Source organism: Cyanobium sp. BA5m-10 (assembly GCF_024346255.1).
Lineage (GTDB): Bacteria > Cyanobacteriota > Cyanobacteriia > PCC-6307 > Cyanobiaceae > Cyanobium_A > Cyanobium_A usitatum.
This window is the reverse complement of the sequence record NZ_JAGQCP010000007.1, coordinates 1-55635: the sequence shown is the minus strand read 5'-3', so window position 1 is coordinate 55635 and position 55635 is coordinate 1. Positions and strand designations below refer to the sequence as shown.

Genomic DNA, 55635 nt, shown 5'->3' with positions numbered 1-55635 from the left:
CCAGCAAGTGGTCATGCTGAACAACCAGCGGCCCAGATGAGTTCCGCCAGGGCAAAGCCAAGCTCAGACGAAGGCGTATTCGTACTCCTCCATTTCTTCCCAGTCGTCGGCGGCGAGGGCTTCGATGCCTTCGAAAAGCACCTCCTCACCGATGCGGTCGACGATCGTGCGCAGTGAGGGAAACAGGAAATGGTTTTCCTCGGCGTATTGGGCGCTGAACAGGCCCTTTTCGCCCCAGAAGAAGCGATCAGTGGTGTGCTCGTTGCGGCGCACGTTGAGAATTGCTGGGGGCACCAACAGCTCCTCAGCAATGAAGCGGCGTGCTGCCGTGACCGGCTTGTGGGAGCCGGTCTCGAGATTAAAGGTGGGGACATGCGCCAGCACCCGCTGGCCTGCGAGCCGGCGACGGCTAATCCGCTTGCGCTTTTTGGACATTGAACTGCTCCCGAGAAGGAGGAATTAGGAGAAGGAAAAGAAACCGGAGGGGGAACGGACAGTGGGAGCGCAAGACATGCGCAGCGTCCGTGACTCAGCCCACCCGCACCCCCCAAAATTTGGAGAGCGGGGCGACGCCCAAACGTTCTGTTGTCCGAGAGAGTCAGCAGGCCCAGGGGTCAGCGACGCCACACCCCGCCCATTCGGGGTGCAGAACAACAGGAAGCAAGATCGGCGAAAGTTGGATCTGTTACTGCTGTAGCCTGAATTGCCTAAATGGGCAATAGAGGGTGAGGGCGTCACGACGACGAGCAGCTGCCCGCTTGCGGACCGCGCCGTATTGGTCGATACCGCTCATCTTAAGACTTTTTTCTGGTTTTCCCACGCCTTATCCAAACTTATTGGAAGAGGGCCAGGGCTGAGGGCAGCAGATGCAAGTCTCCAACCGCTTTCTCGCCCTACTGCGCTTCCAGCTAGCCCAGTTCGCTGATCGCAGCGACCTCAGCTCCCTAGTGGTTTACGTCACCCAGCCCGGTGAAGCCAACGCCCCCATCCTGGTACCAATCGGTCAATGGCCGAGTGATGGCCGAGCCCTGCCTGCGGTCGAAGCCGGCAGTCCGCTGAGCCTGCCAGCGGAGGAGCGGCGCTGGCTGCCGCTGCGCCATCAAAGGGTGCTGCTGGGCGCGATCCAGGTGGAAACCAGCGTGGTGCCCTGGCCAGACAGCCTGGGGCAGCGGCTCCAGGCTGTCGCCCTGTGTCTTACCGAAGCGCTCTGCCTTGATCTGGAACAACAGCAGTTGCAGCAGACCCTCGAGCAACAGCAAGCCGAAATGAGCCTGCTGTTGCACCAGCTGCGCAACCCTCTCGCCGCGCTGCGCACCTTCGGCCAACTACTGCTGCGGCGCCTCGAACAGGACCAGCAGAACCGACCGCTGGTGGAAGGCTTGCTGGCGGAAGAGCGCCAGCTCAACCGCTACGTGGATGCCCTCAGCCAGCTGGGCCGCCACGAACAAGCCGCCGTAAGCGGCGAGGCGGCGCCACCCCTGCTACTTCCCCCCGGGCTGGTGGGGCCCGAGGGCCAACCCCTGCTCGACTGGCTTCAGCCCTTGGTGCAGCGGGCTGCTGCCACGGCCTCTCTGCAGGGCCGCCCCTGGCATCCGCCATCCTGCTTGCCCAACTGGCACGGGGACAGTGGTGCCGTGGCTGAAATTTTGGCCAACCTGCTGAACAACGCCTTCCTGTACAGCCCCAGCGGCACGGCCATCGGCCTGGACTGCCAAGCCCTGGCGTCAGGGGACTGGCAACTGACAGTGTGGGATGGCGGCGAGCCGATCGCCGAAAACGAGCGCCATGCCATCTTTGAACAGGGTTTCCGGGGGCGGCAGGGGCAGAGGCGGCCGGGGACGGGGCTGGGACTGGCCCTGGCCAGGGATCTGGCCCGCAGCCTCGGTGGCGAGCTCAACCTGGTGTTGCCGCCGGCAGCCGTTGCCCAGCAACTGCCCGAGCGGGGCAACGCCTTTTGCCTCAGGCTGCCAGCCGCGGCCCCAAGCCCAGCAGCAGGGCCATGAGCAGCAGAGCCAGAGCTTCTGTCCATTCGACACAGGCTCCGTAGCTATCGCCGCTATGGCCGCCGAGACGGCGGCCGAGCCATAGGGGCACGAGAACCGCTGGCAGCAAACCCACCCCCTGGGGCCAGGGCCAGCGGGTCCAGGCCGCTAGCCCCAGGGCCAGGGCGAACACCAGCAGGGCCGGCACCAGTTCCGCGGCCAGACCCCGCCAGTGCTGCCGGTGAAAAGCAGCACTGCCCTGCTGCCTCAAATATGGAAACCACTGCATGGCCAAAAGGGGTGACACCCGGCCCCAGAAAGCTGCCCAGAGCATGGCCATCGGGGCAGCGGCCCCTAGGCAAAGCAGGGCTGCTGCCTTGAGCAGCAGCACCACCACCAGGGCCTGCACCCCCGATGCGCCCACCCGGCTATCTGCCATCGCCTCCAAGGCCCTAGGGCCGGCGCCCAAGCCATCGGCCGTATCCATTGCGCCATCAACGTGCAAGCCACCGGTGAGCACCAACCCGAGCGCCAGCACCAAGGCCACCTGGGCTCCAAGGGGCAACCAGCCAGCGGCAAGCCACCAGAAAAGGCCCTGCAGCCCGCCCAGTACCAGGCCGATCAGGGGCGCGAAGCGGGCTATGCGCTCAAAGCGCGGCGGCACTCCTGGCCAGGCAGGCAGCACGGAATAAAACACCCAGGCACCGGCCAGATCGCCCAACCAGCCGGGAATCGCCCCAGAAAAAGACTTCGGCACGGGCTCTAGCAAGCGACACCTAGCGTCGGGACAGCACCTGTTCGGCGCAATCAGCTTCCCACCAGCTTTCTCCTTCGACATCACGGCCCAGTGCAGCCGCACCCGGGCCCGCTGCGGCTGCTTTCACACCCCCCATGGCGATGTCACCACACCGCGGTTCATGCCCGTGGGCACCCTGGCAACGGTGAAAGGGGTTACGGCGTCCCAACTGCGGGACACTGGCGCCCAGATGGTGCTCTCCAACACTTATCACCTACACCTGCAGCCCGGCGAGCAGATCGTGGCGGATGCCGGTGGTCTACACCGATTCATGGGTTGGGACGGGCCGATGCTCACCGATTCCGGCGGCTTCCAGGTTTTCAGCCTCGGCGACATCAACACCATCGACGACCACGGCGTGGTGTTCCGCTCACCGCGCGACGGCGCCCGCATCGAACTCACCCCCGAGCGCTCGATGGCGATCCAGATGGCCCTGGGGGCCGATGTGGCCATGGCCTTCGACCAGTGCCCCCCCTATCCCGCCAGTGAGGCAGACGTAGCCGCCGCCTGCCGCCGCACCCACAGCTGGCTGGAGCGCTGCATCACCAGCCACACCAAGGCCGACCAGGCCCTGTTTGGCATCGTCCAAGGGGGCTGCTTCCCCCACCTGCGCCAGGAGTCGGCCCAGGTGGTGGCCTCCATGGGCCTACCCGGGATAGCCGTGGGCGGCGTGAGCGTGGGCGAGCCCCCCGAGGAAATGCATCGGATCGTGCGCCAGCTGGGGCCGCTGCTGCCTGGTGCCGTACCCCACTACCTAATGGGCATAGGCACCCTGCGGGAAATGGCCATCGCCGTGGCCAACGGCTTCGACCTGTTTGATTGCGTGATTCCCACCCGCCTCGGCCGCCATGGCGCGGCCTTGGTGGGTGGCGAACGCTGGAACCTCAAGAACTCCCGTTTCCGCCACGACCACACCCCCATGGATGCCAGCTGCCCCTGCCCAGCCTGCCGCCAGCACAGCAGGGCCTACCTGCACCACCTAATCAAGAGCGAGGAGCTGCTGGGCAAGATTTTGTTGAGCTTGCACAACATCACCCAGTTGGTGCGCTTCTCCACCGCCATGGGGCAGGCCATCCGGGACGGCTGTTTTGCAGAGGATTTCGCTCCCTGGGAACCGGACTCCCCAGCCGCCCACACGTGGTAGCGTCCGCCACTAGCTCAGTGAATTCCGGGATGGCTACCTACGCCCTGCAAACCCTGGCCCAACTCCCCGAGGCCTACCAAGCCTTCGGACCACTGGTCGACATCCTGCCGATCATTCCCCTGTTCTTTCTGCTGCTTGCCTTCGTGTGGCAGGCATCCGTCGGCTTTCGCTGAATCCGGCCTCAGCCCTGCCTGAGCACCTCCCAGGCAAATTTGGGTAGAGAGAGCATGCGGCGCCAGCGACTGGGCTCCTGAATCAGCCGGTACAACCATTCGATCTGCAGGGCTCCCATCCAAGCGGGGGCTCTTTTTTTGACCCCAGCCCAAACGTCAAAGCTGCCGCCCACGCCCATCCAGAGGCCGCCACTGCGCCCAGGCAGCTGCTGAATCCAGGTTTCCTGGCGGGGTACGCCTAGGGCCGCCAGCACCAGGTCGGGCCGAGCCGCCAGCAGCTGCTGCTCCAAGCCTGGCCAGGCTTCAGCCGGTTGGTAGCCATGGGCGTGGAGCACCAGCTTTAGCCCGGGAAGCTCCTGGCGCAAGCGCGCGGTGAGCTGCTCCATCACCTGCGGTGAGGCCCCCACCAAAGCCACCCTCCAGCCATGGGAAGCCGCGTGAGTGAGCAAATCACGGGCCAGCTCAATCCCAGGACTGCGCCGCACCCGGTAGCCCTGGCGGGCTAGGGCCCAAACCACGCCGGCACCATCTGGAATCACCAGGGCCGCCGCGGCGATGGCAGCCCCCAAGGCTGGATTGGCCTTAGCGGCCATCGTCATCTCAGCATTCAGGGTGACGATCTGCCCACCACTCCGCTGCCGCAGGGCCAAGGCCGCTGCAAACACATCTGGACACACGCTCACCGGCACCCCCAGAACCCTGGTGCGCAGTGGTTCAGTTGTTGTTGATGCCATCAGGGGTGAGGTGGGGGTGGAGAATATATGGCTGGCCTACCACTGGCATAGGGACATCCATGGCGCAATCCCTGCCACTGAACAATCCGGCCCATCAGCCGGAACCCGCCGTTTCAGCCGCCTTGGATCCGGCTCAGGCCTGGGTCCTGCTGCAAGACCTGGATAGTCAAATTGATCGGGTGGTGTTGAGCCGCCAACACCCGATTACGGGACTGCTGCCAGCCAGCACCGCCCATACCGTGCACGGCAACTACGCAGACGCCTGGGTGCGCGACTGCGTTTATTCAATCCAATGCGTCTGGGGACTTGCCCTGGCCCATCGCCGCCTGCGGGGGGCCAGTCGCCGCGTATACGAGCTTGAAGCGAGGGTGCTGCAACTGATGCGCGGCCTGCTCAACGCCATGCTGCGCCAGGCCCCGAAGGTGGAGCGCTTCAAGCACAGCCTGCATCGCCTGCATGCCATCCACGCCAAGTTCGACACGGCCACCGGCGCTGCTGTAGTAGCCGATGACGGCTGGGGGCATCTGCAACTCGATGCCACGGCGCTGTTTCTGCTCCAACTCGCCCAGCTGACCCGCTCAGGCCTGGTGGTGGTGCAAAGCAGCCACGAGCGCGACTTCGTGCAAAACCTGGTGTACTACGTGGCCCGTGCGTACCGCGTAGCCGACTACGGCATTTGGGAAAGGGGCGACAAAGGCAACCACGGCCTCCCAGAGCGCAACGCCAGCTCGATTGGCCTGGTCAAGGCCGCTCTGGAGTCCCTGGAGGGACTCGATCTCTACGGACCCCACGGTGATGGCCGCAGCTGTCTGGTGATCCCCCACGACGCCATCGTGAGGCTGCGCCGGGCTCTAGACGCCCTGCTGCCGCGGGAATCAGCGAGCAAGGAGGTTGACAGCGCCTGCCTAGCGGTGATCGGCTATCCCGCCTGGGCCGTGGACGACCCAGAGCTGCGGCGGCGCACCCGCGCCAAGATTCGCGCCGAGCTGGGTGGGGCCTACGGATATAAACGCTTCCGCCGCGATGGCCACCAAACCGTGGTCGAAGACCACACCCGCCTGCACTACGAACGGGAGGAACTGGCGGAGTTTGAGCACATCGAATGCGAATGGCCCCTGTTTTGGGCTTATGAACTAATCACGGCCTGCTGCGAAGAGCGCTGGGAGGAGGCCCGCCAATGGCGCCAGCGCCTCCATGAAGTGAGCCTGGAGCAAGCGGAGGGCGCCCTGCTCCCCGAGCTCTACCTGGTTCCCGAAGCAGCCATAGCAGCCGAACGACACCAGCCCGGTAGCCAGCGCCGGCTGGCAAACCCCAACGTGCCCTTGCTGTGGACCCAAAGCCTCACCTGGCTCTCAGACCTGTTGCTTGCCGGATTAATAAGTCCAGAAGATCTCGATCCAACCGGGCGACGCCGGCCCAGCACTCTTGGCGCCGACCGGGTGCTGGTGGCGCTGGTGCCAGCTAACGCGGCTATCGCAGCCAGCCTGGAGGCAGCTGGACTGCCCCTAGCCCATGGCCCCAGCTGCACCACAGGCCCCAGCAGTACCAATCCGGGGATCCGCATCGGCGGCTCCCAGGAGCTGGCGATGCGGATGGCCCAGGTAGGTGCAAACCCCGCCCTCGGCCTCAGCGGCCATCCACCCGTCCGGATGGAAACCATGGCTACGGCTCGCCTTTACCGGCAGGGAACCAGCTGTTTTGCGTTTTTCCCAGCCGTGCTGGAGGAAGACACCTTCTACCTGGCAGACGATCCTGAGCAGCTCGTGGACGCCGTGACCGCCGAACTGCGCCTGTTGCAGCGCCACTGGCGCGGAAGCGGCTCGCCGCTGCTGCTGCTACCGATCGCCGAGGGTGCCTTCCAGTCCAACCCAGATGCCTTCCTAAGGCTGGGGCAGCAGTTGCAGGCAGGCCAGCTGGACGGCGTCCCCGTGCAGCTGGCCCCGCTGGCAGAACTCATCGACCAGGGCAGCTGGGTGGAGCTGCCCGACCAAGCGCCGGGGGCCGTGCTTCTGCCGCCTGCACCCATACCCACCCCGTTGCGGGCTGGCACCAGCCAGACCCCCCTTAGCGCCAAGGAGGAGCAAGAACTCGAACGCGAGGACATCAGCATTGGCGAACTCGCCGATCGGCTCTGGCGCAGCTCCTCCCTGGAAGAGCAGGGCGAGGTGCTGGAGCAACTGGTGCGGCGCCTAGGGCCCGACTCCCGGCTGCAGGGACCGGCCGGCAGCCAACCAGTACGCCTGCATGACCTGTTGGAGGAGGTCTACCGCCGCGCCCTGGCCGAAGCCGACTGGAACGTGGTGCGGCGGGTGGCTGGCGCCCTGGACCTGGTCCATCCCCAGCTGGAAGATGCCCTCACCGACCTGCTGGTGCGCCAGAAGCAGGTGGTGGTAGGACGCAATTACACCAGCGATTCGCGCATCAGCGAGCCCCAGGGCAGCGCCAGCATCGCCGCCATGATCCGTCGCTTCAGCGGCGAAGACGGCCGTGAATGGATGCTGCAGCAGGAATTGCTACTTGCCCTCGACAGCCTGGCCCGCCACGAGCCGGCCCTGCTGAGCGGCAGCCTCACCCTGCAACTGGGCCAGTTGCTGCTGTTGCTCACCGGCGAACTGGCCAGCGAAGCCGGGCTCAACCCCATCGACGCCTTCGAGGCCCTTTGCGATCAGCCCCCCCACGCCATCCAGCGCCGGCTGCGGACCGTGCTGGCCGACCTGGAACATGCCAAAGCCTCCCTGCAGCGCCAGGAGCAACTGCATGTGAGCGGCCGGGTGCGTTGGGACGTTCCCGATCCCCTGGCAGAGCTACCCAAGGGCGGCTGCTGGCTGCAACACCGGCTGCGCCTCGGGGCCCTAGGGCGCGTACCCCGCGATTTCTATCCCGGCATCTGGGATCTACTGCACCACTGCCACGGCATCGTCATCGGCGACAAGCTGGAGAAGCGCAACCGACTGGACAGCGGTCCCCTATTGAGTGAAAAGACACCTGGCGAACGTAATTTCGCCGCCCTTGTCGATCACCTGCTCAGCAAAATCGAAGCGCCGGACTATCGCCAGCTATGCACGGAGACCCTGCTCACCTTGATCACCTTTATGGGTGCTAATCCCGAGGTGGTATTTGACGACGACCTGGTGTTAGACGTGGTGATCGGTCACGCCGTGCGGGTGGGCTGGCAGCAACGCCACCCGGATATTCCTGAATCCCAATACGGTCTGCATAAGGCAGACGCCTGGGATCAATTTTATCTGGCTTCGCCCGCTGATTGCCGCCGCTGGCAGCTGGCAGCTCTGCGCCAGCTCACTAGCCCAGACATAACCCCAGCAGCAAGGGCAACTTCGACGACCTAGATCGGCGCCTCCAGGCTCATGCAGAGATTTGGCCGCTCGACGCACTGCTCAATCAGGTCGGCCAGCTGCAAAGCCCGGGAAGCCTGCAAGCCATCCACCGCCGGGGTCTCAACACCCCGCACGCACTGGAGGAAATGCTCTAGTTCGGCGTATAGGGGCTCAATGGAGGTGGTACTGACCTCTTCAATTACTCCATCGGATCGGTAAACCAGCTCGCCGTGATCTGCGCTCACCGTCTCGTGAGCGCGGCGATGAATGTGCAAGGTGCGATTAAGAAAATCCGTCTCTACCAAGCTGCCGCGGCAGTGGGCACTAAGGCTGCGAATCTTGCGATGGGCCATCTTGCTGGCCGTCAGGCTGGCAACCACACCGTTAGCAAAGGCCAGGGTGGCGTTGACGTAGTCGATTGGCCCTTCAGCACTGCGACCACCGGCCGCCGCCAGGCGAATCACCGGAGCCCCAGCCAGCTCCAGCACAAGGTCAATGTCGTGAATCATCAGGTCGAGCACCACCGACACGTCATTAGCGCGGTCTGGGTTGGGACTGTGACGGCGCGCTTCAAGCACTACCACCTCCTCATTAGCCACAACCTTGACCAATTCCCGGAAGGCGGGATTGAAGCGCTCGATATGGCCCACCTGCAGCAGACGACCAGCATGCTCAGCCGCATGGATCAACTCAACCGCCTCCTCCTGACTGGCCGCGATCGGCTTCTCGATCAGCACGTGCACCCCGGCCATCAGGCAGGCCAAACCGACCCGGTGGTGAAGCAGGGTGGGCACGGCGATACAAACAGCGTCCACCTCGGGCAACATTTCCTCGTAGGAGGGGAACCAGCGGCAACCGAATTGCTCGGTAGCTAGCTGTCCGCGGCTCCCATCTGGATCAGCCACCCCCACCAGTTCGGCCTCTTTGATCAGGCTCAGCACCCGGGCGTGGTGCCAACCCATGTTGCCGATGCCGATGACACCCACGCGCACAGGGTTCAAGGCAGGGGCTCTCAACTGTCGGCATTATCGGGGGTACGGGGGCCCAGACCGCTGATCAGCCGCCCTCGGTGCGCTCCGGTTCGACGACTGGACGCTCGATCTGTACTCGCTCAATGCGCGGGCCATCCATGGCCAGCACCCGAAATTGGTGGCCCTTCCAGCGCAAACCTTCACCTGCCGAGGGAATGTGCTGCAAGCGCTCAAGCAGGAAGCCAGCAAGCGTGTGATGACCTTCCGCCTCAGGCAACTGCAGCGCCAGCTGCCTGTTGAGTTCGAAGATTTCCAGGTCCCCTGCCACCGACCAGCAGCCTTCGCCGAGTTTCTGCAGATCCTGGGCCGCCTCAAGGGAATCTTCTTCCTCTCCGACAATCTCGCTGGTGAGGTCGGCCACCGTGACCAGCCCCTCCGTACCACCATGCTCATCAACCACCACCAGCAGGGGCTGACCACTGCGAATCAGGGGCAGGAGCTCCGCCAGGGAAGTGCTCTCCTGCACCAGCGCCACGGGGGTGATGTAGGGAGCAAGGGGAGTGTCGGCACTGAGCATGCCCCTGGCAATGGGATCAGCAAGACGCCGCAGGTCAAGCACGCCACGCACGTCGTCGAGGGAGCTGCCGATCACCGGGAAGCGGGCGTGGGCGGTGTCATGAACCTCGCGCATCAGCTCGGCAAAACTCACATCCAGGGGCAGGGTGACCATGCCGGATCGGGGCACCATCACCTCCCGCACCAGGGTGTCCCTCAGCGAAAAGACTCCCTCCAAAATGTTGCGTTCGTCGGGCATCAGACCGGTGACGTTGCCGGTTTCGATCAAAGTTTCAAGCTCGCCAGCCGACAGGGCAGGCACCAGCTCATCCCAGTTACGGGGTAAGCCCAGCAGGTGCAGCAGCACACCGCTGCAACGCTCAATCAGGGAAAGCAAGGGGGCCAGATTGCGACTCACCGCAGCCAGCAACGGCGCCAGTCGCAGAGCCGAGCTTTCGGGACGATGCAACACCCAGGCCTTGGGTAGTAAGCCGCCCAGCACGGTGGCAAGCAAAACCAGTACAAGAAATAAACCGGCATCAAGCCAAACCTGGGGAATGGCTCCACCACCACTTTTGGCGGCCATAGCCATGCCGAGCTGTTCAGCCAAGCCGCGACCGGCCCAGCCCAATGCCACCAAAGCGAGCGCCGTACCCAGCTGGGTAGCCACCAGCACTCGCCGGAGCCGATGCTGCAGCTTGGCAACGGCTTGGGCACCGGGCTCACCCGCCTCCTGCAGTTGCTGCACCCGGCTAGGCCGCAGGCGAATCAGGGCGAATTCCCCAGCGGCAAAAAAAGCCAGCAGAGCCAGCAAAATGGCCAGCGCCAGGACTTGAATCACAGGAAGCTCCGCCAGGAGAGCCATCAGTGCCCTGACGATAGGGGTTGCTGGGCAATCAGACCGCAGGGGTTGATTGAACCAAGGTGAAATGGGGGTCCCGAGGATCGAACTCGGCTAAGGCGAATTATGAGTTCGCTGCATTCACCAGATTGCTAGACCCCCTCGCCAGCAGTGCTACCAGAGGCCGCGCACCGGAGCGCTGTAGCTGGCACCGCCATCCTGCCAGCTTGGGCCATCAGGCTGGGAGCCAGCGGATCCCAGGCTGCCGGAATAGCCGTTTGACACATCCCCCGTACGCCAGGGCATGGGATCACTCTGCTGCTGAAGTAACACTTGATAAGTATTTTCCACTGCCGTGCCATCCCAGATGATCGTTTGATCGGGGAAGCCGAAGCCCATCACCTTGGTGCCATCACCACCACCCATGGCGATGCCAAATAGATCGGTGATTTGATTGGTGAGGCTCACGCCGCGAGCAAAGGGTGCCGTGTAGCTGAAAAAGCGTTGCTCCATCAGCTGGGGCGTGGTCTGCACGACGCCACAGCGGGTAACTTCAACGGGTCCGGCAGCTCCCCCATTGAGTGCCTGCCCACCGCTGTTTGGGGCCTCCAAGGTCGTGGTACAAACCACTGGGCCCGCCGCTGCAGGGGTCGAGACCAAGGCTCCTACCAAAGACCAGGCTCCTACCAAAGAAAGTGCGCCTACGGCCAAACCCAAAGTGAACCTTAAGTTGGTGCCGTAAGCCATTGATCCCATCAGCCCAGGGCTGATCCTGTCGTGATGGTCGCAAACTAATCAACCAATCGAGAATGCACCAGATCTTGTCGACCGTTTCCCTGGCTGCCCCGTTATTCACTGCCAGCCCCGCAGAGATGCGCCTGGCCCTGCTTCCCCTGCTCGCCTCCCAGGCCTACCGCCACGGCAACTTCACCTTGGCCTCCGGGCGCAGCAGCCACCACTACGTCAATTGCAAGCCAGTCAGCCTCAGTGGTAGCGGCTTGGCCCTGCTCGGCGCCCTAATGCTCGAGCAGGTGGAAGCGGAAGCGCGGGCGGTGGCCGGCCTCACCCTGGGGGCAGATCCCCTGGTGAGCGCGGTGGCAATGATGGCTGCCTTGGTGGGCCGGGAGCTCAATGCTCTGATCGTGCGCAAAGAGGCCAAGGGCCACGGCACCGGTGCCTGGCTGGAGGGGCCGCTGCCTGAACCGGGAAGCACCATCACCGTGCTTGAAGACGTAGTCACCACAGGCGGATCTTCCCTAATGGCCGTGCAGCAGCTGCTTGAGGCTGGCTACACAGTGAACCGGGTAGTGACAATCGTGGATCGCCAGGAGGGGGGCGTCGAGGCGATGACGGCTGCCGGGCTCGAGCTGCGCAGCCTGTTTCTGCTGGACGAGGTGGCTGCCACCGCCGCGGACCTGGCCAACTCATGAGCTCCGATCCCTGGGGCTGGCAGCCCAGCGGCCCGTCTCGAACCGAACAAGCGGGCTACCTGATCCGCCTGGATGGCCCAGATTCGGGCAGATTTCTACACGGCCAAACCAGCTCGGCAATCGAAGGCCAGCAGCCCGGCAGCTGGATACCCAGCTGTTGCACCACCGCCACCGGTCGTCTGCGAGCCCTCGCTGAGGTGTTGGTGGATAGGGATGGGGCCTGGCTGCTGCTGCGCGGCGCTGATGGCACCGCCCTTTGGCAGGCCCTTGAGCGGGTGCTGTTCCCCGCCGATCGAGTGCAACTGGGTCCGGTAACTCCGGTGCGTTTGATCACGCCGCTTGGGGATGGCTGCGACGCCCTGCCCCAGGTTGCTGATGGGAGCTGGATTTCTCTAGAAGATGGCAGCGGTTGGTTGCTGGGCCGCCAGTTGGTCCTGCTGACAAACGCCGAGCTGCCCGCCTGGCTAGCCGATCGAGCGCCCCTGCCGGCCAGGGAGCAGCAGCGTTGGCGCATCCAGCAGGGGGTGCCGGAGGCCCCAGGTGAGATCAACGACGACACCAACCCCTTCGAAGTAGGGCTTGCCGACCGGGTGAGCCTCAGCAAGGGCTGCTACGTGGGCCAGGAAACCCTGGCCAAACTCGCCACCTACGACGGCGTTAAACAACAGCTGCGGCGCTGGTTCTGGCGCGGAACCCAGGATCCTGGAGAGCCAGGCACAGTCTTGACGGGCGGCGAGCCCAGCAGCCCCCGGGCGGGTCTGATCACCTCCAGCCTGGCCCTGGAAGATGGCCTCTGGATTGGCCTAGCCCTGGTGCGCCGCCAGTCGCTTCAACAAACCTGCCTGCGCGCCGGCCCCGATCCCGATGGCGCGCTGCTGGAGCTATCTCGCCCGCCAGCCTGCGTTGATCCACCGGTCGGTGCCGGCCGTAAATCCTGAATCTTCAGTCCTGAATCTGAAGTCCTGAAGCGTTAGGGCTGAGCCAGTAGCCAGCGCACCACTGCCCAGGTGGCCAGGCTGTCATCGCGGTTGTAGAGAAATATCCGCTGCAACTGATAGCGACTGGCCTGGCCCCGGCTACCGCCTTGGCGGTGCCATTGACGCCACTGGCGCCACCAAAGCAGGCAGCGGGCCCCATCTACCCCTTTCTGGCTCCAGGCAAAGCCCAGCCAGCCGGCCACCGTCTTGAGCCCGTAGCTGCTCACCGGCAGGCGCCAGTGGCGCCGCAGCCGGGCGTGCACATCCAACATCCTGCCCCGCAACCGGGCCAGCTCAGCCTCACTGGCCCCCTGGCGCTGGGCCAGGCGCACCAGGCCAATCACCTCGGTTTCGCCGTAATGCAACACCGGCCAATCGGGATAGCGGGCAAGCAAACGCTGCAATCGCTGCCAGAGGCGCTGCTCACCATGCTCCTGCAAGGCCAGCAGGGGCTGGTAGCGGGCGGACTGCTCTAGCCAGCCCCCCGCCCCGTCGCTCTCCAGCACCACAAAGCCGTGCAGGAAATCATCGCGGGCATCGGGATCGGATTCGATGTCGTAGAGCAACACACCAGGTGCTGCTGCCAACTCGGGCAAGACCGGCCCACGGCCAAGGCGCTGCGGCAGGCCAGAGGCCTGCACCCGGGCCTGGGCCACCAACTCAGCGGCAATCTCGCGGTGCTGCTCTCCGTAGGCGGCTAGGGCCTCGGCCAACAGCTCTGGATCGCGGGCAGCCAGGTCCGGCAGGCTGGTGACCCCCTGCTCCAGCAACATCTCGCGGCGCTTACCGCCGATGCCACTCACCTCGCTGAGATGCCCCATGGCGGCGGCCTCCTTATCGCAGACGCCTCGCCAGCTGCACAGGGTGCACTTTTTGCGATCGCTCACCAAGGGCGGTGGCGTGGACTGGGCAAGATCAGCGGCGAGACGCTGCAGGCTCTCATCGAGCTGGTGCTGCAGGCCGCTAGCCAATGCCAGGCGCTCCCGCTGCAGGAACCTGCCTTCACCGGCCACCACCAGACCATGGGGCACTGGTGCCTGCTGGTGCTCCGCCAACAGGCGCCCCCAAAGCGCCAGCACCACCCGAGCTTCGCGGGTTAGCCGTCGCCCCTGGCGAGCCAATACCGGCCGGTATGCATAGGCGCCCCAACGGCTTTGGCCAGCGATGCGCTCCAGCAGGGAGGGATGGGATTCCAATCGCACTCCCTGGGGACCAGCCCCCCGCAGCCGCAAGCCCACCACCCCAGCCGCCCCTGCGGCGCAGGCCGCCTCGCCGTGGCCCGGCCGCTGGGGCAGCAGGGTCTGAAAGCTGCGCAGCTGGTCGCTCAAGGCCAGAGCCCGGTGGGCATTCCACTGCCGCTCGCTGGCAACCCCAAAGCGATCCAGCCAGGCGCGGCGCCTGCATCGCAGCCAACTGCGCAGCAAGCGATCAGTGAGAGCCGGCTCGGGCCCTGAACATTCAATTTGGGGCCGGGAAGTCAATGCTGGCGTCCACAGACCCCGACGCTAGGGCTGGAGCGCCGCCGGCACCGCAGAATTGCCCCAGCTCGGCATGCCCCACCCCCCATGGCCTCAGCCCCCCTGCCCCTGGAGGCCAGCCCGATCGCCTTCGGCACCGATGGCTGGCGCGGCATCCTCGGCGTGGACATCACCCTGGATCGACTGCTGCCGGTAGCTGCCGCTGCAGCCCGGGAGCTGGCCCACTCCGCCCCCGAAGGCCTGAAAAGCCGCGAGGTGGTGATCGGCTACGACCGCCGCTTTCTGGCGCCCGAACTAGCTGAGGCGATCTGCAGCGCCGTTAGAGGTTGCGGCCTCGAGCCCCTGCTTTCGGCCACAGCCACACCCACCCCTGCCAGCAGCTGGGCCGTGGTGCAGCGCCAGGCCCTGGGCGCCCTGGTGATCACCGCCAGCCACAACCCGCCGGAGTGGCTCGGCTTGAAAATCAAGGGACCGTTCGGCGGCTCGGTGGAAGGTGACTTCACCCGCCGAGTTGAAACCCGCCTGGAAGCCGGTGGCATCACCGTGCCGATCCCGGGCGACCCCCAACGCTTCGATGCCCTGGGCACCTACGTGGCGGGCCTGCAGACCAAGGTGAACACTGCGGCCCTGGCGGCAGGCCTAGAGCGCCTGGGGCTCACGGTGATTGTCGATCCAATGCACGGCTCAGCAGCCGGTGTGCTGCCGGCCCTGCTGGGCGATGGGGCCAGATCCAGTGGCGTCATCCGCGAAATTCGGGCAAACCGGGACCCCCTATTTGGCGGCAACCCTCCCGAGCCCCTGGCCCCTTACCTGCAGGAATTGATCACGGCCGTAACCGCCAGCACCGCAGCTGGCCGGCCCGCCATGGGGATCGTGTTTGACGGCGACGGCGACCGCATCGCCGCCGTGGATGAGCGCGGCCGCTTTTGCAGCACCCAGCTGCTGATGCCCCTATTCATCGACCACCTGGCCCGGGCCCGCCAGCTGCCGGGCTGCGTAATCAAAACCGTAAGCGGCTCCGACCTAATGCAACTTGTGGCAGAAGGCCTGGAGCGCCAGGTGCTGGAAAAGCCCGTGGGCTTCAAATACATCGCGGCAGAGATGCTGAGCGGCGAGGTGCTGGTAGGCGGCGAAGAATCAGGCGGCGTGGGCTTCGGCATGCATCTGCCAGAGCGGGATGCGCCCTTTGCAGCCCTGCTGCTGATCGAAGCGCTGGTGGAGGGAGGCCTGCCCCTGGGGGAGCGAATCGATGCCCTGCAGCAGCGCTGCGGTGGGGCCGCCGCCTACGACCGACTCGACCTACGCCTGCCAGACATGGCAGCCCGCGAGCGGCTCGAAGCAAAGCTGGCCGCAGCACCGCCCAGCGAGGTGGCCGGCAGCCCCGTGCTGGAGGTGATCACCACCGATGGGGTGAAGCTGCGCCTGGGCCCCAGCCACTGGCTGATGCTGCGCTTCTCCGGCACCGAGCCGCTGCTGCGGCTCTACTGCGAAGCTCCCAGCGAAGCCCGGGTGGCTGAGGTGCTGGGCTGGGCCCGCCAGCTGGCGGAATCGGTCTGACGCCATGCACACAACAGATATGGTCTGCTCACCCGTCACCAAGCTGGTGATCGCCAGCGGCAATGCCGGCAAGGTGCGCGAGTTCCAGCACCTGCTGGCCGGACTCAACCTGGCAATTGAGGCCCAGCCCGATTGCTTGGAGGTGGAGGAAACCGGCAGCACCTTTGCCGAGAACGCGCGCCTCAAAGCGGTGGCCGTGTCCAGCGCCACCGGCTGCTGGGCCCTGGCCGATGACTCAGGGCTGAGTGTGCATGCCTTAGGCGGCGCGCCAGGCGTGCACTCAGCCCGCTACGCAAGCAGCGACGCAGCCCGTATCGCCAGGCTGCTGCAAGAACTGGAGGGCGCTACCGACCGCAGCGCCGAGTTCAGCGCCGCCCTGGCGGTGGCCGATCCGAGCGGCAGCGTGCGGCTGGAGGTGGAGGGCCGCTGCGCCGGCCTGATCCTGCCAACGCAGCGGGGTAGTGGGGGCTTCGGCTACGACCCCGTGTTTTTTGTGCCGCACACGGGGCTCACCTACGCCGAGATGGACAAAGGCCTCAAAAGCGAGATCGGCCACAGGGGCCGGGCTTTTGCCCAGCTGGAACCCCAGCTGGGCTCCCTGCTGGGCAGCTGATCAGGCAGTTGCAGACCAACTGCCGTGCAGCCCATAGGGAATGGCGAGGGGAAGCTCGAGCACGGCTTGCTCTGTCATATCGGCAGCGTTGAGGATCACCAGATCCGTAGCGCAGCGAGCCCCGTTCCAAACCGGCACCAACACCCAGCCACTATCTTCTGCGGGACTGTCTTCTGCAGCACTGTCTTCGGCAGAGTTGTCTTCTGGTGAATCACCAGTTAGGCGGGGCACCATCACCGGTTCGGTGACAAAACCGCGGGGGGCCGCACTCCAAACCAGGCGTTCGCCGGTCTGCAAGTCGAGCTTCTCAATCGCCTGGAGCGGATCATTACCCCGCTCCCGCTGCGCTACCGCCATCCAGGCGAAGCGCGCGTTTAGGCCATGCTTTGCCGGATTAACCATGGCGAACTCACAGCAGCGCTGCTCCAGCCACTCGCTCCGCACCGTGCCGCTGCGGGGGTCTATCCGGCAACGGCGCAACTGCCCCTCAGGTATCGAGTCGAAATCGATTTCGCGGTAGTCAACCTCCGGGCCAATCGAAGGGAAATCGTCGTAATAAATCGAATCCACCACCACCTCGCCCGTGGCCGGATCCTCAAAGGCATTGAGGTGGTGGAAGACAAAGCCTTCAGGAGCAGGAAGCAGCAGCGGGCGGGCGCCAGCGTGATGACCCGGCTGGCGAGGCACCAACCAAAACTGGCCGGCCTCTCCGGGCTTGGAAGCCAGGCATTGGGCCGCCCCCTTCTGCCCGAGCACAAACGGCAGGGGGTTAAACGCCACAGCGTTCTGCAGAAACACAGCCCAGCTGGGTGTGATCGCAAAATCATGCAGGAAGGCAAAACCCTTGAAGCTGTGGCGACTGTCAGCCACCAGATCGCCGGCGCGCACACCATCTGGCTGGTCTGCGCTGGCAAATTCCATCAAGCGAATGGTGCTGGTGGGGCCCGCCTTGACGCCGAAGGTGACCATACGGGGCTCGCCGTGGTGACCTGGATCGAAGCGGGGGTGGGCGCTGAAAGCTTCTCCTGGCTTGAGCAGACCCTCAAGCCGCGAGAGCCCCCTGGTCTCAAGGGTGCGGGGATCAAGGGCGTGGGGCTCGGCCGCTTCCCAGAGCGCCAGCAGCTGGTCACCCAGCTGCACCACATGGGTGTTGGCGATGTTCTTAAGGCGCAGATCAAAAGCATTGGCGAGTGGCCCTCCGGGCTTCTGAGTGCCGAAGACCCCCCGGTAAACGAAGCGACCGGCCTGCTCCTCTGCTAACCAGCCCTCGGTGCGAACAAAGCGGTTGGTGAGTCGGGCTTGCCCCCCTTCAAACCGGAAGGCGCTGATCATGCCGTCACCATCAAATGGGTGATGAACCCACTGGCCACCCCGCTCGAGCCGACCTGGCCCATTGCGGAACAAAGTGCCCTTGAGCTCAGCCGGGATCGTGCCGCGCACGGGCTCTAAGGGAACGTCGCTTAGTTCAACACCGACGTTGCGAAAGGCGCTGGACCAATCGTGGCGCTCATAGGCGGGCTGAAAACCGGTGGGCTGAGAGGCGGCAACTGTCATCCTGGCGATCCCGCGTCAGCGTTTGCGAATTGTGTCGAAAATAGGTCGGCATAAGTGCCGCCGCGAGCCAGCAGGGTGGCGTGATTTCCCGACTCAACCACTCGGCCACCCGAAATCACACAAATGCAGTCGGCATTCACCACAGTGGAGAGGCGATGGGCCACCACCAAGGTGGTGCGGTCAGCCATCAATCGGTCTAGGGCTTCTTGCACAACCTGCTCAGAGGCTGAGTCGAGGGCAGAGGTGGCCTCGTCCAGAAACAGCAAGGGCGCATCCTTAATTAATGCACGCGCAATTGCAATTCGCTGACGCTGGCCGCCAGAGAGCATCGTGCCGTTTTCTCCAATAAGGGTGGCATAGCCCTCGGGCAGTTGAATAATGAAATCATGAGCATTTGCAGCCCTTGCAGCAGCCTCAATTTGGGGCGACGAAGCCGAAGACAAGCCATAGGCAATGTTGTTAGCAACAGTGTCATTAAAAAGAAATGTATTTTGATCAACAACTGAAATCAAGGAGCGCAACGATGCCAGAGAAAGCTGGCGAATATCAATGCCATCAATTGATATAACTCCTGAGCTGGGGTCGTAAAAGCGACACAATAAGTCAATTATGGTACTTTTACCGCCACCACTAGGCCCAACCAATGCGACAGTCCCGCTGCAAGGCAGCTCTAAAGATAAGTCATCGATAACCAGTTCATCGCCATAACCAAAACAGACATTCCTGGCCACAAGGCCTTCAGAAACACTGTTTAAGGACTGGGGGCTGGAAGCCTCAGGAGGCTCAGGCTTAGTATCGAGAATATTGAATAAATCACTGGCGGCAGAGACACCTTGCTGCAATATAGAATTAGATCTAGCAATCCCCTTAAAGGGCGCATAACAAAGATAGAGAGAGGTCAAAAAGGCAAAGAAGTTACCAGTGGTACGCGTGCCAGCAATTACGTTTTCACCGCCATATACTAAAACTGCACTAAAGCCAATCGCACCTATTACTTCCATTAATGGCTGATTGGCAAGCTTGGCCCGAGTTGTCTTCAGAGCAGCCTTTAAAACCGTTTGATTCTCTTGATCAAACCTCGACAACTCATAGGCCTGCATACCGAAGATCTTGACCACCCGCAAGCCGATTACCGACTCCTGGAGGAATGAGGCCAACTTGGCCAGACTCAGCTGCCCTTTACTAGAGTGACGTCTGACTTTTTTGGAAGAATTAAGAATCGGCAATATAGCCAGCGGGAAAAGAATGAAAGCGATCAACGACAGCAGCCAATCTTGATAAAAAGCTACGCAAACCAGAACTATCAGGGTTAGGGAATCTTTAAATATAGACGAAAAGCCGTCAACAATTCCACTCTTGACGAGTGAAACATCAGTGAGCACTCGAGACACCAACACGGTGGAGGAATTGCGATCCACGTAGGACTGGGGCAAATCCAATATTCGCTCAGCAAGTTGATGGCGCAAGTCAGCCGTAATTGACTGACCAACGGCCTCAGTCAGATAAGATCCTAGATATTGAGATACCGCCCTAAGCACTATCACCACAAGTATAACTACGGGCGCCAAATACAAACGACTTCGATCGCTCGAAGGCAAAATATCATCAAAAAGGTAGCGAATTACCAATGGCACAAAGCCGGTTGACGCGCCATACAGAAAATTAAAGAATAGGGCTAGAGAAAAGCCCGGCCACAAATGGCTGCGTCCATAAAAGGCCAGCCTTTGATAAATTTGTGTGCTCATTTAAGCAAGCCTACTAATTCATCGGCCGCTCGCCTGGATGCCCCAGGGGGGCCCATGGTTGCCTGCAACTCCTGCACAGATTGATTAAATAGGGCCCGATCATGGTTGAGGCTCCGCAGGGATCTCACAATTTTGTCAGCCGTCACGTGCCTCTGAACTAGCTCGGGAAACAACTGGCGCCCGAGAATAACATTGGGTAGGCCCATTGAGCGCTGGCCAATTACCAGCCTGGCAATCAAATAAGTAAGCCAGGAGAAGCGATAAAGAATCACATGGGGACAACCCAACAAGGCCGCCTCGAGGGTGGCTGTGCCAGAGGCGATCACACCAGCATCGGCAGCATGCAGCAGGTTATGGGCGTCGCCATCAACCAGGGGAACCGGCAGTGCCTCTCCACCATTCGCCTGCTCTAAATAGGAACGATCGATGGTGGGCGCCTTCAGTAAGACAACCTGCCAACCATCGAGTTTGAGCTGGTTGGCAGCTTTCAGCATGGCGGGCAAAAGCATCCGCACTTCAGCCTGGCGACTGCCAGGCATCAACACAAGCAAGGACTGCTCCAGAGATAACCCATGGCGAAGCCGCGTCTGCTCACGGGAGCAACTGACTTGGAGCTCATCTACTAGTGGATGGCCCACATAGCGAGCAAAGTCGCGGCCATGGGAATTAAAGATGGGCTCCTCAAACGGGAAAATTACTGCCAGGCGCTCAATTAGCCGCTCCATCTTTTTGGCCCTTCCCTGGCCCCAGGCCCAAACCTGGGGCGCAATGTAGAAAAACACAGGGATGCCGCGCTTCTTAGCCTCCTTAGCCACAAACATATTGAAGCCGGGATAGTCAACCAGCACCACCACATCCGGGCGATGGTTATCCATCTGATGCTTCAACAACTCCATCACGCGGTGGTGACGGCGAAGACTACCGATGATCTCCACCAAGCCAACCGCAGAAAGCACTCGCACGTCGGCCAGGATGTCGATGCCGCAGGCGCGCAGTTGGTCACCGCCCACCCCTGCTATCTCTACCCCCGGCACTTGGCGCTGCAGCTCGCGCACCAAGAAGCCGCCATGGAGATCTCCCGACGCCTCACCTGCCACAAACAAAACCCGCCGCCGTCCCAGATCAACCATGGAACCGAACATTCGACAGAGCACAAAGACGCTGATCCAGCCAATTCAGTAAGGGCGCCAGACTGGCACTGTCCACCTGAAGCGGCACCAAGCTCACAACCTGGCGATAACGGTGGGGCAGGCGTTGACCATCCTTGACGGTGGTGACCAACCGTGCGCCATTGGCATGGGCCAAATCCAACAAACCCTTCAGGTCTGATCCAGCATAAACGTGGTGATCCGGGAAGGATTCCGTTGCCACCAGCTGGAGTCCGCAGGCCCGCAGAGCTGAAAAAAACTTCTCCGGCAAGCCGATACCGCAGAAGGCCACCAGACGCTCCTGCTGGAGCTGGGGCGGCGGCAGTAAACAGAAGCGCACGGCAAAGCGTGGCTTGTGGCTCGGCCAACCCACGGGAACAGGCGGCAACGGCTCAACAGGCTCTGCACCGGTGAACACAAGCCCATCGGCCCGGGCCAATTGATCCAGGGGCTCGCGTAGCGGGCCCGCCGGAAACACCAGACGGTTTCCCAGTCCGTGCTTTCGATCCAGCAGGGACAGGTCCAAATCACGGCCCAAACGCCAGTGCTGCAAACCATCGTCCAGCAAGATCACAGTGGCCCCAGCCGCCACTGCCAACGCCGCACTCCGGCAGCGGTTCGAGCCCACCCACGCCACACCATCCCCGAGGCTTTGGGCGTACTCCAGGGCCTCATCCCCCACCTCCGCGCAGGAGCTGGTCGCAGAAACCAGGCACGAGTTTCGGCGCCGGGTGCCATAGCCACGCAGCAGCACCGCCACCCGCCAGCCGCGCTTCCCAAGGCCCTGGGCCAAGGCAATCCCCAGAGGGGTCTTGCCCGTCCCCCCCAGGGTGAGGTTGCCTATCGAGAGCACCGGCACCGAACAACGCCAAGGGCGAGTACCGCGCCGGTGCAAAGTCACGGCGCAGCCATAAAGCCAGCCCAGTGGCCAGAGCAGCCAGGCCTGCCAGCCACGGCGGCGCTGATACCAAAAATGCGGCGTAGTTAATGGCATTAGATCATTGGCATCTCATTAATTGCATCGAATCAGCGGCAGTGCATCAGCGGCACTCTTCAGCGGCACTGCTTGAGCGGCACTGCTTCAGCAGCAGTGAAGCAAGCAGCTGGGAGGGGCCGCGCAAGCGCAGGCCCTCCCCACGCCGCTGCGGCAATGGCTGAACCAGCAGGGGCAGGGCAGCCGCCAGAGCTGCTGCCACATCGGCGCACTGCTGGAGGCAGCCAGCCGACAGCAACGGCTCCAGCAGGTCAGAAAAGTTGGCCATATCGGGGCCACAGAGCACGGGACGACCCAGGGCCACGGGCTCCAGGGGGTTCTGGCCACCAAGGGCCCGGCCCTGCGGATAAAAACTACCCCCCATCACCACCACGGCCGCTGCGCTGATCCAGGTGCCCATCTCGCCAATTACATCAGCCACAAGCACATCGGGGTTAGGAGCCAAGCCCCCGCCAGCCAGGTCACTCCAGAGCGCCGCCGACAGTCCCAGCTCCCGCGCCTGTGCAAGCACCTCCTGGGCCCGCTGGGGATGGCGCGGTGCCAACAGCAGTCCAAATGGGCGCTGCGTCAGCTTGTTTTCCACCCAGGCTTCAATCCATTGCCGTTCTTCACCGGCATGGCTGCTGGCCAGCAGCAGCACCGACCTGCCGGCAAACACCTGCTGCACCAGCTCAAGATGAACGCTATTGACCGGCGGCAGATCGGCATCGAGCTTGGTGGAGCCCAGGGCGCGCACATCGCGGGCCCCCAGACGCCGAAAACGCTCGGCATCGTCCTGGGACTGGGCCAGGCATACCTCCACCCGCGCCAGCAACCAGCCGGCATAAACAGGGAACCGCCGATGCCGCAGGTAGGAGCGTTGGCTCATGCGGGCATTGATCAAGTGCAGATGGGGCATCGCCTGCACCAGCTCAGGCCAGAGCTCTGCCTCCGCCAAAACCCCCAGACAGGGCCGCCAATAGCAGCGAAAGGGCAACAGGGCCAGCCAATGATCTATCGGCACGAATTGGTGTATCGCAGCAGGCGGCAATACCCGGTCAGCCAGGGCGGCGGAGGTGCGTGTCACCGTTGTCACCAGCAGCACTGGCGCTCCAACACCCTGATCCAGCGCTCGCAACACGGGCAACAGGCTGTTTAGTTCGCCCACACTGGCGGCGTGAAACCACAGCAGCGGACCAGCTGGGCGGCGGCGGCTGGGCCAGCCCAGGCGCTCCCCCAGCCTGCGGGGATCCTCCTTGGCCTTGGCCAGGCGGACCAGCAACAAGACCAGCCAGAACGGGGTCAGGCCAAGGGAGAGCAGTCGATAGAGCCCCAGCAGCAACCAGGCCTTAGCTCGCTTCACGGGCACTCACCAGCCAGGTCGGCCCCATGGCGCAATCGCTCCGCCAGCAGCTCCTGGCTATCCACCAAGCTGTTGTGCAGCCATAGCGGCTCGCCCAGCTGCACAACCACTCGCGACAGGGGCAAGGGCAACACCGACCGGTCCCAGGAGCGCAAGCGATAGCTGCGGGAGCAGGAAACAGAAACCGGCACAATCGAGCAGCCCGATTGCTGGGCAAGATGAATCACCCCACTTTTGACCAACTCAGCCGGACCCTTAGGCCCGTCTGGGGTGATACAAACAGGCTGGCATTGCTGCAGAGCCCGGCGCAGGAAGTGATAGGCCTGCAGGCCACCACGGGTGGAAGAACCCTCCACCACCTCCAAACCGCGTAAGCGCACTGCCACGGCAACGATCTGGCCATCCCGATGGCTACTGAGCAGAACAGCCACCCGGCGCCGATCAAAGCGACGCAATAGGGGTATAAAAAAAGCGTGGCGATGCCAGAGGGCATAAATCACTGCGGCCCCCTGTTCCTGAACCAACCGATAGGTATCGGGATGGGCCTGAATGCGGATCCGCGAGGTACGCACAAACAGCTCCCCGTAGCAATTGAGCGCAGCGCCGGCAAGGCTGGCCAGCAGTCGGTTATTGAGCAGGGTTCGTTTTTTCACCAAAACGGCCCATCAAAAAACCCTACAGATCTGCCGAAAACGGCAATTCTGCAGGGAATCACGAATCAGATCGGAAGCCAACTCAGGCGGAACCAACGCCCACGTATGAGCCGTAGAAAAACAGCCCAACAACAAAAATTACTGCCATACCGCCAGCTGTTGCGACCAGCCACAGGGGCAAAACCCCTTCGGTCCAGCGAGAGCGCCAAGCAACTGCAGGACGACCATCCGGCAGACGATCTGGAATCCGGCCATCAGGCAGGTTGGACTTCTTGCCGCTCATCGGGAGCTCTCCGGGTTACGTGAAGAGGGGTCAGTTAAAGAAATAACTTGAAAAAAGGATGCCGATCGTGAAAACGAACAACAAGCCCAAAAACAAGCTGGTGCGGTTTAGTTCAACCGGCAAATTATTGGGATTAGGAGAGCGTTGCATGGCTGACGAGCGATTACCGACTCAGCGGCGGACAAATTGCATAGCCGCAAGACATCCCAGGAAAAAGACCGTGGGAACGCCGAGGGCATGCACCGACAGCCACCGAACCGTGAAGATCGGATAGTTGCGGGGAGTGGTGGAAACAGGTGCTTGGGTCATGGCTTATTGCAAGCGCTGGTCAAGTTGGGTCTTGCCCTCGTAACGCCGACTCACCACTGGAGCTTTGCTTTCCTGAGCCTGAAAATAGGCGTCAGGGCGAGGGGTCCCAAAGGCGTCATAGGCCAAGCCCGTAGAAACGAACATGAAGCCGGCCAAAAAGATGGCGGGCAGGGTAACCGCATGGATTACCCAGTAACGAATGCTCGTGATGATCTCGAAGAACGGGCGTTCTCCTGTCGAGCCGGCAGCCATAGCAACAAGCGTTCAGCTCAATAATCTTAAGGGTGAGCCGGGGGATGACGGGGCCGGAATGGCGCCTTGGTTACAGAAGTTGGCGACCGCAGCAGCTGGACGGGGCGGGATCAGCCCACCCAGCGCAGCAGGGATCCCCGTTCACCAAGCACGAAGCCCTTGCCATCTGACTTAAAGCTGATGCGGGTGAAGTTGGAGGGCTGCTGGGCGCCCACCGGATCTTTCTGCCAGCTTTTGCCACCATCGCTGGACATCAACAAGGTGCCGCTGCCGCCGCCTGTCCAGATCGAGCCATCAGGAGCCCAGGCCATGTCGAGATAACCGAAGCCATTCGTGATCGGCACCACCGCCTTGCCCCACTCCTCAACGTTGCTGGCATCTGGGTTAAAGCGGATCTGGGCTCCACGGGCCAACATCCAGAGGGAGCCGTCGGGCTGGAAGCCCATCGACTGGAGCCGCTGGCTGCTCATGCGTTGGTGGGGCTGCCAGGTGCCATCCCCTGGCTTCCAAGTGGAGAAGAAATTGCCCAGTCCACTGACGCTTACATAACGACCATCGCCAAAGCGGCGCAGCTCCCGCACGGCCCCGGCAGCGTCATCCACATCGGCTTGCCAATTGGTGCCGCCATCACGGGTTTGATAGATCGCTCCCACATTGGTGGCCAGCTCGGCCTGATCTGGCCCCAAAGCCGTGATCAAGTACGGCTCACCTGGCAGCTTGGTATCCAGGAAAAGACGGCTCCAGTTTTGGCCCCCGTCCGTGGTGTGCAGCAACAAACCAGGCTGGCCGGCAATCCAGCCCTCATCGCCGCGGAAATCAAGGCTGATCAAACGGAAGTTTTCCTCTTCCGGCAGATCGAGGGCCCGCTCAGCCCAGCTGGCACCGCCATCGTTGGTTTCCAGTATCAATCTATTGCTACCCACCAAGAAGCCGTGGCGGTCATCGGTGAAGGCCACATCCAGGGGATTGGCCTTTGTGGCCAAAGGCACTGCTTGCCAGGGGCTTGCGGCTGCCACAGGCAACCCGGTGGTGACACAGCCGGAGAGGCCAAAGCCCAGCCCAGCAACGAGCAGCAAGCTCACTAGGGGCCGCATTAGGGCCTGAAGCTTGCGGGACAGGGGAAGACTGGTCATCAGCGCAGGGAGTAGAGGGAGAGGAAGAAGGCAAAAGCCAAAGCGAAGCCCCCGAAGATCAAGACATTCTTCTGGCCTGGGGTGAGCTTGTTGACGCCCAACCCGAAGTTGAGGTTTTCTTCGAAGCCGCTGGGCTTGTTGCGGGGACCGATGTCCTTAAAGGCCCCCACCCGACTGCGGCAGACGGGGCAGCGGAAGCCGATCGGATCAAGCTGGCTAAATGGCGTACCGGGGGCGATGGCCAACTTGCGCACCCCCTCATCCGGGTCGTAGACGAAACCGCAGCTGCGGCATTCAAATCGGTGCGTATCTGGATCCTCCACTGGATCCACTGACAGCGCCTCTTCCGCTTGAGGGCCCGGCTCGGCCTCCATGACCTCGCTGGGTTCGCTGGCTTCGGGCTGGGGCCCAGGCACTTGATCAGAACTCATCCCTGGGCCTCAGGTGGTTCAGTCACTTTATCGGTGCCACCCCAGGGCCCGGGCACAGATGCCAGACTAACCGGCAGGTTGGTATGGCTCGCATGTTCGTGCTCTCCGGCTACGACGCTTTTGTTGGCTTCCTGCTGATTTCAGCGGCGGTGCCAGTGCTGGCGTTGCTGGCCAACAAATTGCTGTCACCCCAGAGCCGCAAGGGCGAGCGCGAGCTCACCTACGAATCGGGCATGGAGCCGATTGGCGGCGCCTGGATTCAATTCAATATCCGCTACTACATGTTTGCCTTGGTCTTCGTCATCTTTGACGTGGAGACCGTCTTTCTTTACCCCTGGGCCGTGGCATTTCACCGCCTTGGCCTGCTGGCCTTTATCGAAGCCCTTATCTTCATCGCCATCCTGGTAGTCGCCCTCGCATACGCCTGGCGCAAAGGCGCCCTTGAGTGGAGCTGAACCCATGACCAACACACCCTCAATAGAAGCTTTAAAGGATCTGCGGGCGGCTAGCTGCAACCCGGTTGGCACGCCAACGATCACCTCGGATCTCTCCGAAAATGTCATCCTCACCACCCTGGATGACATTCACAACTGGGCGCGCCTCTCGAGTCTCTGGCCCCTGCTTTACGGCACGGCTTGCTGCTTCATCGAATTTGCCGCCCTGATTGGCTCCCGCTTCGATTTCGACCGCTTTGGTCTAGTGCCCCGCTCTAGTCCACGCCAGGCGGACCTGCTGATCGTGGCCGGCACCGTGACCATGAAGATGGCCCCTGCCCTGGTGCGTCTCTATGAGCAGATGCCTGAGCCGAAATATGTGATCGCCATGGGCGCTTGCACCATCACCGGCGGCATGTTTTCCGCCGATTCCACCACCGCCGTGCGGGGCGTGGACAAGTTGATACCCGTAGATCTCTATCTACCCGGCTGCCCTCCTCGCCCGGAAGCAATCTTTGATGCGGTGATCAAACTGCGTAAAAAAGTGGGCAACGAAGCCTTGGTCGAGCGCGGCAATCTGCAGCAATCGCACCGCTATTGCACGGTCTCCCACCAGATGAAAGCGGTGGCCCCGATCGTGAATGGTCAATACTTAGCAGCCGAAACCCAAAGACAGGCCCTAGCCGCCGCCAGCTCCCTTCCCATGCCCGCACCAGCTGCGGCCATCCCTGCACCAGTCGAAGCCTGAGCACCTCCTCCACGCCTGCCATGCCTGACGCAATCCAAACCAACGCCGGCAACAACTCCAGCAGCACGGCGCTTGAAACCCCGGCTCCCGGCGCGGTTGGCAGCTGGCTTTCCAGCCAGGGTTTTGATCATGTTGCGCTTGGCAGCGACCATCTCGGCATCGAAATGCTCGGCGTGGAAGCGGTGTTTCTGCCCGTAATAGCTACGGCCCTCAAAAGCCAAGGGTTCGATTACCTGCAATGCCAAGGGGGCTACGACGAAGGGGCAGGTGGCCGGTTGGTGAGCTTCTACCACCTGGTCAAGCTGGCAGCCCTTTCAGATCGCTGTACTGCTGGAGTGATGCCCCCAGGGGAAGCCCCTGAAGAAGTGCGCATCAAGGTATTTCTGGAGCGCGACGGCGATCTCACTATTCCCACTCTTTATGGCCTGTTCCGCGGTGCCGACTGGCAGGAGCGGGAAACCTTCGACATGTACGGCATTCAGTTTGCTGGCCACCCCCATCCCAAGCGGCTGTTGATGCCGGAAGACTGGAAAGGCTTTCCGATGCGCAAGGACTACGTGCAGCCCGATTTCTACGAAATGCAGGACGCCTACTAGGACGCGGAGCCGCTGCCCCTCTGGTGATTACGGTAAAAACGCATCACCGCTAGGGCGACGCTGCGGGGATCGTGGCGCAACGTGGCCGTAGGCCTAGCCCCTTGGAGCGGTGCCAACATCACTTCGTAGCCCTGGCGGCGCAGCTGGCGCGTGTCACAGGCCACCGGCTCGGCACCCTGGTGCCGGTAATGGTCAATCAAGGCGGAATCGCCCAGATCTTCCTGGGCGAGCACGGCGGTGAATAGTCGCTCCTCCACCCCGAGGCTGGCCAATTGGGCCTCAAGGGCCCGCAAATGTCCCTCTACATCGAGCCCATCGGTTTCGCCCGGCTGGGTCATCAGGTTGCAGATGTAAAGGCGCGGTGCCTTGCTGCGACGGATGGCCTGCACCAGCTCGGGTACGAGCAGGTTGGGCAGCAATGAGGTGTAAAGGCTGCCCGGGCCAAGCACGATCAAATCGGCATTTGCGATGGCTTCCAGGGCTCGGGGTAGGGCCGGAGGTCGCTCGGGCGTGCAGCCCAACCGCACGATTGGGCTGGAGGCGTGGCCAATCTTCGACTCGCCTTCGATCCGTTCGCCGTTCTCAAGCTCAGCCCACAAACGCACGTCGGCGTTGGTGGCGGGCACCACCTGCCCCTGCACCGCCAACACCCTGCTGCTGGCGGTGATGGCCGATTCCAGATTGCCAGTGATCGCCGTGAGGGCTGAAAGGAATAAGTTGCCGAAGCTGTGGCCCTCCAGACCGCTACCGGCCTTGAAGCGGTATTGGAACAACCGGGTCAGCAGGGGTTCCTCCCGAGCCAGGGCCGCCAGGCAGTTGCGGATGTCGCCGGGAGGTTGCACGCCCAGCTCCCGCCGCAGCACCCCGCTGCTGCCGCCGTCATCGGCAACCGTGACGATGGCCGTGAGATTGCTGCTGTAGCGCTTTAGTCCACTGAGCAGGGTGGAAAGGCCGGTGCCGCCGCCAATGGCGACGATGCTTGGGCCGCGGTTGAGGCGCCCCTGAGCCAGCAGGGCATCCACTAACAATGTGTCCTTTTCCGGGGCCAAAGCCTGCTGAATGGAACCGAAACTGCGGCTCTGGCCCAGCCAGATCAGCACAGCTCCAACCAGCAACACCAACGGCCCCGTGAACTTGCGAGGCAACACCCCGGTGACCTGAGCCAGCAGCCATTGAATACTGGAGAGCATCCAGTAGATCGGCTGCAAATCGGCCCACACCGCCGCGCCGAGCAGGGCCACCAATAACCCCAACCCGGAGGTGAGCACCCAGCGCTTCACCACCAGTCCTGGCTGCAACCAGCGGGCCGCTCGCCGGGAGCGACTCATCAGGTCCTTGCGGCGCAGATCTCCGCGGCCCAGCCAACCCGGTTTCGGCAGCGGTCGGCGGGAGCGCCGCAATCGAGAGACCGGAGCGGAGGAGCGCAAAGGGCGGGGGAGGACGCTGCCGCAATTGGCTGAACTTTAAGGAGTGCCATCGGCACCGCAAACAGCGAGGATGGAAACTTCTTCATAGGCCCCCTCTGGCTTCCTCAGCACCACCGCTGGCCGCAATGGAGAACCTCAGCGTGCGCTGGGGCAGCCGCTGCATCCTTAACCAGGTAAATCTGCAGATCGCCGCCGGCGAGCGCCTAGTGGTGGTTGGGCCTTCCGGAGCGGGCAAGTCAACCATCCTGCGTCTGCTGGCAGGACTGCAGCTGCCCAACAGCGGCAGCTTGAGTCTCCATGGCATCCCTCAGACCTATTTGCGCCTAGATCAGCGTCAGCCTCAGGACGTACGGCTGGTGTTTCAGAACCCGGCCCTACTTGGCTCCCTAACCGTGCGTGAAAACGTCGGCTTCCTGCTCTATCGCCACGGCCGGCTAGCTGAACGAGAGATACGAGAGCGAGTGGGCGCAGCACTGCATGCGGTGGGGCTTCAAGGCATCGAGGAGCAAATGCCTGCGGAGCTCAGCGGCGGCATGCAGAAGCGGGTCAGCTTTGCCCGGGCCCTAATCGACGACCCGGCCAAGCCAAATGAACAGATGCCCCTGCTGCTGTTCGACGAACCCACGGCCGGCCTGGATCCGATTGCTTGTACCCGAATCGAAGATCTAATCGTGCGCACCACGGAAGTAGCTCGGGCCACCTCTGTGGTGGTGAGCCATGTGCACAGCACCATCGAACGCTCTGCGGAACGGGTTGTGCTGCTGTACGACGGCCAATTCCGCTGGAGCGGCACGGTTGAGGAATACCGCAGCTGCAGCGATCCCTACGTGGTGCAGTTCAGGAGCGGTAGTCTGCGCGGACCGATGCAACCTGCGGAGCTCTGAATCCATGCGCCGCAGCATCCGCGAAGCAGTTGTCGGCTTCTCCCTGTTAGCCGCTATCGGCAGTGCCGTAGGTCTCTCCTTCTGGTTGCGCGGCATCTCCCTAAGCAGGCAAAACTGGAGCGTCAAAGCCAGCTTCGCCGAAGCATCTGGCCTGGCAGAGCGCTCACCTGTGACCTACAGAGGAGTTTTAGTTGGCAGCGTGCGGCGCGTAACCGTGACACCCGAGGCGGTGGTTGCTGAACTGGAAATCAACCATGCCGATCTGAATCTGGCTCGGCCTACAAGGGCGGAGATCGGCGAAGCCTCCTTACTAGGTGGTGAAGCCGAAGTTGCTCTGATCAGCAGCGGCCCGCCCTTGCCGCCAGGCTCTGCCAACCCTCGCTCCAAGGCCTGCAACACGACCGTAGCCATTTGCAATGGCTCCTCGATCGAGGGAATCCAGGGACCAAGTCTGACCAGCGTGACCACGCTGATGCACAAGATGCTGGTGGAAACAGACCAGATGAAACTGCTCAGCAAAGTCTCAACCGCGGCCAGCAGCTTCGATCGCACCGCCAAGGACACTTCCAACTTCATGAAGGAAGGCCAGTCCCTGGCCAAGGAGCTCGAATCGACGGTGAAAGCGGCCCAGCCCACGATCACCAATCTCAACAGCAGCACTGACCACCTGCGCCGGATTATCGCCGCCCTAGACAATCCCCAGACCCTGAAGGATCTGAAGGCCACCGTCAGCAATGCCGAGCAGCTCACCGCCAAATGGAATTCAGTTGGGGGCGATGTGACCAAACTCACCGACGATCCCCGCTTCATGGACGGCATCCGCAGCGTGGCCGTGGGCTTGGGCAAATTCTTCGATGAGCTGTACCCGGCCCAGACCGACGTCGCCCGAGACAAGGCCGCCCGAGAGAAGGCCACGCAGACAAAGCCCTAAATCCCGTTGATCGCCTCCATGGCGATGGCAGCGATGGCCTGATCGCTGGCCTTGGGTAGTTGCACGTACTTGCCGCCGGCCGCCTCAGCCAGGTCCTTGCCCATGCCGCTGCCGATGAACTTGCGCTCGGTATCGATCACCAGCAGCTTGATGCCTAGGGCCCGGTACTTGCTGGCCACCTGCTTCACCTCCTCCTTGAGGTCCACCGGCTCCTCGCCCTCCAGCTGGGGTTGACCCAGGGAGCGGCTGAGGGGCACGTTGCCGCGGCCATCGGTGATCGCTACCACCACCACCTGGCCCAGATCGCCCGTGGCCAGAGCGTTGGCCCCCACCCGGGCGGCCTGGGAGAGCCCGTGGGCCAGGGGTGAGCCGCCGCCGCAGGGCATCGCCTCAAGACGCCGGCGCGCAGCGGTGATCGAGCGGGTGGGGGGCAGCAGCACCTCGGCCTGCTCGCCGCGGAAGGGAATCAGGGCCACTTCGTCGCGATTTTCGTAGGCCTCGGTGAGCAAGCGAATCACGGCCCCCTTAGCGCTCTGCATGCGATTGAGAGCCATCGAGCCGCTGGCATCCACCAGGAAGATCACCAGGGCACCGGCCTTGCGCTGCAGCTGTTTGGCGCGCAGGTCACCGTCTTCCACGATCACCTTGCGATGGGGCTGCCGCTCACGGCGAGATTTCTGATAGGGGGCGGCCGCCCGCAGGGTGGCATCGACAGCGATGCGCTTCACCGGGCCGCGGGGCAGCATCGGCTTCACATAGCGGCCGCGGGAATCGCTAAACACCACCGCCCTGCTGCCACTGCCGCCCGTTTTGGCCTTGGCCGAGGCGAACAGCAGCAGATCCGGATCGATGGCGATGGCCTCAGGATCCAGCAAAAATTCCTCAGGCACCTGGGGCGGCGCCTGATCTTCAGGACTGTCGTCTTGGGATTCGTCTTCTTCAGGTTCGTCGTCTTTGGGACTTTCGTCGTCTTGATCGTCTTTGTCTTGCTCGGGCTCCTGCTCGTTCTCAGGCTGATCGGGATCCTCCGGCGGCTGCTCCCCCTGGGGCGGTGTCTCCCCCTGGGGCGGTGTCTCTCCCCGGGGCGGCGACGGGGGTTCAAGAGGCTGGTCGGGATCGGGGGGCGGCATTTGCAGGGCACGAGGTGCAATCACCAGGCGCACTGCTACTTGAAGGTCGTCGGCCTCGACTCGATCTCGGCCGCTGAGGGCTGCATGGGCCCGGGCCACCCGCACGGCATAAAGCTCGCTGCGATGGCCCTCGACCCCACCCCGCAAAGCCTCATTCACCAGATAAACGATCTGCTCGCGGGCAATCTGCACATCCGGTAGCCACTGCCGCGCCAGCAGCAGCTGGGTGGCCAGGGCATCGGTTTCCTCCTGCCAGCGTGCACCGAAATCGGTGCTGGATTCGGCCTGATCCATCGCCGAGCGGGTGATTTCCACCCGCTGCTCAAGCTCCAGCACCTGATTGGCACTTAGGCAGATGGCGAAGCGATCGAGCAGGTGATCGCGCACCGGCCCCTCCTCAGGATTGAAGGTGGCGATCAGCAGGCAGCGACAAGGGTGGCTAAGGCTGAGGCCCTCCCGCTCGATCCGGTTTTCGCCGCTGCCCACCGCCGCCAACAACAGGTTTGTGACGTTGTCGTCAAGCAAGTTGAGCTCGTCGACATAGAGCACACCCCGATGGGCTTCAGCCAGCAGCCCTGGCTGAAAAACAGCCTGGCCACTGGTCAGCGAAGCCGTCACATCGACCGAGCCCACCAGCCTGTCTTCGGTGATGCCCAACGGCACCTGCACAAAGGGCGCCGGCACCACTGCGGTGGGCAACAGGGCGCTGGTAGCTACTCCCGTGGGATCGGCACCCAATTCGGTAAGCCGAATGCAGGTTGCCTCGTCCCAGTCATCGGGCCTCTGGGGATCGATGTTGAGGGCCTGGCCGCCCACATCAAGCACGTCGATCGGCGGCAGCAGGGCATGCAGACCGCGAGCCAACACCGACTTGCCAGTGCCACGACCACCGGCGATCACCACCCCGCCCAGGCCTGGATCGACCGCGGCCAGCAGCAGGGCCAACTTGAGGGTGCCGTGGCCGGTGATGGCGGCGAGGGGAAAGGCCCTACTGGCAACTCCGCTTGCAACCATGGGAGGGCTAAGACCCGATTCACATGCCAGCCAGTCTCGCTGATCAGCCCAGAGGCAGTGAAGCGGCAACCCTGGCCATCGCCCTAGGCGCCAACCTGCCCAGCCGCTGCGGTGGCCCGATCGCCACCCTGATCGCCGTGCGCCCCCTGCTCGAAGCCAGCCTGCGCCAGTGGGGCCAGTGCCTCAGCTCGGGGCCTACCGGCTTCCGCTGGTCTCCTCTGTTTGAGACCGAACCCGTAGGCGGCCCCCCAGGCCAGCCGCCTTATATCAATGCGGTCCTAGTGGTGGACGGCCTGGTGGCAGGGCTGGGAGCAGATAGGGCAAGGACAGCAGCCGGTGAAGCTCTACTGGAGCAATTGCAAGCGCTGGAGCATGACTTCGGCCGGGAGCGTCAGGCGCGCTGGGCCCCCCGCAGCATCGACCTCGACCTGCTCTGGTGGGGGGATCTGAGCTGCCACACCCCCCGCCTCCAGTTGCCCCACCCGCTTTGGCGGCAGCGAGACTTTGTGCTGGCGCCGCTGGCTGCCCTGGCAGGCCTGGCCCCAGAACCTGGGTGCGCGGTGATAGCGCTAGCTGGCAGACCCGGCTGGCCCGAGCAGCTGGGGTAACCCTGCGCGATGCTGGCCCCACAGACCCGCGACAAGCCCAGCCATGGCGCCCCTCCCCGCTCCAGAGCCCTCGCGTCACCTGGAAACCACCGCGGTGCTCGATGCCCGCAAGATCCGCTTTGAGGTCAACCGCGTCGAGCTGCCGATGGGCGTGGTGGGCACTTTTGGCTTGATCCGCCACCCCGGCGCCTCCCTGGCGGTGCCGGTGCTTGACGACGGCCGGGTGGTAGTGCTGCGCCAGTACCGCTTCGCCGTGGCCACCCGCCTGCTGGAATTTCCGGCCGGCACCCTCGATGAAGGCGAAGATCCCCTCAGCACCATGCAGCGGGAGCTGCAGGAGGAGGCCGGCTACAGCGCCAGCCGCTGGGATCCCCTGGGGGCGATGCTGCCCTGCCCGGGCTACTCCGATGAGGTGATTCACCTGTTCCTGGCCCGCGACCTCAGCCCCTTGGCCGAACCGCCCGCCGGCGACGACGACGAAGACCTAGAGGTGCTGCTGATGGAGCCCGGCGAACTGGATGCGGCCCTGGCCAGCGGCGACGAGTACCTCGATGGCAAAAGCGTCACCGCCTGGCTGCGGGCCAAGCAACTGCTGGGGATCTAATGGCTCCGGAGCGCTGGCTGTTTTGGCATCGCCGCGATCTGCGCCTGGCCGACAACCGGGGCCTGGCGGCGGCCGCCGCCGCCAGCCCTGCCGTGACCGGGGTGTTCGTGCTGGATCCGGCCATCCTCTCGGATCCCAGCATGGCCCCAGCGCGGCTGTGGTTTCTTTCTGAGAGCCTGCGGGAGCTGCAGCAGGCCTGGCAGCAGGCCGGCAGCAGGCTGGTGGTATTGCGTGGTGATCCAGCCGAGCTGCTGCCCAGGTTGGCCAACGCCCTAGGCGCCGAAGTGGTGGCCTGGAACCGGGACGTGGAACCCTTCGGGCGAGAGCGCGACCGGCGGGTGGCGCGGGCGCTGCAGGCGGAGGGGTGCAAGGTGCTAGCCGATTGGGACCAGCTCCTGGTGGCGCCGGAAGCCCTCAAAACCGGCGCTGGCGACCCTTATCGGGTCTACGGGCCCTACTGGCGCAGTTGGCGCCGCTGGGTGGAGGAGGCGAGCGCTACCGGCACAGCAGCCTCGGGTGGCCTGGACCCCCTGCCGGCGCCGAGCGCCCTGATGGATTGCGAGTCCACCCAGCTCAGCGGGCTGCCGCTCACCAGCCCGGAACTGGAGCATGGTTTTTTGGAGCACGGCTTTGGAGGTGCTGAGCTCTGCCCCTGCCGTCCTGGCGAAAAAGCGGCCCAAGAGCAGCTGGCAGCCTTCTGCGATGGCGATAGCCGCTCCATTGCGCTGCTTGGCTACGAACCGGGACGCAACATCCCCGGCGAAGCGGGCACCTCAGGGCTCAGCGCCGCCCTCAAGTTCGGCACGCTCAGCCCCCGCCAGGCCTGGGCCGCCGCTCAGCAGGCCAGGCCGCTGGCCCGCAGCGAGGAGGAGCGGCACTCAATCCAGGTGTGGGAGCAGGAGCTGGCTTGGCGCGAGTTTTACCAGCAGGCACTTTTTCACTTTCCCGAGCTGGCTGAAGGGCCCTACCGGCCCCAGTGGCGCGCCTTCCCCTGGGACAACGACAGCGGCTGGTTTGAGGCCTGGCGCGAGGGACTCACGGGCATGCCGATCATCGATGCCGCCATGCGCCAGCTAAATGAGAGCGGCTGGATGCACAACCGCTGCCGCATGATCGTGGCCTCCTTCCTGGTGAAGGACCTGATCTGCGACTGGCGCTGGGGCGAGGCGGCCTTCATGGCTCGCCTGGTGGATGGCGATCTGGCCGCCAACAACGGCGGCTGGCAGTGGAGCGCCAGCAGCGGCATGGACCCCAAACCGCTGCGCATCTTCAACCCGGCCACCCAGGCAGGCAAGTTTGATCCCGAGGGCACTTACATCCGCACCTGGCTGCCGGAGCTGCGACACGTGGCCACCCGCGACCTGATCAGTGGGGAGATCGCCCCGCTGGAGCGCCGCGGCTACCCGGCCCCGCTGGTGAACCACAAAACTCAGCAGACGCGCTTCAAGGCGCTTTACGCCACGATCAAGGGCTGAGCCAACACAGCGCGCAGCACCTCGATCACCCGCTGCTGCTGCTCGCCGCTGAGCTCCGGAAAGATCGGCAGGCTTAGCACCTCGGTGCAGAGACGCTCTGTCACCGGTAGGGATCCGGGCCCGTAGCCCAGCTCCGCGTAGGCCGGCTGGCGGTGGATTGGGATTGGGTAATAGATGATCGTGCTGACGCCGGCCTCCTGGAGCTGCTGCTTGAGCCAGTCGCGGCAGCAGGCCTGCGGCAAGCCGAAAGCAGCGCTGTCGGCGGAGGGAGTGCAGCTGGCCTCACCGCCGCAGGCCATGACGCCGGCGGGGCAGGCCGGCACCCGCAGCACGAACTGGTTCCAGCTATGGCCCTCGGAACCGGCCTCGGGCAGGCAAACGCCGGACAGGGCGGCCAGGTGCTCGTGGTATTGGCTGGCGATGGCGCCACGGTGCTTCACCCAGCGCGGCAGGTGGGGCAGCTTGACATTCAGGACTGTCGCCTGGATGGCGTCAAGGCGGCTGTTGTAGCCCAGGGCGGTGTGCAGATAGCGGCGGGGCATGCCATGCACCGCCAGCTCCCGGATGACCTGGGCCAGCTCGCCATCCCGGCAGGTGATCGCCCCTCCATCGCCAGCGGCGCCAAGATTCTTAGTGGGGAAGAAACTGAAACAGCCCACATCCCCCCAACTGCCCACGGGCCGGCCCGCCCAGCTGGCACCGGTGGCCTGGGCACAATCTTCGACCACCTTGAGGCCATGGCGTTCAGCGATGGCACATACCCGCTCCATGTCCACGGGCCGCCCGAACAGGTGCACAGGCAGCAGGGCCCGGGTAGCCGGCGTGATCGCCGCTTCCAGCTGATCGAGATCGATCAGGTAGCTGCTCTCCTCAACATCCACAAACACCGGCGTGGCGCCCACGGCGCTGATCGCTTCGGCGGTGGCGAAAAAGCTGAAGGAAGCCGTGATCACCTCATCGCCTGGACCGATGCCCAAGCCCCGCAGGGCCAGGATCAGGGCATCGGTGCCGCTGTTGCAGCCGATGGCGTGGGGCACGCCACAGGCCGTGGCGAAGTCGGTTTCAAAGCGAGAGATCGTGGCGCCGCCGATGTACTGACCACTGCGCAAAACCTCGAGCACAGCCTGATCCAGAGCTGCGCCCAGCTCCTGAATCTGCTCGCTGAGGCTGAACGGGGGCACTTGCATGGCAAGCAACTTACGTCGCCCACCACGCCAGCGCGGGGGCAGGATGCCACTTGATCTTGCAGCAGGCATCCGGCCTGTGCCCCCGATTGTGACCCCATTCCGGAGACGTCCTGCCCTCGCCACCGCCCTCGCCACTGGCCTGAGCACGGCCTTTGGCGCCGGGCTGCTCAGCGCCTGCGTGCCGGCCCACCGCCACCCCACCTGGGCGATCTATCCGCTGCAGAGGCGGATGGCCTACGACGGCCTGGCCGTGGTGAGTCAGCCCGATGGCTACGGCCTGCACATCTGGATCGACACCGATACCCGCCAGAGCGGCCGCTGCCAACCCCGCTGGAGCGCCGATGCGGCCCGGCTGTTCAACGGCAATGGCACGGCCCCGTTCAGCTCGGGGCTGGCGCCGCGCCAAGAGTTCTTCCAGGCCGTCGCCCGCCAGGACGTGCGCCGGGCCCTGCGCCAGCAGAGCCAGGCCCTCTGTCAGCAACAGTCCCCCCGCAGCAGCTTCAGCTGGGTGGAGCCCCCCCGCAACGCCGCCGAAATCAAGCCGGAGCCCTACCCGCTGCTGGAGGAAGCCGACCTGCTCAGCGATCCCAACGCCGTGCTGGAGCAGGAGGAGCGGCTGCTGAACCCCGCCCCCACAGCACCGGCTCAGCCCGGCGCCAATAGCGACTGAAGCGGCGCAGATCCAGCGGTTCCGGCAGCGCCACGAAGGGTTCAGGCTCCAGCACCTGCAGCGGTAACTGGGCGGCAATCTGCTCCCGCAACAGCCCAAAGCGCGGATCCACCGCAGCGCTGGTGACCACGCCATCAGCCCCATGGCGGCGAGCGAAGCTCAGCACCTCCAGGGCCACGTCGCCGTGGCGCAGAGTCACCGGCAGCTCCAGCAGACACTCATAGAGAAAGCCCAACCGCTTGAGGCTGAGGCGCTGGGTCTCGATGAGCTCACGGTCGAACACGAATAGAGCCGGCGCCCCCGGATGGGCCGCCAGGGCGGGATTGGCGGTCCCCAGAGCCTCGCCATGGATCCAGAGCACGGGCTTCAGCACGAGCTGGCTCCTGGGAACAGGTCCGCCTGCAACTGCTCGTAGCTGGCCTCAAACGGGCAGGTGCCGTCTGTGGCGGCGGCGCAAGCAGAGCAGTAGCGGCCGGAGCTGAAACGCTCCAAGTTGGCGCGATTAAACATGTAGGGCTTGCTGCTGAAGCTGCTGGCCACCCACTGCCAGCTGAGGTTGTTGCTGGCCGGATCGCCATCGAGCAGATGCTGCAGAAACCAGCGGGCACCCGCCTGCCACTGGATCAGCCGCCAGTGCACCACGTAGGCCGCCAGCCACATGCGGGCGTGGTTGTGCAGCCAGCCGGTGTGGATCAGTTCATTGGCGAAGCCATCCATGCAGGCCAGACCGGTGCGGGCCTCGAGCAGATCGTCCGGCAGCGCGGCGGCGTAGCGCTCGGGGGGATGGCCGGTCTTGAGCGGCTCCTGGTCGCGCCAGATGCCATCGCCCAGCTGGCGCCAGAGCCGCTGCCAGTAGTCGCGCCAGCCCAGCTCGTTGATTAATTTTTGGGCCGCTACCGGCGGCTGGCCGCTGCGCGCCAGCCAGGCGAACACAGCCTCACGCACCTCCACCAGGCTGAGCACGCCATGGCGGATATGGGGCGAGAGGCGCGTCACCGCCCCATCGAGGTGGTTGCGGCTGCGGCCATAGGCGGCCGGATCGATGGCAGCCAGGGCCGCTTCAGCCGCCCGGCGCCCGCCCTGAATGGGACTCAACCCACCTGGGGCCTGGGGAAACAGCTGGCGCAGGGTCGCCTCCATCCCATCGCGATTGGCGAACTGGCGGGGCAGATCGCCGGGTGGGAGAGAATCGCCCGATCGCATCGTTCCGGCTCCTGGCCACTGCTCCCATGCTCCTCGATCTGCGCGGCAAAAAGGCCCTGGTTACCGGCATCGCCAATAACAAGTCGATCGCCTGGGGCATCGCCCAGCAGCTGCATGCCGCCGGGGCTGAGCTGGGAGTGACCTATCTGCCCGATGAGAAGGGCCGCTTCGAGGGCAAGGTGCGCGAGCTCACCGCGCCGCTGGCACCCAGCCTGTTCGAGCCCCTAAACGTGCAGGACCCCGCCCAAATCGAAGCCGTGTTTGCGCGGGTGAAGGAGCAATGGGGCTCGATCGACGTGCTGGTGCACTGCCTGGCCTTCGCCGGCAAGGAGGAGCTGATCGGCGACTATTCCGCCATCAGCCCCGAGGGCTTCGGCCGGGCCCTGGAGGTGAGCGCCTACTCCCTGGCGCCCCTGTGCCGCTTCGCCAAACCCCTGTTCAACCCAGGCGGCAGCGTGATCACGCTGAGCTACCTGGGGGCTGAACGGGCCATCCCTAATTACAACGTGATGGGCGTGGCCAAGGCAGCCCTGGAGGCCTCGGTGCGCTATTTGGCGGCTGAGCTTGGCCCCGAGAAGCAGGTGCGCGTCAACGCCATCAGCGCCGGACCGATCCGCACCCTGGCCAGCAGCGCCATCGGCGGCATCCTCGACATGATCCACAACGTGGAGGCCAAAGCGCCCCTGCAACGCACCGTCACCCAGGAGGAAGTGGGCAGCACCGCCGCCTTCCTGGCCAGCCCCCTGGCCTCCGGCATCACCGGCCAGGTGATCTATGTGGACGCCGGCTACTGCATCACGGGGATGTGAGCGGCACACTGAGCAAAGAGCCCAAGCAGGCCCAGGAGGGCAACCCCATGCGTACCGGCACCATCCACCGCGTCACCGGCGAAACCGACGTGAGCGTAACGCTGGGGCTCGATGGCAGCGGCCGCTGCACGGTGAACACCGGCGTGCCCTTCCTTGACCACATGCTCCACCAGATCAGTAGCCACAGCCTGATCGACCTGGAGATCAAGGCGCTGGGGGACACCCATATCGACGATCACCACACCAACGAAGACGTGGGCATTGCCGTAGGCCAGGCCCTGGCCCTGGCCCTGGGCGAGCGGCGCGGCATCCACCGCTTCGGTCACTTCATGGCGCCGCTGGATGAGGCCCTGGTGCAGGTGGTCCTCGACTGCAGCGGCCGGCCCCACCTCAGCTACGGGCTAAAGATCCCGGCCCAGAAGATTGGCAGCTACGACACCGAGCTGGTGAAGGAGTTCTTCGTGGCGGTGGCCAACAACGCTGGCCTCACCCTGCACATACGCCAGCTGGATGGGGTGAACTCCCACCACATCGTGGAGGCCTGCTTCAAGGCGTTCGCCCGGGCTCTGCGCCAGGCGACGGAGCTCGATCCGCGCCGGGCGGGTGCGGTGCCGAGCAGCAAAGGTGTGCTGGCTTAACCCTGATCAGGCTCCCGCGACCACAGAAACAGCCCCAGCCGCTCGGCGTCCGCCATCGTCTGCTCAGCATCCAGCAGCAGGGCGCTGCGGGCTTCCCAGGCGATACCTGCCAGCCCCGCCGCCGCGGCCTTGGCCACGGTGGTGGGGCCGATGCCGGGGAGGTCCATGCGCCGGTCCTGGTTGAGCTTGGGGGCCTTGTAGAGCACCCCGGTGCGTCCCGTCTCCGGCCGATCGGTGCGGGTGGTCGCCACCCACTCGAGCATGGCGTCGGTGCCGGGCAGGGCTTCGGTGGCCAGGCACAGCCCCTTGGCCACCACCGCTCCCTGGCCCACGTCCACCTGGGAGATGGCCTCCACGATGTATGCGGCGCGCTCCACATCGGCGCGGTCAAGATCGCTGGGCACGGTGCTGGCATACAAGCCTGGCTCCGGCAGCAGATTTGGCGCTACATCTTCGATGCCCACCACCTTCAGTCCGTGCTCCTCAATGATCTGGGCCAGGGCCCGCAGGGAGGCGTCATCGCCATTGCGCAGCGACGCCAGGATGCGGGGAGCGGCCATCAAGGTGGAGCCCTCAAAGCGCAGCAGGTTGAGCGAGCGCGGCCGCACAAACTTGCCCACCATCACGATCTGCTGAATGCCTCGCTGCTGCAGCGACTTGATGAAGGCGATCGAGCGCTCGAAGAAAAACTCCTCAGCCGCCGGCACTTCCACCTCCAAACCGTGGGGATAGCAGGCGATATGGGTCCGCCCCGCACGGCTGAGAGCCTCCGAGAGCATCCGAGGCAACACGCCCTCACCAGCAATGATCGCGACGGTCGGATCACCCATCAGGGCCGGGCTTGCTTCACATACGGGGCTACAACCAGTCAAAGGCCCAACACCCGGGAGTGGCCTGCTCTGGTGGACAGGTCCTGTGGCGTCATGGCCTCGGCAGGCCCGCTGCGAGGGCCACGAGGAGGGCTTCAGGAGTGAGCCGCTGATCGGCCTGCTCGCCGCCATCGACCCGCAGAGCCTTGAGCCCCACCACCCCGTCTAGCGCCTCCTGCTCGCCGATTACCGCCGCCCAACGGGCCCCGGAGCGGTCGGCCCGCTTGAACTGCTTACCGAAGGCCGCGCCACTGGCATCCCTCTCCACAGCCAGTCCAGCCTGGCGGCAGCGCCGTGCCAGGGCCAGGGCCAGCGCTGCCGCGGCCTCGCCACGGCTAACCACATAGAGATCGAGGGCTGGGGCGGCAGCCACCGAAGCTTCGCTCTGGCTGAGCAGCAGCACCAGCCGCTCCATCCCGAGGGCCCAGCCGATCGCCGGCGTGGCCGGCCCGCCCAGCTGCTGCACCAGGCCGTCGTAGCGGCCACCACCGCACACCGTGGCTTGCGCCCCCAGCTGGCTGCTGGTGATCTCAAAGGCGGTGTGGCTGTAGTAATCGAGGCCGCGCACCAGCCGGGGGTTGAGCACAAAGGGGATCCCCAGGGCCTTGAGGGCCTGCTGCACCGCCGCAAAGCGGGCCTGGCTCGCGTCGCTGAGAGCGGACGCCAGGCTGGGGGCCTCCGCCAGCAAAGCCTGGGTATCGGGGTTCTTGGAATCGAGCACCCGCAGGGGGTTGCTGTGGATGCGGGCCTGGGAATCGGCATCGAGCTGGTCGCGCCGCTGCTCCAGCCAGGCCACCAGCAGCTCGCGGTAGCGGGCCCGGTCTTCGCTGCTGCCGAGGGAATTGAGCTGCAGCTCCAGCCCGCCCACCCCCAGCTCGGCCAGCAGATCCCAGGCCACGGCAATGGCCTCCACGTCACTGCAGGCATCGGCAAAACCGAGCAGCTCCAGCCCGATCTGGTGGAACTGACGCAGCCGGCCCGCCTGGGGGCGCTCGTAGCGGAACATCGGCCCGCCATACCAGAGGCGCTGGGGGCCCTGGCTCAGCAGGCCGTGCTGGATCGCCGCCCGCACCACCGACGCCGTGCCCTCCGGCCGCAGGGTGCAGCTGCGCTCACCCCGGTCGAGAAAGGTGTACATCTCTTTGCCCACCACGTCGGTGGCCTCGCCGATGCCGCGGGCAAACAGCTCGGTGATCTCCAGCAGGGGGGTGCGGATCTCAGTGATGGCACTGCGGCGGAAGTGCTCGCGGACCGTGGCTTCCACGTGCTGCCACAAGCGAATCTGCTCTGGCAGCAGATCGGCCATGCCACGCAGGCTCTGCAGCGATGCCAAACCGAAAGCAGCAAGTGGGGTGAGTCTGCCTGCCGGCGCTCAGGCGTAGCTGGCTTGATACCAACGGGCGAAGCGTTCAACCCCCACCTCGATCGAGGTGGAGGGACTGAAGCCCACCCAGGCCTCGAGCAAGCTCGTATCGGCGGCGGTGGCCTCCACATCGCCGGGCTGCATCGGCTGCAGGTCGCGGATCGCCTGCCGACCTAAAGCCCGCTCGAGCAGATCAATGAAATACAGCAGCTCGACCGGCTGGCTGTTGCCGATATTGAACAAGCGATGCGGGGCCCAGCTGGTGGCAGGGTCTGGCGCCGCGGAGTCAAACCTGGGATCGGCGCTGGCCGGCTTATCGGCGCAGGCGATCACCCCGGTCACGATGTCGTCGATGTAGGTGAAATCGCGGCGCATGCGGCCCTGGTTGAACACCCGGATCGGCTCCCCCGCCAGGATCGCCCTGGCAAACAACATCGGCGCCATGTCGGGCCGGCCCCAGGGGCCGTACACGGTGAAAAAGCGCAGCCCCGTAGCCGGCAGCCCATAAAGGTGGCTGTAGGTGTGGGCCATCAATTCATTGGCTTTCTTAGTGGCCGCGTACAGGCTCACCGGATGGTTCACGGACTGATGTTCCGTGAACGGCAGGTTGGTGTTGCCGCCATACACCGAGCTACTGGAGGCGTACACCAGATGAACAACGCCGTGGTGGCGGCAGCCTTCGAGGATTGCGCCAAACCCCACCAGGTTGCTCTGTAAGTAAGCACCAGGATTTTCGAGGGAGTAACGCACCCCGGCCTGGGCGGCCAAGTGAATCACCAGTCGGGGTCGTTCGCGGGCGAAGAGATCCGCGATGGCAGATCCGTCCTCCAGCTCCAGACGCTGAAAGCTCCAGGACTCCCTGGGGGCAGAGGCCTCGATCCGGCTCAGCCGGGCCTGCTTCAAGGCAGGGTCGTAGTAACTGTTGAGGTTATCGATCCCCACCACCCGTTCACCCCGGGCCAAAAGCCGCTCACACACCGCCGCACCGATAAAGCCGGCCGCACCGGTCACCAACACGGGGCGACTCATAGATCCAACATCTCCCGGAAGTAGGCGATCGTGGGCTCCAGCCCCTGCTCCAGCGCCACCGCCGGCAGGCGGCTTAGATCGGCGCCATTCCAGGCTGCAATCCGCTCAGCGCTGAGGTCCACCACAGTCACCTGCACATCCGGGCAGCGATCTGCAATCACCGCCATCGTCGGGCCGCCCACATAGCCCGCTCCAATGCAGCAGATGGAACTGATGGTGGGCAATCCCATGGAATTCACATAGCCATTACGAGACACTATTCCTTGAGCACTAATTTCCTTCATGGCTGAGCTGCTAATCACCGGAGGTGCTGGCTTCATCGGCAGCCACAGCTGTCTGGTGCTGCTGGAGGCGGGCCACAACTTGGTGGTGCTCGACAACTTCGACAACAGCTCTCGGGAAAGCCTGAAGCGCGTGCTGGAACTCGCCGGCCCCTCCGCAGCCGGCCGGCTGCAGGTGGTGGAGGGCGACATTCGCTCCGCTGTAGATCTGGAACGGGCCTTCAAGGCGACCCCGGCCGGCCGGCCAATCACAGCCGTGATCCACTTCGCCGGCCTTAAGGCGGTGGGTGAATCGGTGCGAGAGCCGCTGCGTTACTGGGACGTGAATCTCTGTGGCTCGCGCCAGCTACTGGAAGCAATGCAGGGCCATGGCTGCCGCAGCCTGGTGTTCAGCAGCAGCGCCACCCTCTACGGCAAGCCGGAGCTGGTGCCAATCCCGGAAAGCGCACCAATCCAGCCGATCAACCCCTACGGCCACAGCAAAGCTGCGGTAGAGCAGCTGCTAGCCGATCTGGCGGCCAGCGAAGCGGGCTGGCGCATCGCTCGGCTGCGCTATTTCAATCCGGTGGGAGCCCACCCCAGTGGCCGCATTGGCGAGGACCCCAGGGGCATACCCAACAACCTGTTCCCCTTTGTGAGCCAGGTGGCGGTGGGGCGTCGCGACTGCCTGCAGGTATTTGGCGGCGACTGGCCCACCCCCGATGGCAGCGGCGTCCGCGACTACATCCATGTGATGGACCTCGCTGAGGGGCACCGGGCCGCCTTGGACGTGCTGCTGGCCGAGCCCCCCCAGCTGCTCAGCCTCAACCTGGGCAGCGGCCAGGGCCACTCGGTGCTGGAGGTGGTGAGGGCCTTTGAGCTCGCCAGTGGTCGTTCAGTTCCGTACAGCGTTGTAGGAAGGCGAGACGGAGACGCGGCCAGCACCGTGGCCGATCCACGCCTGGCAGCTACACGACTCGGCTGGCGCACCCGCCGCTCCCTGGAGGAGATGTGCCGCGACGGCTGGGCCTGGCAGCAGGCCAATCCCGAGGGTTATGGCAGCTGAAGCAAGGCTGGTGCTCGCCGGTGGCGGCCACAGCCACGCTCTGGTGCTGCGCATGTGGGCCATGAACCAGCAGCGGCCGGCCGCCTGGATCACCCTCGTGAGCCGCCACAGCACCACCCTCTATTCGGGCATGGTGCCGGGGCTGGTCGCCGGTCTTTATGAGCCAGCCGCCTGCGCCATCGACCTGCGCCGCCTTTGCCTGCTGGCGGGGGTGACCTTTGTGCAGGCAGAGATCACGGCGATTGATACCGAGGGTCGGGAGCTGGCACTGGCGGGGCGGCCCAACCTGCGCTGGGACTGGCTCAGCCTCGATGTGGGCGCAGAAACCAGCGCCGTAACCCATGCGGCCATGGCGGTAAAGCCCTTGGAGCCCTTCTTGCTCTGGTGCAGCCAGCCCAAATCAGGCAGCGTCCGCATCCGGGGTGGCGGCGCCGCAGCCGTAGAGGTGGCCCTGGCGCTGCGGGCGAGGGGCCAGCAGCCCAGGCTGCAGCTGCGCGGCAGCCAGCTGAATCTGGGCTCAAAGGCAGCCAACCAATTGGGGCAGCAGCTACTGGAAAGCGCCGGCATTTCCATCGAGGCCAACTGCCCGGATGACGCCGCCGCCGACCTGGCCTGCACTGGCAGCCGCGGACCCCGCTGGCTCACCGCCTCAGGCCTGGCCTGCAACGGCGAGGGGCGCCTGCTCACTGAGGCCAGCCTGCAGGTATGGCGACAGCCAAGGCTGTTCGCCAGCGGCGACTGCGGCGTGATCGCCAGCAGGCCCAGGCCCGCCTCCGGTGTCTGGGCTGTGCGCTGCGCCCAAACCCTGGCCCACAACCTGAAGGCAGTGGTTGCAGGCCGCGAGCTGAAACCCTGGCAGCCCCAGCGCTGGGCGCTGCAGCTGCTGGGCGACGGCAGCAAGCCCAGGCCCCAAGCGGTGGCCTTCTGGGGTCCATGGGCCCTGGGCCCCAGCCCGCTGCTGTGGCGCTGGAAGCAGGCCGTGGATCGGCGCTTCATGGCCGGCTTCAGCGAGCTGAAGGCCATGGGCCCAGATGGGGGCGCAGCGATGGCCTGCCGGGGCTGCGCCGCCAAATTGGCCGCCAGCCCCCTGCAAGACGCCCTGGCACGCAATGGCCTCGGAGGCGGCACCCCGGGCAGCGCCGAGGACGCCGCGGTGATCGCCCAGACAGCCGATGGGTCCCTGCTACTGCAGAGCGTCGATGGCTTTCCGGCGCTGGTGGCCGACGCCTGGCTCAATGCCCGGCTCACCACCCTGCATGCCTGCAGTGATCTCTGGGCCAGTGGCGCCCAGGTGGAAAGCCTGCAAGCGGTGGTCACCCTGCCGGAGCTAGCTACCGCCCTGCAGGCAGATCTGCTCAGCGACACCCTGGCCGGCATCCAATCGGTGCTGCAACCGCTCGGAGCCCGCCTGATCGGCGGCCACAGCCTGGAGGCCCGCGACAGTCAATCCAACCCGGCCAACCCCGCAGGCCTGAGTTTGGTGCTGAGCGTGAACGGCAGGGCACCCGCTGGGCGGCACTGGGGCAAGGGGCCCTTACGCAGCGGCGATGGGCTGGTGCTGTGCCGGCCCATCGGCACGGGGGTGCTGTTTGCCGCGGCCATGGCTGGAGCGGCCCAGCCCCAGTGGATAGACGCCGCCCTAGCCCAGATGCAGCAATGCCAGGCAAGCCTGGTGGAGCTGCTAAGCCGCCGCGGTTGCCGCGCCTGCACCGACGTGACCGGCTTCGGGCTGTTGGGCCATCTGGGCGAAATGCTGGCCGCCAGCCCAGAAAACTGCCACGTGACGCTGGCGGCAGCAGCTATACCGGCCCTGCTCGGGGCCTTATCCCTGCTGAGCGCAGGCTGGGCCAGCAGCCTGGCCCCTTCTAATGCCAGCGCCCTGGTCTTACTGGAGGAGCGGATTCAACTCCAGGGGCAAACCGATGCAGCTCATCAAGCCCTGCTGATTGATCCCCAGACCTGCGGCCCGCTGCTGGCGGCGATTCCAGGCGACCAGCTGGCAGCAGCCCTTAGCGATCTGCAGCAGGCAGGCTTTGGCGAAGCCGCTGTGATCGGCCGGGTGCACACCTAAACGACGACGCGCCGAACCGCCAGCGAGAATGGGGGATCTGCGAGACCGGCATCTTGTCTGCCCTCACCCGCTGCCTGGAGGAAGAGGCTGCTGCCATAGCTGCTGCTGCCCAGCGCCTCAGCAGCAGCCAGGTGGAAGCCGCTCTGGAACTGCTGGAGGGGTGCCGCCAACGCCGGGCCAAGCTTGTGCTTACCGGCGTGGGCAAGAGCGGCATCGTTGCCCGCAAGATCGCTGCCACCTTTTCTTCAATCGGCCTTACGGCCGTATTTCTCAATCCGGTCGATGCCCTGCACGGCGATCTCGGCATCGTGGCGGCCGACGACGTCGCCCTGCTGCTCTCGAACAGCGGTGAAACAGAGGAGTTGCTGGCGATCCTGCCCCACCTGCGCCGCCGCGGCACGGCCCGGATCGCCCTGGTGGGCCGCCTGGCATCCAGCCTGGCTACTGGCTGCGATGTAGTGCTGGATGGCTCGGTAGATCGGGAGGTTTGCCCGCTAAACCTGGCTCCCACGGCCAGCACGGCGGTAGCTATGGCGATTGGCGACGCCCTGGCGGCAGTGTGGATGGAGCGGGCAGGCATCTCGCCCGAAGACTTCGCCATCAACCATCCAGCCGGCTCCCTAGGCCGCCAGCTCACCCTCACCGTGGCCGATCTGATGGTGCCGGCAACAGCGCTGGAGGGGCTCTCTCCCGAGGCACCCCTGGCCGAGGTGATCGGCCGGCTCACCGAAGGCAGCAACGGCAAAGGCAGTCTTGGGGCCGCCTGGGTGCGGGCCAGCGCAAACCCCGAACTGATGGCCGGGCTGATCACAGACGGCGACCTGCGCCGCAGCTTGCAGCACCATGCCCCCGAGGAGTGGGCTGACCTCCGCGCCGGCTCCATGGCCACTGCTAACCCGATCACGGTGACGCCAGAGGTGCTCGCTGTAGAAGCTCTAAAAGTGATGGAACGCAACCCCCACCAGGCAATTTCGGTGCTGCCAGTTGTGGATCCCGCCCAGCCTCGCCTGTTGCTGGGCCTGCTACGGCTGCACGATCTGGTGCAGGCTGGTTTTACCACCAGTACCGCCGCGGAGCGCCCATGACGGCCATTCCCTTCACCTTGATCGCCGGGCCCTGTGTAATCGAAAGCCGCGATTTGGTGCTTCAGATCGCCGAGCAAGTGAGCACGATCTGCGCTCGAGTCGGCATCCGCTACATCTTCAAAGCCAGCTTCGACAAAGCCAACCGCAGCTCCGGCAAGTCGTTTCGCGGCCCGGGCCCCGATGAGGGGCTGAAGATCCTGCAGGAGGTGGGCCAGAGCTTCGGGGTGCCCGTGCTCACCGACATCCACGAGAGCTGTCAGGCGGCGGCAGCGGCCCAGGCTGTGGATGTGCTGCAGATCCCCGCCTTCCTCTGCCGTCAGACCGACCTGCTCGAAGCCGCCGCCAAGGCCGTGGCCGGCACCAGCAAGGTAGTGAACGTCAAAAAGGGGCAGTTTCTGGCGCCCTGGGACATGGCCCAGGTGGTGAACAAGATGCAGGAATGCGGGCTAGATCCCGCCAGCGACCGCCTATGGCTCACCGAGCGAGGCACCAGTTTTGGCTACAACACCCTTGTGGTCGATTACCGCAGCTTCCCCCAGCTCCAAGCCCTGGGTTGCCCGGTGATCTTCGATGCCACCCACGCCGTGCAGCAGCCTGGCGGCCGTGGCACCAGCACCGGCGGGCAGCGGGAGTTTGTGGCACCGCTTGCCAGAGCTGCAGTCGCCGTGGGGGTGGACGGTTTGTTCATGGAGACCCATCCAGACCCCGACAACGCCCTCAGCGACGGGCCGAACATGGTGCCGCTGCACCGGCTCGAAGCCCTGCTCAGCCAGCTGCTGGCCCTGCGTCAAGTAGTGGCAGCGGGTGTGGCCCCAAGCAGCCTGTGATCCGCCAGCTGCTGCAACGAACCCTGCTGCGGCGCCGGGATCTTGCGGCGATCGAACTGCTGGTTTGTGACGTTGACGGTGTGCTCACCGATGGCGGTTTGCACTACGACGAGCAGGGCCAGGTGGTGAAGCGCTTCGACGTGCGCGACGGCCTGGCGATCCGGATGCTGCAGCGAGCAGGCATTGAGGTGGCCTTTCTCAGCGGCGGACGCAGCGGCGCCATCGAGCAGCGGGCCCGACATCTGCACGTCAATCACTGCCTGGTGGGCGTCGGCGACAAGCTCAGCGCCCTAAGCCAGCTCCAGGCCCATCTGCAGCTGGAGCGGCAGCAAACCGCCTTCATCGGCGACGACCTCAACGACCTAACAGTGCGCCCGGCTACGGGTCTGCTGATCTGCCCCGCCGACGGCGCCCGGGGCCTGCGCCGCCAGGCCGACTGGGTGCTGCGCCGCCGGGGGGGGGATGGGGCCGTGCGTGAACTAGCTGAAGCCCTGCTGCAGCAGCGGGGGCTGTTGCAAAGCCTCAACCGTGAGGGCTGGCGAGAAGGCAACTCCTAAACCGCCGCCAACCCAGCGCGAGCAATGGTCCGGGCCTGCTCCAGCTGCTCCGGGGTATCCACTGAGAGGCAGTCCTGCGCCACCTCGTAGGTGAGCAGGGGAATGCCGGCGTCGACAAGCCGCAACTGCTCCAACTTCTCCAGGTCTTCGAGCAGGGAATGGGGCAGCGCTGCCCAGCCAGCCAACACGTCGGCCCGATAGCCATAGAGGCCCACATGGCCCCAATAGATGGTGTGCTGAGCCCACTGCTCAGGCGGCACCCCACGCAAATGGGGCAGGGCACTGCGGGAGAAGGTGATAGCGCGACCGTCGCGGGCCCGCAGCACCTTCACCACATTGGGATCGTGCAACTTGTCAGCTGTGAGGGGGTAGACGGGCGTGAGCACCGGCGGCCGCTGCAGCTGGGCAAACTGAGCCGCCATCGCCTCGATGATCGCCGGATCCAGCAGCGGCTGGTCGCCCTGCACGTTGATCACCAGGGTTTCATCAAAATCAGAGGCCCCGCCCCCCGCGGCAGCCACCAGCTCCGCCACCACGCTGGCCAGGCGTTCACTGCCCGAGCTGCAATGGGGCGAGGTCATCAGCACCGGAAAGCCCCAGCCTTCGGCAAAAGAGCGCACCTGATCGCTGTCTGTGCACACAACCACTGCCGCCAGACCCTTGGCCTGCCGGCAACGCTCCAACACATGCAGGAGCATGGGCTTGCCGGCAATATCGGCGAGCAGCTTGCCTGGCAGCCGCGCCGATTCCAGCCGGGCCGGTACGGCCACCACCACTCGGGGAGCAGACATCTGGTCAGTCATCCGCCCACGCTAACGAGGGGTCTGCGGCACTCAGATCCGCTCCAAGCGCAGCCGCTCGGCCCGCAGCTCCCTCAGCCTCTGGCCCAACTCGGGCCCTTGCCGCATGCCAGCTGCCAGCAGATCAGCGGCGGTGAGCTCGGCCTTGACCTGGCGCCAGCGCAGCAGCCACCGCAGCAGGGGCCGGCGCGGGCCACTGCCACAGGCCAGGGCCAGGGCCACCGCTTCTGGACTGCAGCCAGAAGCCTCCAGCAGGGCGCACCAGTGCTCGGGCAGCGCCGGAGAGCCCTCCAGCTGCTGCTCCACCAGCCGGCGCCGCAACTCCAACCATTGCGCTAGCAGCCGGTGCTGACGGTGGGGCAACTGCAGCCGCTCCGCCAGGGCGAGGGGTTGGCGCGCTCCCGCCACCAGGGCCACCAGCAGCGGCAACCCCAGCCGAACAGCCCAGCGCAGCCGCCGCGGCCACTGCGTATCCGCCTGCAGCTCCGGATCAAGCAACGCCAGAGCGCCCCAGCGCTGCAGTGCTCCCAGAGCTGCCAGCCAGGGCTCGCGCTCCAGCAGCAACTCCAGCTCCATCCGCAGGCGCGTGCCCAGGGCTGACGGCGCCTCAGCCGGCGGATCACCCTGCCGCCACGGCCATGGCCACTGCGCCAGTGTGGCTGCAGCCTGATCGGCGCTAGCCCCGTCAAGCTCCAGCCCCAGCCGAGCCGCATAGCGGGCGCCGCGCACCAGCCGGGTGGGATCGTCGCGAACGCTGCCGTGATGCAAAAAGCGCAGCTGGCGCAGCTCCAGATCGGCCTGGCCTCCATGGGGATCGAGCAGGGTGCCGCTGACCAGATCCAAGGCCATGGCGTTGATGCTGAAATCACGCCTGGCCAGGTCATCGGCCATAGAGCCGAAGCTCACCTGAGGATTTTCAGCTGGCACCGGGTAGGTCTCGCAGCGGGCGGTGGCCACATCCAGCAGCACCTGCTGGCCGTCCAAGTTGAGTTCGAGCTCAACTGTGCCGTAAGCGCCGTGCTCCTGGCAGCGCTGCACCACACCCTCACCCAGCTGGCCAGCCAAGGCGTCAACCAACTCCTTAACCAGCTCTGAAGCCCGGCCCTGCACCACCAGGTCCAGATCGGGCAGCCCCCGCCAGGGATCGTTATGCACCCGGTGCAGCAACAAATCCCGCACCCCTCCACCGACCAATGCCACCGGCCCAACCCCTGACCGGCTCAGGGCTGTCAGCAGGGGCGCTGGAATGCCAGGGATTTCCACCTAGACGGGCTCGATCGGCGCCAGGCGCGGGTCAAGGATTTTGGGCCCCATCCCCTGAAATTTCACAGCAATCGACACCTTCTCACCACTGCCAAACAGGTGGGTCACCTGACCTTCGCCAAAGCTGCTGTGCCGCAGCCGGTCCCCCACCGCCCAGCTTTTGGCAGCCGCCCGGCGCCGCACCGCATTGGCGGGAGCACCGGCCGCACCGCCGCCAGCCACCTGGCGTGAATCCTCGCGATCCACTCGGGTGAGCCGATCCAGGCGCTGCTCACGGCGAATGGAAGCTCCACCGCTATGGGGAATGTCCCCCTGGATCAGGGCGCTGGGCAGCTCCGAAAGAAACACCGAGGGCACCGCCGGCTCGCGCATGCCACCCCAAAGCCGCCGCTCACTGGCATGGGATAGAAACAGCCGCTCTTTGGCCCGGGTGAGGCCCACGTAGCAGAGGCGGCGCTCCTCCTCGAGAGCCGAGGGGTCTTCCAAGGAGCGATAGCTGGGGAAGAGACCCTGCTCCATTCCCACCAGATACACCACCGGAAATTCCAAGCCCTTACTGGCATGCAGGGTCATCAGGGTGACGCGATCCTGCTCGGTGTCCTTGCTATCAGCGTCGCTGGCCAGGGCCGCCGAAGCCAGGAAATCCTCCAGGGAGCCCTCCTCGTTTTCCTCCTGGTATTGCAAGGCAGCATTCACCAGCTCATTGAGGTTGCGGCGCCGGTCTTCGGCTTCATCGGTGCCTTCGGTGATCAACTCAGCCACGTAGCCGCTCTGCTCTATCACCCGCTGCACCAATTCAGAAGGGGCGATGTCTTGAGCACAGGCCTGGAGGCCGTTGATCAACTCGCAAAACTGCAGCAACCCCTTGGCCGAGCGGCCGCCCAAAGAACGCACTGCTTCTGCATCACGGACCACTTCCCAGAGGGGAATGCCGAGCTGGTTTGAGGCGTCGGTGAGTCGCTCGATCGTGGTTTTACCGATGCCGCGCTTGGGGGTATTGAGCACCCGCAACAGACTGACGGTGTCGGCGGGGTTGACCAGCAGCTTGAGGTAGGCGAGCACATCCTTGATCTCGCGCCGGTCGTAGAAGCGCAGCCCCCCCACCACGATGTAGGGGATGCCCCAGCGCACCAGCGACTCCTCCATCGCCCGGGACTGGGCGTTGGTGCGATAAAGCACGGCCATATCGCCCCAGCTGAGATCGGGGTGGGCGGCTTCAAGCATGCGCATGCGGTGCACCACCGCCTCGGCCTCGGCGATCTCGTCATCGCAGCGGGTGAGGGAGATCAATTCGCCCTCACCTCGGGTGGGGCGCAAAACCTTATCGATCCGCTCGGAATTGTGGGCGATCAGGGCATTAGCCGCCTCCAGAATCGTGGCAGTGGAGCGGTAGTTCTCCTCCAGCTTCACCATCGTGGCGGTGGTCTCACTGGCGGCCCCGTCACCGAAGTCGTCCTGAAAGCCCATCAGGATCGTGAAATCGGCGGCGCGGAAGCTGTAGATGCTCTGGTCGGCGTCACCCACCACAAACACCGAGCGCCCATCCCAGTCGTCGTAGTCGGAGGGTTCTCGACCGTTGGTCACCAGCAGCTTGATCAGGTCGTACTGGGTGCGGTTGGTGTCCTGGTATTCATCCACCAGCACATGACGAAAGCGCCGGTGCCAGTAGTCGCGGATCTGCTCGTTCTGGCGCAGCAGTTGCACGGGGAAGAGCAGCAGATCATCGAAATCGAGAGCGTTGTTGGCGGCCAGGGCGCGCCGGTAGCGCCGGTAGGTCTCCGCCATCAACTTGCCCCGCTGGCCGCCGGCATCGGCTTCAAGCTGCTCGGGCATCCAACCCTGGTTCTTGGCGTTGCTGATCGCCCAGCGCACCTTCTTGGGCTCAAAGCGCTTGGGATCTAGCTGCAGCTCCTGGGTGACGATCTCCTTAATCAGGCTCTGGACGTCGTTCTCGTCGTAGATCGAGAACTGGCGCGTCCAGCTGAGTCCTTCGGGATCCTTGAACTTGTCGATGTCGAAGCGCAGCAGCCGGGCAAACAGGGCATGGAAGGTGCCGATCCACAGCTCCTTGATCACCTCGCGGTAGATGCGCGAGCGCAGCTGGCGCTGCTCCACCGCCGGCAGGGTGCTCCAGGGCTGGCCGAACTGGCTCTGGGCCAGCTTCTGGGCCAGCAGCAGCTCCAGCCGCTCCTTCATCTCGCGGGCCGCCTTGTTGGTGAAGGTGACGGCGAGCAGATGGGCCGGATCGGCGCCGTGGTGGCCGATCAGGTGGGCGATGCGGTGGGTGAGGGCGCGGGTTTTGCCGCTGCCCGCACCTGCCACCACCAGCAGCGGACCGGTGTGGTGGTCCACCGCCTTGCGCTGGGCGTCGTTGAGGCCGGCTAGAAATGCGCTCATTCCTGAGACCCTAGGCAAGGCGACGGGCCAACCTCTGCCGCCAGCGCTCCAAGCGCAGCTGGAGCAGAGAAGGGGGCCGCAGGGGCGGCTCACCGGCCTGCAGCCGATCGATGTGGATGTTGATCGCCTCCAGGGCCTGGCGCCAGCGCTGGCGCAGCCGCGGTTCACTGAGCTCATCAAGCAACTCTTCCAAGCGGCGTGGCGCAGGCAGCCAGGCGGCTGGATCGGCCACCGCCGCAGCGATCCGCTCCCCGTCGGCGGCCAGGCTGCCCATACCGATCTGATAGGCCAAGCCCCCGGGGTCCAGGTTGTCAGCCAGGGCGTGGTTGAGGCTGCTGAATAGCACGCAGCCACAGGCCAGGGCCTCGATCGGCGGCAGACCAAAGCCTTCGCTCACACCACTGCAGCGCCAGTGGTCTGCGGAGTCGTAAACCACCACCTTGGCGCTGTTGAACAGCCCCACCAGATCTTCCACCCAGCCGTCCTGCACCAGCACCGTGAGCCCGCGGGCCCGCAGGGCTGGCACCAGCTGCTCCAGCACGTAGGTGCTGGTCTTGCGCCGCTGGATCAGCACATCAATCGAGCGGCCGCTCGGCGCCGGCTCAGCGCCGCAGTTGTGGGGGCGATCACCGCGGGCGATCCAACTGGCCTCCAGGGCGTTGGGCACCAGGAACAGCGGATTGCGGCTGGCCCATTGGCCCCAGTAGCCCAGGGTGTTGCGACTCACTGCCAGCACCGGCACCCCGGGGGGCAAGCGGAAGCCGTAGCCGCTGCTATGGGCGTGGTAGGCCACCGGCCGGCCCCGCAACGCCCCCAGCTGGCGCGGCACATCAAAGCCCCAGCTCACGATCCACAGGGAGTCGGTGGCGGCAGGGCTGCCTAGGGGTTCAGCATGTAGCAGATCACCCAGGTAGGGCAGTCCAGGCTCCCGCTGCCGATAGGTGACCAGTTGTGTTGGCACCAGTTCGGCCAGCAGCCGGGCCGTCTGCTGCTCCACCAGCAGGCCACCGCAGCGGTAGCGACCGCTGGTGCCTGGCACCAAAAAGCGAAGGGGGCGCAAGACACTCAGAGGCTGCGGCCCGCCAACTCTGGCTCAGGCCGCCGCCACTTCCGTGCTGCCCGAACGCTGACGCCGGGTAAGGAAGCCAAACAGAACCTTGCCAATAGCGGCGATCAGATTGCCTTCCAGTTCCTGGAACATGGTCATGTTCAGGTGGAAGGCGTGGTTGGCCTCCTCCACAATGCGATCGGCCATGGCTT

56 protein-coding genes, 1 tRNA gene and 2 pseudogenes (1 of these 59 only partly in view) are annotated in these 55635 nt (G+C 64.6%); 25 read left to right on the top strand and 34 right to left on the bottom strand.

The features are described 5' to 3' along the window. Positions 1–20, top strand: the 3' portion of a protein-coding gene (locus tag KBY85_RS04705) for an alpha/beta hydrolase (protein WP_254960379.1). Its footprint begins 610 nt before the window's first position; 20 of the gene's 630 nt are visible here — the last part of the coding sequence; the start codon falls outside the window, past its left edge; it ends in the stop codon at positions 18–20. A 43-nt stretch (positions 21–63) separates the two neighbouring features. On the opposite strand, the gene KBY85_RS04700 is transcribed toward KBY85_RS04705, so the two are convergent. Continuing rightward, positions 64–435 carry a DUF3155 domain-containing protein gene (locus KBY85_RS04700; RefSeq protein WP_106632267.1) on the bottom strand — a complete coding sequence of 124 codons (372 nt, stop codon included), beginning with the start codon at positions 433–435 and terminating at the stop codon, positions 64–66. 431 nt (positions 436–866) lie between these two features. Here KBY85_RS04700 and KBY85_RS04695 point away from each other — a divergent pair, with 431 nt between their 5' ends. Beyond that, positions 867–2003 carry a sensor histidine kinase KdpD gene (locus tag KBY85_RS04695; protein ID WP_254960378.1) on the top strand — a complete coding sequence of 379 codons (1137 nt, stop codon included), beginning with the start codon at positions 867–869 and terminating at the stop codon, positions 2001–2003. Here the strand turns inward: KBY85_RS04695 and KBY85_RS04690 are convergent. Continuing rightward, positions 1960–2739: an adenosylcobinamide-GDP ribazoletransferase gene (locus tag KBY85_RS04690; RefSeq protein ID WP_254960377.1), complete on the bottom strand. Its 780-nt coding sequence runs from the start codon at positions 2737–2739 to the stop codon at positions 1960–1962. The genes KBY85_RS04695 and KBY85_RS04690 overlap by 44 nt on opposite strands. 49 nt (positions 2740–2788) lie before the next feature. Here KBY85_RS04690 and tgt point away from each other — a divergent pair, with 49 nt between their 5' ends. Both tgt and KBY85_RS04680 read left to right on the top strand, forming a co-directional pair. Next, positions 2789–3922, top strand: coding sequence for a tRNA guanosine(34) transglycosylase Tgt (gene tgt / locus KBY85_RS04685; RefSeq protein WP_254960416.1), 1134 nt, complete (start codon positions 2789–2791; stop codon positions 3920–3922). Positions 3923–3951: 29 nt separating this feature from the next. Beyond that, positions 3952–4095 (top strand): photosystem II reaction center protein K, encoded by a 144-nt coding sequence (locus KBY85_RS04680; protein ID WP_106632264.1) that lies wholly within the window; start codon positions 3952–3954, stop codon positions 4093–4095. Between the two features lie 8 nt (positions 4096–4103). Here the strand turns inward: KBY85_RS04680 and KBY85_RS04675 are convergent, their stop codons facing one another. Then, entirely contained in the window at positions 4104–4829 is a 726-nt protein-coding gene (locus KBY85_RS04675; RefSeq protein ID WP_254960376.1) for a WecB/TagA/CpsF family glycosyltransferase, read from the bottom strand. 59 nt (positions 4830–4888) lie between these two features. Here KBY85_RS04675 and KBY85_RS04670 point away from each other — a divergent pair, with 59 nt between their 5' ends. Beyond that, positions 4889–8176 carry a glycoside hydrolase family 15 protein gene (locus tag KBY85_RS04670; RefSeq protein ID WP_254960375.1) on the top strand — a complete coding sequence of 1096 codons (3288 nt, stop codon included), beginning with the start codon at positions 4889–4891 and terminating at the stop codon, positions 8174–8176. Here the strand turns inward: KBY85_RS04670 and KBY85_RS04665 are convergent. From KBY85_RS04665 to KBY85_RS04650, 4 genes are all read right to left on the bottom strand, one after another. After that, a complete protein-coding gene (locus KBY85_RS04665) occupies positions 8173–9165 on the bottom strand; it encodes a Gfo/Idh/MocA family protein (RefSeq protein ID WP_254960374.1) in 993 nt (330 codons plus the stop codon). The two genes, KBY85_RS04670 and KBY85_RS04665, sit on opposite strands and share 4 nt — an antisense overlap. 55 nt (positions 9166–9220) lie before the next feature. Then, on the bottom strand, positions 9221–10528 hold the full coding sequence (locus tag KBY85_RS04660) for a hemolysin family protein (protein WP_254960413.1): 1308 nt from the start codon (positions 10526–10528) through the stop codon (positions 9221–9223). A 92-nt stretch (positions 10529–10620) separates the two neighbouring features. Next, positions 10621–10693: transfer RNA gene (locus tag KBY85_RS04655), tRNA-Ile, on the bottom strand. Between the two features lie 12 nt (positions 10694–10705). Continuing rightward, the gene (locus tag KBY85_RS04650; RefSeq protein ID WP_315859968.1) at positions 10706–11065 is read right to left on the bottom strand and encodes an Occludin/ELL family protein; all 360 of its coding nucleotides are present in this window, start codon (positions 11063–11065) and stop codon (positions 10706–10708) included. Between the two features lie 338 nt (positions 11066–11403). On the opposite strand from KBY85_RS04650, the gene pyrE reads away from it, so the two are divergent. Together pyrE and KBY85_RS04640 are read left to right on the top strand one after the other, a co-directional pair. Further along, positions 11404–11961: an orotate phosphoribosyltransferase gene (pyrE, locus tag KBY85_RS04645; protein ID WP_254960411.1), complete on the top strand. Its 558-nt coding sequence runs from the start codon at positions 11404–11406 to the stop codon at positions 11959–11961. Continuing rightward, complete coding sequence (locus KBY85_RS04640) at positions 11958–12899, top strand: folate-binding protein YgfZ (protein WP_254932097.1); 942 nt, start codon at positions 11958–11960, stop codon at positions 12897–12899. The genes pyrE and KBY85_RS04640 overlap by 4 nt, the downstream gene beginning before the upstream one ends. A 32-nt stretch (positions 12900–12931) precedes the next feature. Here the strand turns inward: KBY85_RS04640 and KBY85_RS04635 are convergent, their stop codons facing one another. Beyond that, the gene (locus tag KBY85_RS04635; protein WP_254932098.1) at positions 12932–14362 is read right to left on the bottom strand and encodes a TM0106 family RecB-like putative nuclease; all 1431 of its coding nucleotides are present in this window, start codon (positions 14360–14362) and stop codon (positions 12932–12934) included. A gap of 141 nt (positions 14363–14503) precedes the next feature. On the opposite strand from KBY85_RS04635, the gene KBY85_RS04630 reads away from it, so the two are divergent. Together KBY85_RS04630 and rdgB are read left to right on the top strand one after the other, a co-directional pair. Next, on the top strand, positions 14504–15973 hold the full coding sequence (locus KBY85_RS04630) for a phosphoglucomutase/phosphomannomutase family protein (RefSeq protein ID WP_254960373.1): 1470 nt from the start codon (positions 14504–14506) through the stop codon (positions 15971–15973). 4 nt (positions 15974–15977) lie between these two features. Next, the gene (rdgB, locus tag KBY85_RS04625; RefSeq protein ID WP_254932100.1) at positions 15978–16586 is read left to right on the top strand and encodes an RdgB/HAM1 family non-canonical purine NTP pyrophosphatase; all 609 of its coding nucleotides are present in this window, start codon (positions 15978–15980) and stop codon (positions 16584–16586) included. On the opposite strand, the gene KBY85_RS04620 is transcribed toward rdgB, so the two are convergent. The 12 genes from KBY85_RS04620 to KBY85_RS04565 all read right to left on the bottom strand — a co-directional run bounded on the left by KBY85_RS04620 (position 16587) and on the right by KBY85_RS04565 (position 26373). Beyond that, entirely contained in the window at positions 16587–18140 is a 1554-nt protein-coding gene (locus KBY85_RS04620; protein WP_254960372.1) for a carotenoid oxygenase family protein, read from the bottom strand. After that, entirely contained in the window at positions 18137–19885 is a 1749-nt protein-coding gene (locus KBY85_RS04615) for an ABC transporter ATP-binding protein (RefSeq protein WP_254960371.1), read from the bottom strand. The genes KBY85_RS04620 and KBY85_RS04615 overlap by 4 nt, the downstream gene beginning before the upstream one ends. After that, the gene (gene lpxB / locus KBY85_RS04610; RefSeq protein WP_254960370.1) at positions 19882–21015 is read right to left on the bottom strand and encodes a lipid-A-disaccharide synthase; all 1134 of its coding nucleotides are present in this window, start codon (positions 21013–21015) and stop codon (positions 19882–19884) included. Before lpxB ends, KBY85_RS04615 begins: the two co-directional genes overlap by 4 nt. Continuing rightward, positions 21008–22027: a tetraacyldisaccharide 4'-kinase gene (gene lpxK / locus KBY85_RS04605; RefSeq protein ID WP_254960369.1), complete on the bottom strand. Its 1020-nt coding sequence runs from the start codon at positions 22025–22027 to the stop codon at positions 21008–21010. The genes lpxB and lpxK overlap by 8 nt, the downstream gene beginning before the upstream one ends. A 46-nt stretch (positions 22028–22073) precedes the next feature. Further along, entirely contained in the window at positions 22074–23369 is a 1296-nt protein-coding gene (locus tag KBY85_RS04600) for a glycosyltransferase N-terminal domain-containing protein (protein WP_254960368.1), read from the bottom strand. Further along, positions 23366–24022, bottom strand: coding sequence for a lysophospholipid acyltransferase family protein (locus KBY85_RS04595; protein WP_254960367.1), 657 nt, complete (start codon positions 24020–24022; stop codon positions 23366–23368). The genes KBY85_RS04600 and KBY85_RS04595 overlap by 4 nt, the downstream gene beginning before the upstream one ends. 82 nt (positions 24023–24104) lie before the next feature. Then, entirely contained in the window at positions 24105–24305 is a 201-nt protein-coding gene (locus tag KBY85_RS04590) for a photosystem II reaction center protein J (protein ID WP_094559112.1), read from the bottom strand. Between the two features lie 30 nt (positions 24306–24335). Further along, positions 24336–24455, bottom strand: coding sequence for a photosystem II reaction center protein L (locus KBY85_RS04585; protein ID WP_094559111.1), 120 nt, complete (start codon positions 24453–24455; stop codon positions 24336–24338). A gap of 21 nt (positions 24456–24476) precedes the next feature. After that, entirely contained in the window at positions 24477–24614 is a 138-nt protein-coding gene (gene psbF, locus KBY85_RS04580) for a cytochrome b559 subunit beta (protein ID WP_106632249.1), read from the bottom strand. Between the two features lie 3 nt (positions 24615–24617). Continuing rightward, a complete protein-coding gene (gene psbE / locus KBY85_RS04575) occupies positions 24618–24866 on the bottom strand; it encodes a cytochrome b559 subunit alpha (RefSeq protein WP_106632248.1) in 249 nt (82 codons plus the stop codon). 110 nt (positions 24867–24976) lie between these two features. Then, positions 24977–25999, bottom strand: coding sequence for a photosynthesis system II assembly factor Ycf48 (locus tag KBY85_RS04570; RefSeq protein ID WP_193486237.1), 1023 nt, complete (start codon positions 25997–25999; stop codon positions 24977–24979). Next, positions 25999–26373 carry a rubredoxin gene (locus KBY85_RS04565; protein ID WP_241518273.1) on the bottom strand — a complete coding sequence of 125 codons (375 nt, stop codon included), beginning with the start codon at positions 26371–26373 and terminating at the stop codon, positions 25999–26001. Before KBY85_RS04565 ends, KBY85_RS04570 begins: the two co-directional genes overlap by 1 nt. Positions 26374–26522: 149 nt before the next feature. Here KBY85_RS04565 and ndhC point away from each other — a divergent pair, with 149 nt between their 5' ends. The 3 genes from ndhC to KBY85_RS04550 are packed head-to-tail and all read left to right on the top strand — an operon-like array spanning position 26523 to position 28208. After that, complete coding sequence (gene ndhC, locus KBY85_RS04560; RefSeq protein WP_106632246.1) at positions 26523–26885, top strand: photosynthetic/respiratory NAD(P)H-quinone oxidoreductase subunit C; 363 nt, start codon at positions 26523–26525, stop codon at positions 26883–26885. A 4-nt stretch (positions 26886–26889) separates the two neighbouring features. After that, a complete protein-coding gene (locus KBY85_RS04555; RefSeq protein ID WP_106632245.1) occupies positions 26890–27612 on the top strand; it encodes an NADH dehydrogenase subunit K in 723 nt (240 codons plus the stop codon). Positions 27613–27632: 20 nt separating this feature from the next. Continuing rightward, the gene (locus KBY85_RS04550; RefSeq protein ID WP_254960366.1) at positions 27633–28208 is read left to right on the top strand and encodes an NAD(P)H-quinone oxidoreductase subunit J; all 576 of its coding nucleotides are present in this window, start codon (positions 27633–27635) and stop codon (positions 28206–28208) included. Here the strand turns inward: KBY85_RS04550 and yvcK are convergent. Continuing rightward, positions 28205–29536 carry a gluconeogenesis factor YvcK family protein gene (gene yvcK / locus KBY85_RS04545; protein ID WP_254960410.1) on the bottom strand — a complete coding sequence of 444 codons (1332 nt, stop codon included), beginning with the start codon at positions 29534–29536 and terminating at the stop codon, positions 28205–28207. The two genes, KBY85_RS04550 and yvcK, sit on opposite strands and share 4 nt — an antisense overlap. Positions 29537–29760: 224 nt before the next feature. Here yvcK and KBY85_RS04540 point away from each other — a divergent pair, with 224 nt between their 5' ends. Together KBY85_RS04540 and KBY85_RS04535 are read left to right on the top strand one after the other, a co-directional pair. Next, positions 29761–30519, top strand: a complete 759-nt coding sequence (locus KBY85_RS04540) for an ABC transporter ATP-binding protein (protein ID WP_254932419.1) — start codon at positions 29761–29763, stop codon at positions 30517–30519. Positions 30520–30523: 4 nt separating this feature from the next. Beyond that, on the top strand, positions 30524–31450 hold the full coding sequence (locus tag KBY85_RS04535) for an MlaD family protein (RefSeq protein ID WP_254932420.1): 927 nt from the start codon (positions 30524–30526) through the stop codon (positions 31448–31450). Here KBY85_RS04535 and KBY85_RS04530 read toward each other — a convergent pair. Continuing rightward, entirely contained in the window at positions 31447–33594 is a 2148-nt protein-coding gene (locus KBY85_RS04530) for a magnesium chelatase subunit D family protein (protein ID WP_254960365.1), read from the bottom strand. The genes KBY85_RS04535 and KBY85_RS04530 overlap by 4 nt on opposite strands. A 23-nt stretch (positions 33595–33617) precedes the next feature. Here KBY85_RS04530 and folK point away from each other — a divergent pair, with 23 nt between their 5' ends. The 3 genes from folK to KBY85_RS04515 are packed head-to-tail and all read left to right on the top strand — an operon-like array spanning position 33618 to position 36281. Further along, on the top strand, positions 33618–34202 hold the full coding sequence (gene folK, locus KBY85_RS04525) for a 2-amino-4-hydroxy-6-hydroxymethyldihydropteridine diphosphokinase (protein WP_254930468.1): 585 nt from the start codon (positions 33618–33620) through the stop codon (positions 34200–34202). A gap of 43 nt (positions 34203–34245) precedes the next feature. After that, on the top strand, positions 34246–34806 hold the full coding sequence (locus KBY85_RS04520) for an NUDIX domain-containing protein (RefSeq protein ID WP_254960364.1): 561 nt from the start codon (positions 34246–34248) through the stop codon (positions 34804–34806). Beyond that, a complete protein-coding gene (locus KBY85_RS04515) occupies positions 34806–36281 on the top strand; it encodes an FAD-binding domain-containing protein (protein WP_254960363.1) in 1476 nt (491 codons plus the stop codon). Before KBY85_RS04520 ends, KBY85_RS04515 begins: the two co-directional genes overlap by 1 nt. Here the strand turns inward: KBY85_RS04515 and KBY85_RS04510 are convergent. Further along, the gene (locus KBY85_RS04510) at positions 36260–37468 is read right to left on the bottom strand and encodes a DegT/DnrJ/EryC1/StrS aminotransferase family protein (protein WP_254960362.1); all 1209 of its coding nucleotides are present in this window, start codon (positions 37466–37468) and stop codon (positions 36260–36262) included. The genes KBY85_RS04515 and KBY85_RS04510 overlap by 22 nt on opposite strands. An 88-nt stretch (positions 37469–37556) precedes the next feature. On the opposite strand from KBY85_RS04510, the gene KBY85_RS04505 reads away from it, so the two are divergent. Continuing rightward, a complete protein-coding gene (locus KBY85_RS04505; protein WP_315859967.1) occupies positions 37557–38138 on the top strand; it encodes a hypothetical protein in 582 nt (193 codons plus the stop codon). On the opposite strand, the gene KBY85_RS04500 is transcribed toward KBY85_RS04505, so the two are convergent. Together KBY85_RS04500 and KBY85_RS04495 are read right to left on the bottom strand one after the other, a co-directional pair. Next, positions 38047–38511 carry a hypothetical protein gene (locus KBY85_RS04500; protein ID WP_254960361.1) on the bottom strand — a complete coding sequence of 155 codons (465 nt, stop codon included), beginning with the start codon at positions 38509–38511 and terminating at the stop codon, positions 38047–38049. The genes KBY85_RS04505 and KBY85_RS04500 overlap by 92 nt on opposite strands. Next, positions 38505–39341, bottom strand: a complete 837-nt coding sequence (locus KBY85_RS04495) for an FAD-binding domain-containing protein (protein WP_254960360.1) — start codon at positions 39339–39341, stop codon at positions 38505–38507. Before KBY85_RS04495 ends, KBY85_RS04500 begins: the two co-directional genes overlap by 7 nt. 26 nt (positions 39342–39367) lie before the next feature. On the opposite strand from KBY85_RS04495, the gene fabI reads away from it, so the two are divergent. After that, entirely contained in the window at positions 39368–40150 is a 783-nt protein-coding gene (fabI, locus tag KBY85_RS04490) for an enoyl-ACP reductase FabI (protein WP_254942055.1), read from the top strand. 47 nt (positions 40151–40197) lie between these two features. Beyond that, positions 40198–40788: an imidazoleglycerol-phosphate dehydratase HisB gene (gene hisB, locus KBY85_RS04485; protein ID WP_254960408.1), complete on the top strand. Its 591-nt coding sequence runs from the start codon at positions 40198–40200 to the stop codon at positions 40786–40788. Here hisB and KBY85_RS04480 read toward each other — a convergent pair. The 4 genes and pseudogenes from KBY85_RS04480 to KBY85_RS04465 form a co-directional block, all read right to left on the bottom strand. After that, a complete protein-coding gene (locus tag KBY85_RS04480) occupies positions 40785–41618 on the bottom strand; it encodes an LpxI family protein (RefSeq protein WP_254960359.1) in 834 nt (277 codons plus the stop codon). The genes hisB and KBY85_RS04480 overlap by 4 nt on opposite strands. A gap of 91 nt (positions 41619–41709) precedes the next feature. Then, positions 41710–42990, bottom strand: a complete 1281-nt coding sequence (hisS, locus tag KBY85_RS04475; RefSeq protein WP_254960358.1) for a histidine--tRNA ligase — start codon at positions 42988–42990, stop codon at positions 41710–41712. Between the two features lie 39 nt (positions 42991–43029). Further along, positions 43030–44049, bottom strand: a complete 1020-nt coding sequence (locus KBY85_RS04470) for an NAD-dependent epimerase (protein WP_254960357.1) — start codon at positions 44047–44049, stop codon at positions 43030–43032. A 14-nt stretch (positions 44050–44063) separates the two neighbouring features. Then, positions 44064–44279, bottom strand: a pseudogene (locus KBY85_RS04465) (nucleotide sugar dehydrogenase); the annotation flags it as partial. Positions 44280–44331: 52 nt separating this feature from the next. Between KBY85_RS04465 and galE the strand changes: the two are divergent. Genes galE through KBY85_RS04440 form a run of 5 tightly spaced genes read left to right on the top strand, consistent with a single transcriptional unit; the run spans position 44332 to position 49915 of the window. Further along, complete coding sequence (gene galE, locus KBY85_RS04460) at positions 44332–45375, top strand: UDP-glucose 4-epimerase GalE (RefSeq protein ID WP_254960356.1); 1044 nt, start codon at positions 44332–44334, stop codon at positions 45373–45375. Further along, entirely contained in the window at positions 45365–47446 is a 2082-nt protein-coding gene (gene selD / locus KBY85_RS04455; protein ID WP_254960355.1) for a selenide, water dikinase SelD, read from the top strand. The genes galE and selD overlap by 11 nt, the downstream gene beginning before the upstream one ends. Before the next feature lie 53 nt (positions 47447–47499). Then, the gene (locus KBY85_RS04450; RefSeq protein ID WP_254960354.1) at positions 47500–48531 is read left to right on the top strand and encodes an SIS domain-containing protein; all 1032 of its coding nucleotides are present in this window, start codon (positions 47500–47502) and stop codon (positions 48529–48531) included. Then, the gene (kdsA, locus tag KBY85_RS04445) at positions 48528–49358 is read left to right on the top strand and encodes a 3-deoxy-8-phosphooctulonate synthase (RefSeq protein WP_254960353.1); all 831 of its coding nucleotides are present in this window, start codon (positions 48528–48530) and stop codon (positions 49356–49358) included. Before KBY85_RS04450 ends, kdsA begins: the two co-directional genes overlap by 4 nt. Further along, on the top strand, positions 49355–49915 hold the full coding sequence (locus tag KBY85_RS04440; protein ID WP_396121814.1) for a KdsC family phosphatase: 561 nt from the start codon (positions 49355–49357) through the stop codon (positions 49913–49915). Before kdsA ends, KBY85_RS04440 begins: the two co-directional genes overlap by 4 nt. Here the strand turns inward: KBY85_RS04440 and kdsB are convergent. The 5 genes and pseudogenes from kdsB to KBY85_RS04415 all read right to left on the bottom strand — a co-directional run. Further along, the gene (gene kdsB, locus KBY85_RS04435; protein ID WP_254960352.1) at positions 49912–50706 is read right to left on the bottom strand and encodes a 3-deoxy-manno-octulosonate cytidylyltransferase; all 795 of its coding nucleotides are present in this window, start codon (positions 50704–50706) and stop codon (positions 49912–49914) included. The genes KBY85_RS04440 and kdsB overlap by 4 nt on opposite strands. Positions 50707–50748: 42 nt before the next feature. Continuing rightward, a complete protein-coding gene (locus tag KBY85_RS04430) occupies positions 50749–51978 on the bottom strand; it encodes a CCA tRNA nucleotidyltransferase (protein ID WP_254960351.1) in 1230 nt (409 codons plus the stop codon). Next, on the bottom strand, positions 51979–54375 hold the full coding sequence (locus KBY85_RS04425; RefSeq protein WP_254960350.1) for a UvrD-helicase domain-containing protein: 2397 nt from the start codon (positions 54373–54375) through the stop codon (positions 51979–51981). It lies immediately after the preceding gene. A 10-nt stretch (positions 54376–54385) separates the two neighbouring features. Continuing rightward, a complete protein-coding gene (locus tag KBY85_RS04420) occupies positions 54386–55435 on the bottom strand; it encodes a glycosyltransferase (RefSeq protein WP_254960349.1) in 1050 nt (349 codons plus the stop codon). Positions 55436–55468: 33 nt separating this feature from the next. Next, positions 55469–55635: pseudogene (locus KBY85_RS04415) on the bottom strand (heme oxygenase); the annotation flags it as partial.

What these genes read in the sequence shown, in the direction of transcription:
- KBY85_RS04700 (WP_106632267.1), bottom strand. Translation starts at nt 435, where the DNA reads ATGTCCAAAAAGCGCAAGCGGATTAGCCGTCGCCGGCTCGCAGGCCAG.
- KBY85_RS04695 (WP_254960378.1), top strand. Translation starts at nt 867, where the DNA reads ATGCAAGTCTCCAACCGCTTTCTCGCCCTACTGCGCTTCCAGCTAGCC.
- KBY85_RS04680 (WP_106632264.1), top strand. Translation starts at nt 3,952, where the DNA reads ATGGCTACCTACGCCCTGCAAACCCTGGCCCAACTCCCCGAGGCCTAC.
- KBY85_RS04675 (WP_254960376.1), bottom strand. Translation starts at nt 4,829, where the DNA reads ATGGCATCAACAACAACTGAACCACTGCGCACCAGGGTTCTGGGGGTG.
- KBY85_RS04670 (WP_254960375.1), top strand. Translation starts at nt 4,889, where the DNA reads ATGGCGCAATCCCTGCCACTGAACAATCCGGCCCATCAGCCGGAACCC.
- pyrE (WP_254960411.1), top strand. Translation starts at nt 11,404, where the DNA reads ATGCGCCTGGCCCTGCTTCCCCTGCTCGCCTCCCAGGCCTACCGCCAC.
- KBY85_RS04640 (WP_254932097.1), top strand. Translation starts at nt 11,958, where the DNA reads ATGAGCTCCGATCCCTGGGGCTGGCAGCCCAGCGGCCCGTCTCGAACC.
- KBY85_RS04630 (WP_254960373.1), top strand. Translation starts at nt 14,504, where the DNA reads ATGGCCTCAGCCCCCCTGCCCCTGGAGGCCAGCCCGATCGCCTTCGGC.
- rdgB (WP_254932100.1), top strand. Translation starts at nt 15,978, where the DNA reads ATGCACACAACAGATATGGTCTGCTCACCCGTCACCAAGCTGGTGATC.
- KBY85_RS04620 (WP_254960372.1), bottom strand. Translation starts at nt 18,140, where the DNA reads ATGACAGTTGCCGCCTCTCAGCCCACCGGTTTTCAGCCCGCCTATGAG.
- KBY85_RS04615 (WP_254960371.1), bottom strand. Translation starts at nt 19,885, where the DNA reads ATGAGCACACAAATTTATCAAAGGCTGGCCTTTTATGGACGCAGCCAT.
- lpxB (WP_254960370.1), bottom strand. Translation starts at nt 21,015, where the DNA reads ATGGTTGATCTGGGACGGCGGCGGGTTTTGTTTGTGGCAGGTGAGGCG.
- lpxK (WP_254960369.1), bottom strand. Translation starts at nt 22,027, where the DNA reads ATGCCATTAACTACGCCGCATTTTTGGTATCAGCGCCGCCGTGGCTGG.
- KBY85_RS04590 (WP_094559112.1), bottom strand. Translation starts at nt 24,305, where the DNA reads ATGAGCGGCAAGAAGTCCAACCTGCCTGATGGCCGGATTCCAGATCGT.
- KBY85_RS04585 (WP_094559111.1), bottom strand. Translation starts at nt 24,455, where the DNA reads ATGCAACGCTCTCCTAATCCCAATAATTTGCCGGTTGAACTAAACCGC.
- psbF (WP_106632249.1), bottom strand. Translation starts at nt 24,614, where the DNA reads ATGACCCAAGCACCTGTTTCCACCACTCCCCGCAACTATCCGATCTTC.
- psbE (WP_106632248.1), bottom strand. Translation starts at nt 24,866, where the DNA reads ATGGCTGCCGGCTCGACAGGAGAACGCCCGTTCTTCGAGATCATCACG.
- KBY85_RS04570 (WP_193486237.1), bottom strand. Translation starts at nt 25,999, where the DNA reads ATGACCAGTCTTCCCCTGTCCCGCAAGCTTCAGGCCCTAATGCGGCCC.
- KBY85_RS04565 (WP_241518273.1), bottom strand. Translation starts at nt 26,373, where the DNA reads ATGGAGGCCGAGCCGGGCCCTCAAGCGGAAGAGGCGCTGTCAGTGGAT.
- ndhC (WP_106632246.1), top strand. Translation starts at nt 26,523, where the DNA reads ATGTTCGTGCTCTCCGGCTACGACGCTTTTGTTGGCTTCCTGCTGATT.
- KBY85_RS04555 (WP_106632245.1), top strand. Translation starts at nt 26,890, where the DNA reads ATGACCAACACACCCTCAATAGAAGCTTTAAAGGATCTGCGGGCGGCT.
- KBY85_RS04550 (WP_254960366.1), top strand. Translation starts at nt 27,633, where the DNA reads ATGCCTGACGCAATCCAAACCAACGCCGGCAACAACTCCAGCAGCACG.
- yvcK (WP_254960410.1), bottom strand. Translation starts at nt 29,536, where the DNA reads ATGAGTCGCTCCCGGCGAGCGGCCCGCTGGTTGCAGCCAGGACTGGTG.
- KBY85_RS04540 (WP_254932419.1), top strand. Translation starts at nt 29,761, where the DNA reads ATGGAGAACCTCAGCGTGCGCTGGGGCAGCCGCTGCATCCTTAACCAG.
- KBY85_RS04535 (WP_254932420.1), top strand. Translation starts at nt 30,524, where the DNA reads ATGCGCCGCAGCATCCGCGAAGCAGTTGTCGGCTTCTCCCTGTTAGCC.
- KBY85_RS04530 (WP_254960365.1), bottom strand. Translation starts at nt 33,594, where the DNA reads ATGGTTGCAAGCGGAGTTGCCAGTAGGGCCTTTCCCCTCGCCGCCATC.
- folK (WP_254930468.1), top strand. Translation starts at nt 33,618, where the DNA reads ATGCCAGCCAGTCTCGCTGATCAGCCCAGAGGCAGTGAAGCGGCAACC.
- KBY85_RS04520 (WP_254960364.1), top strand. Translation starts at nt 34,246, where the DNA reads ATGGCGCCCCTCCCCGCTCCAGAGCCCTCGCGTCACCTGGAAACCACC.
- KBY85_RS04515 (WP_254960363.1), top strand. Translation starts at nt 34,806, where the DNA reads ATGGCTCCGGAGCGCTGGCTGTTTTGGCATCGCCGCGATCTGCGCCTG.
- KBY85_RS04510 (WP_254960362.1), bottom strand. Translation starts at nt 37,468, where the DNA reads ATGCAAGTGCCCCCGTTCAGCCTCAGCGAGCAGATTCAGGAGCTGGGC.
- KBY85_RS04495 (WP_254960360.1), bottom strand. Translation starts at nt 39,341, where the DNA reads ATGCGATCGGGCGATTCTCTCCCACCCGGCGATCTGCCCCGCCAGTTC.
- fabI (WP_254942055.1), top strand. Translation starts at nt 39,368, where the DNA reads ATGCTCCTCGATCTGCGCGGCAAAAAGGCCCTGGTTACCGGCATCGCC.
- hisB (WP_254960408.1), top strand. Translation starts at nt 40,198, where the DNA reads ATGCGTACCGGCACCATCCACCGCGTCACCGGCGAAACCGACGTGAGC.
- KBY85_RS04480 (WP_254960359.1), bottom strand. Translation starts at nt 41,618, where the DNA reads ATGGGTGATCCGACCGTCGCGATCATTGCTGGTGAGGGCGTGTTGCCT.
- KBY85_RS04470 (WP_254960357.1), bottom strand. Translation starts at nt 44,049, where the DNA reads ATGAGTCGCCCCGTGTTGGTGACCGGTGCGGCCGGCTTTATCGGTGCG.
- galE (WP_254960356.1), top strand. Translation starts at nt 44,332, where the DNA reads ATGGCTGAGCTGCTAATCACCGGAGGTGCTGGCTTCATCGGCAGCCAC.
- selD (WP_254960355.1), top strand. Translation starts at nt 45,365, where the DNA reads ATGGCAGCTGAAGCAAGGCTGGTGCTCGCCGGTGGCGGCCACAGCCAC.
- kdsA (WP_254960353.1), top strand. Translation starts at nt 48,528, where the DNA reads ATGACGGCCATTCCCTTCACCTTGATCGCCGGGCCCTGTGTAATCGAA.
- kdsB (WP_254960352.1), bottom strand. Translation starts at nt 50,706, where the DNA reads ATGTCTGCTCCCCGAGTGGTGGTGGCCGTACCGGCCCGGCTGGAATCG.
- KBY85_RS04425 (WP_254960350.1), bottom strand. Translation starts at nt 54,375, where the DNA reads ATGAGCGCATTTCTAGCCGGCCTCAACGACGCCCAGCGCAAGGCGGTG.